Consider the following 57,671-nt stretch of genomic DNA (forward strand, 5'->3'; position numbering starts at 1 on the left):
GGAACGCCGCGATCCGCCTGCCGCCCTCGCCGTCGTCCATCACGAGAGTGCCCGCGGTGCGCGGTGGCCGCTCGGTGACCGTCTCGACCACGGTCCAGGCCCCGGCGAGCCCCACCTGCCCTGCCTCCAGATCCAGGTCTTCCAGGTCGAGGGAGGTCACCGGCTTCTTCTTGGCGGCCATGATCCCCTTGAAGGAGGGGTAGCGGGCCTCGCCGGACTGGTCGGTGACCGAGACGACGGCGGGCAGTACGGCTTGCAGGCGCTCACTGGCCATGTCGCCGTCCCGGCGCCCGGACACCACACCGTCCTCGACGGACACCTCGGACAGCAGCGTGACCTGCGGGACGGCGAGACGCTCGGCGAGCAGCGCGGGCAGCACGCCCATCGCGCCGTCCGTGGAGGCCATACCGCTCAACACCAGGTCGTATCCGGTGTGCTGGACCGCCCGGGCCAGCACGAGGGACGTGCCGACGGCGTCGGTCCCGTGCAGGTCGTCGTCCTCCACGTGCACCGCCTTGTCGGCACCCATCGACAGCGCCTTGCTCAGCGCGCCCCTGGCGTCCTCCGGGCCCACGGTGAGTACCGTGACCTCGGCCTCGGCACCGCTCTCCCGCTGCGCTTCGGCGATCTGCAGGGCCTGCTCGACGGCGTACTCGTCCAACTCGGAGAGCAGGCCGTCCGTTTCCTCACGGTCGACGGTGAGGTCGTCGGCGAAGGTCCGGTCACCGGTGGCGTCCGGAACGTACTTCACGCACACGACGATTCTCAGGCTCATACGGAGCCTCCAATCTGCTAGATGATTCCCTGCTCGCGCAGCGGGGTGCCGTCGAGGAGGCGCTGCCAGCCGAACCGGGTGAGGTCGATGGTCCGGTACGCGCCTGTGAGCAGGAGTTCCGCCATCGCGCGGCCGCAGCCGGGCGCGTGCATCAGACCGTGGCCGGAAAAGCCGGACAGCAGATGGAAGTTGGTGAGGCCGTCCGCGCCAGGCCCGATGATGACGTTCCCGTCGAAGTCGTTCTGGTCGTACAGGCCCGGCAGGGTGCTCGTGCACTTGGTGCGCTCGAATTGCGGGAAGCGGTGCGCGAGCGCCGGCCAGACGACGTCCTCGAAGTACGAGCGGTCGACGTCGAGGTTGTAGCCGCGCGGCTCGTCGAGCGTGGGCACGCCGCCGGAGTAGCCGGTGCCTTCCGGGCGGAAGGCGAGCTTCTCCATGTCCTTGAGGTAGGGCAGGGGCTCGATCGGGTCCTGGCACTCGAAGTAGTGCTCGAAGCGGCGCAACGGCTCGATCGGCACATGGAAGCCGAGCATGGCGCAGATGTCCTTGGCCCAGGCGCCGGCCGCGTTGACGAACTGGTCCGCCTCGATCCGCCCGCCCGACTTCAGGGTGGCGGAGGTGACCTTGTCGCCTTGCCGGGTCAGGCCCACGACCTCGTCCGCGAGGAACTGCGCACCGAGCGACTTGGCCTTGTTCCGGAAGCCCGTGAGGACGCTGTGCGCGTCGAGCCAGCCGTCGTCGGGGGAGTACACGGCACCGCCGAGGTCGGCGACGTTCATCGAAGGGAACTGGTCCTTCAACGCGTCCGGTTCGAGCCAGACGACGTTGCAGCCGAGCCTCTGCTCGGTCTCGTAGTTCTCCTTGAGGACGTCCAGACCCGAGGGCGGGACGATGAACAGGTAGCCGTCCTTCTTGAGGCCGATGTCGGCCTTCGCTCCGTCCACGGCCATGGTGTCCGCGAACGCGTCGAAGAACGGGATGCTGTAGTTGGAGAGCTCGATGTTCTCCGGCAGCGAGAACAGCCGCCGGATGCCACCGGACGCCCTCGGGGTCGACGCGATCTCGTAGCGCGGATCGCGTTCGACGACCGTGACCTCGACGGAAGGGTCGAGGACCTTCACGTAATAGGCGACGGCTGCGCCGATCGCACCGCCACCGATGACGACAATGTCGGTTTTCATCTCACCTGCTGCAGGTAGGCCGTTGAGTGTGCTGACAGCCGCCCACCGCTCGAAGACCAGAGGAGGCCGAGGTGTGACGGGGCGGTGAACCGACCGTAGGCGGGGCGCTGGTACGAGGGCATCCGCGCAGGTGAGGAGAGTTGCCGAGGACGTTCGACATCTGTCGAGAGGCGGCCGAGGGCGGGCGCCCGGGGCGGTTCGACAGCTGTCGAGTAGGCGGTGCGAACGTCCGACACACGTACCTGCTCATCGCGAGGGCCCGGACCTACGTTCTCCGCTATGGAGCCGTACGACCGGGCCGCCCGCGGATCAGGCGCCTTCCCGGGCAGACGCTGCAGCGACGAGCCGGGCGTGCAGATCCTCAGGGAGGACCGGCCGCTCGACCGATGCATAGTACCGGCCGAAGTCGATGCCGTAGGCGAGCCGCAGCCTTTCCAGGTGCTGTTCGACGCGGTCGAGGTAGTCGGGCGCGAACGCCGCAGGGTCGAGGGCGAGGAGGAACATGCCGACGCGCGGCGGCTGGTCCCCGGCCGCGAAGTCGGGGGAGTCCATCGAGAACAGCGCTCCGGACAGCACGGACAGCAACTCGACGGCCATCGCGAGGTTGCTGCCCTTCACTCCGCCGAACGGCAGCACCGGGCCGAGGAGCGCTGCCGCCGCGTCGGTCGTGGGATTGCCGTCCGCGTCCAGGGCCCAGCCCTCCGGGATCGGCTCACCGGCCGCGGCCGCCTCCCGGATCCGCACCCAGGCGACGGTGCTGGAGGCCTGGTCGACGAGGCGGGGCGGCTTGCCGGGCAGCGCGAAGGAGTGCGGGTTGGTGCCGGTGAGCGCGGCGGGCGCGTTGTAGAGGGACATCAGCGCCGTGGAGTTGGCGCCGGCAAGGGCCACGAGGCCGTCCTCGGCGAGCGCCGAAGTGTAGTAGCCGAGCTCGCCGACGGGGTACGAGTCGCTCAGGCTGATCACCGCGACGCCGCACTCCCGCGCCGCATCGGCCAGCAGCGGCCGGGCCTTGCGGAAGGCGAGCTGGGCGATCCCGTCGTCCGCGGAGACCTGGACGACGGCCCTGTGGTCGTTGCTTACGACGGGGCGCGGGCTTCCGTTGAGCCGGCCGTCTCGCAGCGCGTCCAGGTAGTCGAAGAAGTGCGCCACACCTACGGCGGCGTTGCCGCGCCGCTCTGCGGCGAGCACCGCGTCGGTCAGGGCCGTTGCGGTGGCCGTGTCGCCGCCGGCAGCGGTCACGGCCGATGTGCAGAGGGATGCGAGCTGATCCCAGTCGAACTCAGTCACCTGATCCGCCTCCGGGGGTGCGTGTGTGCGTCGGGCGCATGGGGTCGTCGATTGGATGTCCTACAGCGTACGTAGGGTAGGACAACTTGAACAGCCAAAAATGAGCATTGACAGCCTCTGTCGCGTGGACCTACGGTTTCCTCGGATCGAGTTGTATGACAACTTGATTCAGGCGGGATCGATCCGCTCTTCAGGGCGGAGTCTCACATGCAGCGGCACAGGCAGCGGGTCCGAGGGATGCGTGGCGCCGAGCCCTGCGCGAGGTGCGTGCGGCGCCGCTCGGCGGCCGACCTGCGACTCGCCGACCTCACACCCGCACTGCCCGGTGCATACCTTGGAGAGGGAACCCCCTTGACGCCACAAATCATCGTCATGCTCACTCACAACGACGTCACTGTGCCCAACGCCCGGGATTGTTTCCGGGACGCGGCCGACCTTCCCGTGCAGTTCTGGGGATTCAAGGACGTAGGCCTGACGACCCCCGGGATGGAGCAGCTCGTCGCGGACTTCCGAGAGGCCGGGAAGACACCGGTCCTGGAGGTCGTGCGCTTCGACGAGAAGGACCTCCTGGACGCGGCGAAGCTCGCCGCGGACTGCGGCGTGGAGTACTTCACGGGAGGCGGATTCTCGCCCGCCGTCCTGGAGCGCTGCCGGGCCGCCGGAATGCGCTACTTCCCGTTCTGCGGACAGGTCGGCGGCTCCCCGATCGAGCTGACCGGCACCCCGGACGAGGTGATCGAAGACGCCCGCCGTATCCGCGAGCTCGGCGCCGACGGCGTGGACCTGGTCGCGTACCGCTACACGAGCGGCGACCCCGTCCGGCTCGCCAAGCGGGTGGTGGACGGCCTCGGCGCGGACCAGGTCATCCTCGCGGGCAGCGTGAACTCGGTGGAACGTATTCAGCGGATGCACGAGATCGGCCCGCTCGGCTACACCATGGGCGGCGCCCTCTTCCAGGGCGCCTTCGCCCCAGGAGGGTCCTTCCGGGACAACCTCGAGCACCTCGTGAAGATCGACGCGGATGTGAGCGGAGCGAACCGATGACCTTTTACGTACTGGGCGTGGACGTCGGCACGACGGCCATCAAGGCGGCGGTCTTCGACGCCGATGCGGCCGAGGTGGGCAGCCACACGGAGGAGTACTCGCTGCTCACTCCCAGCGCGGGCCGGGTGGAGCTGGAGGCCGACACCTACACGAGCACCTTCGCCGCGGCCGTACGCGGCGTGCTCCGGGACCTCTCCGTACCGGCTGACCGGCTCGCCGCACTCGGGCTCTCCGCGCAGGGCGAGACGCTGCTCTGCCTCGACGAGAACGACGAGCCGATCGGCCGGGCCATCGTCTGGATGGACAACCGCGCCACCGCCGAATCCGACGAGATCGAGGAGCACTTCGGCCGCGCCACCATCCACGCGACCACCGGCCAGGTTGAGATGGACCCCATCTGGCCCGCCGCCAAGATCCTCTGGCTAAAGGGCAACGAGCCCGAGACCTTCGCGCGGACGGCCAAGTTCGCGCTGCTCAAGGACTACCTCGTGCAGCGGCTCACCGGCCGGCTCGTCAGCGAGGACTCGCTGCTCTGCTCGACGATCCTCTGGGACATCAACACCCGGCAGTACTGGCCCGAGATGCTCGCCTACCTCGGCATCACCGAGGACCAGCTGCCCGAGATCGCCCCGCAGGGCGAGATCGTCGGCACGATCGGCGCCTCCGCGTCCGCCGAACTCGGGCTGCCGGCCGGGCTCCCGGTCTCCGTGGGCGCCCTCGACCAGGCCTGCGGTGCACTTGGCATCGGCAACGCGGTGCCCGGGATCTTCTCGGAGTCCACCGGCTCCGCCCTCACCAGCGTGACCATCGCCGAGGAACTGGCGCTCGACCCGTCCGGCCGCGTCCCCTGCTTCCCGGCCGCGCTCCCGGGCCAATACATGCTGCACAACTTCTCCACCGGCGGCATGGTGATGCGCTGGTACCGCGACGAGTTCTGCGCGAGCGAGAAGCAGATCGAGGAACTCTGCGGGATCAACGCCTACTACCTGATCGACCAGGAGGTCGAGCAGGTGGAGCCCGGTTGCGACGGCCTCATCGTCGTACCCCACCTGCAGGGCTCGGGCCCGCCGGACCTCGACCCGTACGCCCGCGGCGTGATCTTCGGGCTGACCCTGGCGCACAAGAAGCAGCACCTCTCCCGCGCCATCATGGAAGGCGTCGCGATGGTGCTGCGGCGGATGATCGACTCCACCGCGCGGCTCGGCGTCGACGTCGCGGAGATCATCTCGCTGAGCGGCGGCGCGAAGAGCGACGCCTGGTGCCAGATCAAGGCCGACGCCACCCAGCTCCCCGTGCGCACGCTGCGCGGCGCCGACAGCGCGGCCTGCCGAGGCGCGGCCGTCATCGCCGGTGTCGGTGTGGGGCTCTGGGACTCCGCGGTGGCCATCTCGCGCTCGGGTATCGAGTTCGACCGCTCCTTCGAGCCGCGCGCCGAGAACGCCGCGGTCTACGACCAGCTCTCCACCCGGTACATGACGTTGCAGGAGTCGCTGAAGCCGCTCCTCAAGCCGGCCGACAAGTAACGACCGCCGACAAGTAGCAAGCGCCGACAAGTGGCAAGCGCCGCAAGGCAGTTGGCAAGGAAGGAAAGTCCGATGAAGGACGCAGTGATCATCGGCGGTGGCCTGGCGGGACTCTCCGCGGCCTGGCGGCTTCGCCACTGGGACATCCAGGTGCTCGAGTCCGATCAACGGATCGGCGGCCGCATCATGTCCGAGACGCGCGGCCCGTACACCATGAACTGGGGCGGGCACATGTTCGCCGGCGGCGGCAGTTCCACCGTCGAACTGCTCGCGGAGACCGGGACCGCTTCGGTCAAGATTCCCGGTTCGCTCCAGGGCATGGCGATGAACGGCAAGTACCTCTCCACCGGGCCGGTGCAGACCTACCCCTTCCGCTTCCCGATGCCGCTGTCGTCACGCGCCTCGATCCTCAAGACGGGCGCCAAGCTCGGCAAGGACGTCCTGCGCTACACCCAGGCCGTACGGGCCCGTGCAGGGGAGACCGGCGAACAACGCCAGCAGCGGATCTACGATTTCGAGAACGACCGCACCTTCGCCGACTACCTCGGCCCCCTCAACAAGGACGCCGCCGGGTTCTTCCTGCCGCCCGCGCTGCGCTCCGCGGCCGACCCCGACCAGCTGTCGGCCGGCGCGGGCATCGGCTACTTCAGCCTCATCTGGAACATCGGCCAGGGCCTCGGCCGCGCGATCCTCGGCGGCGCCTCGACGCTGACTGAGGGCATCGCCCAGAGCATGCGCGACCGCATCGACCTGGGCGCGGTCGTGAACGAGGTCGTACAGAACAAGGACCACGTCGTCGTCCGCTACACCAAGGACGGCGCCGAGCACGAACTCAAGGCCCGCACCGCGGTGATGGCCACCCCGGCGCCCATCACCCACCGCCTCGGTGTGAACCTGCCCGACGAGCTTCGTGATGCGCTGGCGCAGGTCAAGTACGGCGTGCACGTGGCGGGTTGCATCCTCACCGACGAGCAGGGCCCGATGCCGTACGACGGCACATACGGCATCGCCGTCGCCGGCAAGTCGTTCGCGGTCGCGCTCAACCAGGGCAACATCACGCACGGTCGGGAGACGGTCCGCAGGCCCGGCGGTTCGATGATGACGTTCTCACCGGCCAGCCTGGGCAGCAAGCTTTGGGACGTTCCCAAGGAAGACATCGTGAAGCAGTACATCCGCGAACTCGACGAGATCTTCCCGGGGTTCGAGGGGACCGTGAAGGAAGCCCGCGTCGAGAAGTTCGAGTTCGGCTCGCCGTACTGCTTCCCCGGCCGAGCGAAGCTGCAGCCCACCCTCACCCGCCCCACGGAACGCGTCTTCCTGGCCGGCGACTACCTCGGCACGCTCTACACCGAGACCTCGATCACCTCCGGCTTCACCGCCGCACAGCGTGCGGCCAGCCTGCTGTCCACGCGCCGGCAGTCGCTGACGCCCGACGCCGCCTGACGTCGACCCGACCGCGTAACCACCACAAGGAGAACCACCATGAGCGTCAAGCTCGAAGGCGTGCTGACCGCGCTGCCGACCCCGTTCGACGACAGCGAGAGGATCGACGTCACGCTGCTGCAGCAGGTCATCGACCGCAACGTCGACGCCGGCGTGGACGCCCTCGTCGCCGGAGGCGGCACCGGCGAGGTCGGCTCCCTCGACGACGACGAGCGCAAGCAGCTCTTCGCCGCCGCGGTCGAGCACACCGCGGGCCGTATTCCCCTCGTCGCCAACGTCGGTGCCCTCACCACCCGCCGCGCCATCGACCTGGCCCGCTCCGCCGAGGCCTCCGGCGCCGACGCCCTGATGCTCATCGCCCCGTTCTACGAGCCGCTGGGCCTGGATGAGATCGCCGCCCACTTCGAGGCCGTCGCCGCCGCGACGAAACTCCCGATCATGCTCTACAACAACCCGGGCGTGGCCGGCGTCAACCTCGACGCCGAGACGCTGGCCCGGTTCGGCCGCGAGATCGACAACGTGCAGTACGTCAAGGACTCCAGCCAGGACTGGGAGCAGGCGCTGCGCCTGATCCACCACCACAGCGACGACATCAAGCTCATCATGGGCTGGGACAGCTACAGCTTCAGCGCGCTACTCGAAGGCGCCGCGGGCATCATGGCCGGCGCCGCCAATGTGGTCCCGGACGAGATCGTCGCCGTCCGCCGAGCCATTCGCGACGGTGACATCGAGCGCGCGCGCAAGGAGTGGCGCCGGGTCTACCCCGTCATCGACGCCATGCTCGCCGTGCCGTTCACGCAGGCCGTGAAGGCGGGCATGCAGCTGCGCGGCGTCGGCATCGGCGACCCGCGCCCGCCCCTGAAGAAGCTGTCTGCCGAGGACGTGGCGCGCCTGGAGGCCGCGCTCGCGCAGCTCGACAAGTGACGCCCGCCCACAGCCCTTTGGCCCCTTTAGACCTCACGAGGAGTGACATCAATGACGCCGCCTTCCGCAACTGTGGTCGTCCGACGCGAGGACACGAAGCCCTTCTATGAGGGCCCCGAGATCTGCCGTGAGTACTTCCGCAACGACGACCTGTGGTTCGGCAGCTCCGTGGTGAACCCAGGCGACGTCGGGGCCGTGGACCCCGGCCATGTAGGCGCATGGGAGATCTTCTACTGCGTCTCGGGCGAAGGGGTCATGGACGACGGCGAGAAGGAGTACGAGCTGTCCGCGGGGGACACGGTCGCCTTCCCGCCGAGCGTCCCGCACCGGATCCACAACCGCGGCACCGAGCCCGTCGTGATGGTCTGGGCGGGCGGACCCGGACCGGGTACGGCGCCCGAGGCCTGAGAACCGACCGCGAGGCGGGGCATCTGCTACGGCAGGTGCCCCGCCTCGCGCTTTCTGTTGCAGGGGAAAGTTGTCTGGCTTATCGGTGAGTTGTCCTGTCAGGTAGGATGAGCGGTATGCCAGACAGAGCCCAGCCCGGTGAAAAAGCCCGCCCCGGTGAGAAGCAGCGGCAGCGTTCCAACGTCACGGCGCGGGCCGTGCGCATGCTGGAACACCGGCTGTCCCAGGGAGAATGGGCGGCCGGTGACCGATTGCCCTCTGAGCCCTCGCTGGCCGAGGAATTGGGCGTCAGCAGGGTCACGGTGCGCGCGGCGCTCGCGCAGCTGGAGAACGAGGGAATCGTCAACAGGCGCCACGGCTCCGGCACATACGTCAATTCCGTACGCCCGCTCGTGAGCAGTCTGCACCTCAACATGGGCGCCGAGCAGATGATCCGCTCCACGGGACATGTGCCGGGAATCGCCGAGATGTCCTGGCGCCAGGCTGAGGCGGACGCGGACATCGCCGACCGCCTGGCCATCGAGGTTGGCGCACCCGTCGTTCATCTCCACCGAGTGCGCACCGCTGACGGCGTGCCCGTCACTGTTTCCGACGACTACTTCCCGGCGGCATTCCTGCCGGAGGAAACAGTGGCGCTCGGCCCGTCGCTCTACTCATTCCTCTCCACCGTGTGCGGAATCGACGTGTCCTTCGGTATCGCCAACCTCGAACCGGCCATCGCCGGCCCTGAGCGCGCGGCCGCCCTGCGCGTCAAGAGCGACGAACTGTGCCTGGTCATCCGGCAGGTCGACTACGACGTCACCGAGCAGCCCGTCTCGTACTCCGTCGAGTGCCACCTGGCGAGCGAGCTCACCTTCCAACTCGTACGCCAGGGACCGAGTTCGGCCCCCGCCTCCGGCAATCACACGCGCAACAACGGCCGTCGGCCTCGTACTCAGGCATAAGCCGTACGAAAAGAGCTCCCGGTGGTCACCGTCGACTCTGGTCGACAGCCTCACCGGGAGCTTTCTCGCGGGCTCGGCCATGGGGCCCGCACGGGGGGAGACACCCCCAGCTCAACTGGTCAACTCACGCTCGTTTCTTCCGCCTTGACCTTGCTGCCGGCCTTGGCGCGTGCGCGCTCTTCCCAGTAGACCGCGCCCTTGATGCCGAGTTCGGTCGGGTCGAACTCCGGGTTGACGCCGAGGGCGCGCTGGCGCTCGTAGTCCCGCCAGATCTTGTGCACGATCGGGAACATCAGCAGCACGCACACCAGGTTGATCCAGCCGATGGCGCCGAACCCGATGTCTCCGGCCGCCCAGATGGCCTCGGCGTCGGCGATCGAACCGTAGAAGGAGATACCGATCGCACCGACCTTGAGGACGATGTCCCAATTCCGGCTCTGACGGCCGTCGAGCAGGAACATCAGGTTGGTCTTGGCAACATAGAAGTAGAACGCCTGGCAGGTGAATCCGAAGAGGAAGACCGCTACGGCGACGAATCCCGCACCCAAGCCAGGGGTCATGGAGTTGACGGCTTCCTGCACGAAATTCGGACCGGCGTCGACGCCCGGCAGATTGTTCACCAGGTATCCGCCGGCGCCGTCCGAGACGTTGTACGCACCGGACACGACGATCATGACGCCGGTGGCCATGCAGATCAGCAGCACGTCGACGTAGATGCTGAACGACTGCACCAGGCCCTGCTTCGCGGGGTGCGAGGTCTTCGCGGCCGCCGCGGCGAACGTCGCCTCACCGTTGCCGTTGGCCGAGGCGAAAACGGCACGTCGCACGCCCCAGGCGATCGCGGCGCCGACGATGCCGCCGAGCACTTGGTGCGTTCCCATCGCCGAGGAAACGATCAGCGTGATCGCTGCAGGCACCTTGTCGACGTTGAACAGGATGACGGCCAGCGCGGCCAGGAGGTAACCGACGGCGAGCACCGGAACGAAGACCTGCGCGACCTTCACGATCCGCTTCGTGCCGCCGAAGATCACGGCGGCGAACAGCGCGGTGATCACCGTGGCGGGGACCCATGTCGGCACGTCGAAGGCGAGCTTCGAACTGGTGGCGATCGTGTTCACCTGCAGCCCGGGAAAGACGAATCCATAACCGACCACACCTATGACCGCGACGATTCCGGCCAGCCAGGGCGCCTTGAGCCCGTGCTTGATGTAGTACGGCATTCCGCCGCGGTCCTCTTGCGGGTCCTCCTGCTTGTACGTTTGCGCGAGTACGGCCTCGGCGTATCCGACGGTCGAGGTGAGCAGGCCTGTGATGGCCATCCACATCAGCGCTCCCGGACCGCCCGCGGCGACGGCCGTCGCCACACCGGCAATGCTTCCGACGCCGACACGACTCGACAGTGCGAGAACCAGTGCCTGGAACGACGAAAGGCCGCCGCCTTCACCGCTCGTCTCGCGCAGCTGTCGCAGCATGTCGGGAATCCTGCGGAACTGCGTGCCCTTGGTGGCAAGGGTGAACAGCACGCCGAGCCCGAGCACGAGATATGCCATCGGGTTCCAGATTGCATTGCTGATTTCGGACAAAGTGTTGTCCATGGGGAGGTCCATTTCGAAGAGAGCGGCTGTGCGGAGACAGCCAGGCTTACGTCGGCTCTGTGCCAATTTCGATGGATGGAGAAAGGGAGGCGGCTAGTGCCGGTCGGTACGGCGCGACCCGACGAGTGGGTTGCTGCTGGGTCGCGTCCCCCACGCAGCCTCGAGGTTCGATCTGACGAGCTTCGGTCCTATTAAGGTTTAGTTGTCATACAACTTTGCGGGGGTTGTCGCAGGCTAGCTCTCGTTGCTCGAGAGTGTCAATGGAATGAATGCGAGGTTGTCCTACTCGTCGGTTCGGTCCAGACAGCTGTAGACGGCGATCGCCTGATGCCTCCCGGTCGGCGGCCGGGAGGCATCAGGCGATCGTCATCGAGCAGGGGCGGCGCATGCCGTCAGCTGCGCTTCTGCGAGAGGTGCGGCGGACTGGGGAGGCCCTCCTAGTGGCTCATCCCGGCGGCCGTCTGGCTGAGGCTCTTGCCCCTCGTCTCCGGGGCCAGCCACTGCGACAGGAGCGCGCCGAACAGCGCGATGCCCGCGGCGATGAGCATGGTCGGCCCGCTGCCCAGGTTGGTCATGGACACGGGCAGCAGGAACGTGCCGAGGCCCGCGCCGATCCGGCTGACCGCGGCGGCGAAGCCCGTTCCGATGCCGCGGATCTCGGTGGGGAAGACCTCGCCCGGGTAGACGCCCGTCAGAGTCGTGTACATGGCGTTGAAGAACGAGAACGTCAGGAACAGCACGAGGACGACCAGCGGCGGCGCGCCCGCCCACAGGCCGATCACGGCGAGGACCAGGGTGCACACCCACTGCGGCGGCACGGTCAGCGCACGCCGGCCGAGCCGGTCGATCAGTACGACGGTGATGATCACGGCGGTGAGGGCGACCGCGGAGAGTGCGACCCCACCGGCCAGACCCCCGCTGAGGCCGTACTTCTGCAGCACGCTGTCGGCGAAGGTCGCGATGGCGAAGTACGGCGCGACGGCGCAGAACCAGAACATCGACACGAAGAGCGTGGCCCGCCAGTAGTCCCGGGAAAAGAGCATCCCGAAGCTGCCCTTGTGGATCTCCTCGTGCTCGATGTCCGCCATGTCCTCCGCGCTCTCCAGGTACCGGTGAGCGATGCGGCGGGCCTCGTCCTTGCGGCCGGCCTGCCAGAGCCAGCGCGGCGACTCGGGCAGGCCAAGGCGGGCGAGGAACAGCGCAAGAGCGAGCACGGTGCTGGTGCCCAGGATGAGACGCCAGCTCAGACCGGCCTCGTTCAGGACGTGGCCGATGAAGAACGCAATCATGAAACCGGCGTACCAGGCCACGAGGGTCAGGGCCATCAGCCGTCCGCGCAGGCGGGCGGGCGCGAACTCGGACATCAGCGGCCAGCCGACGGAGTACTCGGCGCCGATCGCCACACCCATCAGAACCCGCACGATGGCCAGATGCAGCGGCGACTCGACGAAGAACTGGAGAGCCGACGCGACCACGAATAGTGCCATGTCGATCATGAACAGAGGCTTGCGGCCGTACTTGTCGGCGGCCCAGCCACCGAGCGGCGATCCGACCAAGATGCCGAACAGAGCGGCCGCGGCCACGAAACCTTCCCAGAAGACGCTGAGCTGCATGTCGGCGGCCATCGTCGCCGACACGGGGCCGACGATCCCGAGGATGTAGCCGTCGAGGAACATGCCGCCGGTCAGGACGACGATCATCCTCATCATGAAGCGGCGCTTGGACGCGGCGGAGACCTGACGGGAACCGTCAGCCGTGATCACTGTTGCGGACATGGGTGTCACCTTGCGGTCGGTGTGCAGGGCATGGGCATATCGATTCGTCGGTCTGTGGGTGCCTGACTACGTAGGTCCCTGGATCACGTCGATCTGCCGATCGGTGTGAGCGGGATGCCGGCCTGACCCGCTGCTCTCGGCGCGAGCGGGTGGAGGAGGCCCGGATGCCGGGGGCGGGGGAGGAGCGCGCTCTCTGACTTCCGCGATCGGGGAACCTCGTGGGGCTGCAGACCATCGTGGTGCAGTGCGTCCGGCGTCGAGGTCTACGGTCAGTGGATTCCGCATCCTTGATTCCTGCGATTGTCGAAAGGCGGTCGCGGGATACGGGTGGTAGTCGCCCGCCGCGCGCGAGCCGGGGCCGTCTGCGCGCCGGCCCGGTGCTGTCCGTCCGGCCGGCAGATGGGCGCTCGGACCCTGTGGGCAGGGGGATTGGACACTTGTCGAACGCCTTCGGATTTTTCTCCTCTCTGGCGTGGATGTGGCCACCAGCAGGCCGCTCCTAAGGTCACTGCCATGCAGACGAAAATTTCGTGAGCTTGGGGTGGTTCACCCCCGCCCGAGACGCTCCGCTATTCCGCCCAGAAGCCGCAGGGAAGCAGCTTCAAGCCATGCCGCCGCCCTGTTTGCGCGCGGCGGGCCCCAGCACCGAATTCTTGATGGCGGCAGCCACAAATCGCAACTCTCGCGTACGCCGCCGATCGGAACTCCAACACTCAAAGGAGAGTTCAACGTGAGCGCTGAATCGAACCTTCACTTCGCCTGTAAGCAGACGGCGTTCAGCGAGATTCCGATCATCGACGTGTCGCCGCTGATCGACGGCACCGATCCGCAAGGCGTCGCCAAGCAGATCGGTGAGGTCTGCGAGCAGGTCGGGTTCTTCTACATCACGAACCACGGCGTTCCCGCAGAATTGGTCGAGGGCATGTACCAGGCCACCGAGCGGTTCTTCGACCTGCCGTTCGAGGCCAAGCAGCGCCTGAACGTCGCCAACTCCGGGCCGACGGTGCGGGGTTACATCCCGACGTACGCCGAGAACGCGGACCCGGAGAACACCCGCGACTTCAAGGAGGCCTTCGACTACGGCGCGCCCGAGGAAGAGGTGTCCCCCTTCTTCGGCCCGAACCTGATGCCTTCGGAGCTGCCGGAGTTCAAGGAAGCCTGCGAGGCCTACCACGACACGATGCTGGCGTTGGCCCGCAAGTTGGTCAGCGCGATCGCCCTCAGCCTGGACCTGCCGGCGGACCACTTCGAGTCGATCCACCGGAAGCCGATCACGATTCAGCGCCTTCTGCACTACCCGCCGCAGGCAGGCGCAGCCTCGCAGAAGGACATCGGCATCGGCGCGCACACCGACTACGGGTTCCTGACGATCCTTTCCCAGGACAGCGTCGGAGGCCTTCAGGTCCGCAACAGCGAAGGTGAATGGGTGAGCGCACCGCCCGTCGACGGCACTTTCATCATCAACATCGGCGACCTGGTCCAGACCCTGACCAACGGCCGCTACTCCTCGACAGTGCACCGAGTCGTCAACACCAGCGGAGCCGAGCGGTATTCGATCCCGTTCTTCCTCGACGCCGACTACGACGCGGTCATCGAACCGCTGCCGAACTGCGTGGACGAGGAGAACCCCGCCACGTCAACGCCCTTCACGTGCGGCGAATACAAGTACAGCCGTTTCGTGGCGGTCTATGGCCACCTGAAGGACGCTGTGAGTGCCTGAGGTCACGTCTACTCCGTGACGTGCGTTGCAGTGTGCTCTGGGCCGCCTGTACTGAGGCTGCCTCTGAGAAGTGCGGCACGGGACAGGAGATCCGCGCCGCACTTCTCGATCGCTGGTGTAGTCGGGCACCTCCAGAAATCGCGAAGGTCGTTGGTTCAAGTTCAGGTGATTCCCCTGACGCGACCGGGCCGCCGTACGGCAGGCTCTCCTCTCAACTCAAATGCCCCGCCGCTCCTTTCCACTACGGCGGGGCGTTTGCGTACCGCGGGGGGCGAATGTGAATGGGGAGTTCGGAGGCTCTTGGGCACTTTCCGTGAAGCGGTTGGGGTAGCCCTCCTGGGTGGGGGATCATGCCTGTGGCTTGCTGAAAGTCCTGTTTCCGTACCTATCCGATGTGACCATCGATGAGTTGGTCAGGAGCGGCAGTTCCGTACGCTTCACCGCGAGGTGCACGGCGGCGACGGCGAGGTGTCTTGGGTGCGGGATGTCTGCGAGGCGGGTCCATAGCCGGTACGTGCGACGACCTGCTGACACGGCGGTCGGCGGGCAGCCCATGGTGATCAACCTGCAGGTCCGTCGCTTCTTCTGCGACAACAGCGACTGCGGGAAGAAGACGTTCGCCGAACAGGTCGAGGGCCTCACCTTCCGCTACGGACGACGGACCGTGCACGTCCAACGGGCCCTGGAGCAGGTGGCATTGGTACGGGGCGGGGCAGCTGGTGAACGCCTTGCGACAAGGTTGGCCATGCCGGTCAGCGGCTCCACACTCCTGCGGCTGACCGGGCGCTTGGAGCTGCCGGCGGTGCCCGCGGTCGAGGTCCTCGGCGTCGACGAGTTCGCCTTCCGGCGCGGCCGGAAATTCGGCACGATCCTCATTTGAGAGGTCCAGGGATCCCTTTCGGTCAGGTCGAGGTAACGGGCACGCGGTGCGGAGGCGCGTGCCCGGAGACAGGGAAAGGTGTGGGGCGGTGGATTGTCTCCTCGGGTGCCTGGCACCCGAGGAGGCGGCGAGCGTGAGTTCGGTCAGCCGAGACCGATGTGGACGGGGCCGCCGGTCGGCGAGACGTTCTTCAGTATGCCGTCCGGCACACGGAAGACGCGTCCGGGCGCAGCGGGCCAGGGCAGGGTACGGCGGGCGACGACTCGGCCGTCCTGTCGCAGGGTGACCTTCGGGAAGCGCGAGAACTCGTCGGTCCACAGCAGGAGCCGGCCGCGGGCGGGCGCCGGGTCGTTCTGCCGCAGGATCTGGGGTGCGACCCAGCGGAAAGGGGCGTCGGCGATGAGCCGGACCCCCTCGGTCGGGTCGGGCGCCCCCTGAAGGTAGCTGATGACCTGCTCGGCGACGTGCTTGCCGTCGAGGGCGGCGATGTCGGCGGTGTCGACGGGGTGCAGGACGTTGCCCGCTGCGAAGACACCGGGGCGACTGGTGCGCAGGGCGGTGTCGGTGACAGGGCCGAGGGTGCCCTCGTCGAGTTCGATGCCGCCCGCTCGGGCGAGTTCGTGGTCGGGGATCCAGTCGCCGGTGAAGACGACGGTGTCGCAGTCGACGGTGCGGCGCTTGCCCGTGTCGAGGTTTTCGATCTCCACGGCCTGGCAGCGTCCCTTGCCGATGATTCGGGTGACGCGCGTACGCGTGGCCACGGGCACGCGGAGCACGGTTCGGCCGGCCGCGTTGAAGGCTCCGTACGACTCAGCCTTGGCGTACTGACTGACCATCAGAGCAGGCGTGCACCCGGCCTCGCGCAGCGTCATGACAGCGGACCAGCTGACGAGCTCACCGCCGACGACGACGGCACGTTGGCCGACGGGCTGGTGGTGGAGGTGGACGAGATTCTGGAGCTGGCCTGTGGTGTAGACGCCGTGCGGGCGGTCGCCCGGGATGCGGCGAGCCGTACGGGGGCGTTCCCGGGCGCCGGTGGCCAGAACAAGGGCGCGGGGGCGGATCTGGTGGCGGCCATCAGGGCTGGTGACGTCGACCGTGGTGGTGTCGGCCCACCCGGTGACCATGGTGCGGGTGCTGATCTCGACGCCGGCGTCCGTGGCCTGCCGTACGAGATGGCGCGCGTACGCCGGACCCGACATCACCCGACGCAGGTCGCGCACGCCGTAGCCGGTGTGGTCGCTGTGGCGGGGAATGCCGCCCGCGTTCTCCTCGCGGTCGACGACCAGGACGTGGCCGGCGCCGCGGCGCTTGAGTTCGGCAGCGGCGGTGAGACCGGCGGGTCCACCACCGATGACGAGCACGTCGGGCGTGATCAGACGGGGGCGGGGGAGCTGGTTCATTCGGAGTCCTTGTAGCGGCTGGTGCAACAGGCGGTGTCGCCATCGGGCTGGTGCTTGTCACGCTCGGCCTGGACTGCGGCACCGCAGAAGAAGCCCTGGCACCGGCCGTTCATGGCGCGGGTCCGGCGACGCAGCCCTTCCAGGCTGCGGGCCGGGAGGGGGGCGTGGAAGGCGTCGCGGATCTCGCCTTCGGTGACGCGCTCGCAGAAGCAGACGATCTTCCCGTATGCGGGGTCTCGGGCGATGAGCTCGGCATCCTGGTAAGGGCGCTGCGTTGCTTCGCCGATGTTGGGCATCTGCGGCGGGTCCGGGAGGTCCGCTCGGGCGTGCAGCACGAGGCCCGCTTCCTCCAGCACGGTGCGGCAGTGCTCCGCGATGGCTATGCCCGCGGTCAGACCTGTGGAGCGGATGCCGCCGACGAGCAGATAGCGCTGCTCGGGAGAGGCTTCGATGAGGTAGTCGGAGCGGTCGATGGCAGCACGCAACCCGGCGTAGCTGGCGGTGACTTCCTCGGTGAGCAGGCGCGGCATCAGGCGCTCGCCCTTGGTGAGGAGGAAGTCGAAGCCGTCCTCTGACGTGCCGGTGTTCGTGCGGTCTTCCAGGTCCTCTGCGGTCGGGCCGAGCATGACGTTGCCGTAGATGGTGGGTGAGATGAGTACGCCCTTGCCGCGGGAGGTGGGCACAGGCAGGACGATCTTGTTCACCATGGGGCGGGTGAGCTTGTCGAAGACGAACAGCTCGCCGCGGCGCGGGGTGACGGTGAAGCGGTCATGTCCGAAGAGCCGGTCGATGTGATCGGCGCCCAGGCCCGCGGCATTGACAACCCATCGGGCGCGCACGTCACCGGCCGAGGTGTGCAGCGTGGTGGTCTCGCCGTCCTGGTCGGTCCCGGTGACCCGGTGATCGAGGAGAACGGTGGTGCCTCGCTGCTTCGCGTCGGTCGCCAGGGCGAGATTGGTGGTCCACGTGCAGATGATGGACTCGTCCGGGACGGTCAGTCCGCCCAGCACGCCCTCGCCGAGGTCGGGCAGGAGGCGGTACACCGCTTCGGCGTCGATCATCTGGGAGTGCTCGTAGCCGTTGGCCTCAGCCTTGGTCTTCAGCTCGGGCAGGGCAGCGAGTTCCTCGTCGTTCCAGGCCACGAGTACGGCGCCGGTGGGCTCAACGGGAATGCCGGTGGCCTTCGCGTACGCGCTCAGCAGGTGGTAGCCGCGAGCGACGAGACGGGACTCCAGTGTGCCCGGCTTGGCGTCGAAGCCGGTGTGGAGGATCGCGGTGTTGGCCTTGCTGGTGCCGTCCCCGACGTCGTCGCGCGCGTCGAGCAGTGCGACGGACACTTTGTGGCCCGACAACTCGCGGGCGATGGCGGCGCCGACAATGCCACCGCCGATCACAGCGATGTCGAAGACCTCGCTGTGCGGGCTGGAGGGTTTGGGGGTCATGGGTGCTCTCCCTTGGCGGCGCTGGCCTGTGCGGCCTGCGCCCATGTGGTGCGGAATTCTTCGGCCCGGTCGGCGGACCATCGAGGTTCATAAACGGCGGTCGGCTGCCAGTCGCCGACGGCTTCCTTGAGACTCAGCGAGGGGTCGAGGGCGCAGCGAGCGAGGGCGGCTGCGCCCAGCGGGGTGGCGTGGGCCGACGGATAGATGTCGACGGGAATCTGGGCGATGTCGGCCTGTGCCTGCATGAGGGCGGCGGAGTTGGTCAGGCCGCCGTCGGCGCGAAGTCGGCTCAGCGGACGGCCGAGGTCCCGGCCGACCAGAGAGGCCAGCTCCGTCACCTGCGCCGCGATGCCCTGGAGCACGGCCAGGATCAGATGCTCGCGCCGGGTTGCCAGCGTCATACCGGTCAGGGACGCGGTTGCTTCGGGCGCCCACCAGGGGGCGGCCAGGCCTGCGAAGGCCGGTACACACAGGACACCCTGGCTGTCCTCCGCGACGAGTGCGTCGAGGTCCGTGGCGGACTGCAGGAGCCCCAGGTCCTGCAGCCAGCGCACCGCCGAGGCCACGGTGTACACCTGGCCGTCCACGCAGTACAGGCTCTGTCCGGCGGCCTGCCAGGCCACCGAGGTCGTCAGCCCCGCGCTGGAGCGCACCGGATTGAGGCCGGTGTTCGCCAGCAGGAACGCACCTGTGCCGTACGTGCATTTGGCGGTGCCCTGGTCCAGACACGCCTCGGCGACCAGGGCGGCCTGCTGGTCGACGATCAGCCCGGCCACCGGGATCTCCTGACCGAACGCGCGCGTGGTGCCGACCACGTCGTCGCTGGCGACGATGCGGGGCAACCGCTCCTCGCCGAGCTGGAACCAGTCCGCGAGCTCTCCGTCCCAGGAGGCGCTGTCCAGATCGAGGATCAGGGAGCGGCTGGCGGTCGACGCGTCAGTGACGAATTCGCCCGTCAGATGGTGGACGAGCCAGGTGTCGGTGGTGGTGACGACGCCTTCACGGGTGAGATTGCGGCGTACCCACGCCATCTTGGGTGCGGAGAAGTAGGGGTCGAGGACAAGCCCGGTGCGATGGGCGATGGCCTCGCCGTGTTCGGTCAGATCGGCGCAGACGCTCTCCGCGCGGCGGTCCTGCCAGACGATGGCCTGCGACAGGGGCGTCCCGGTGGCCGAATCCCAGGCCAGGACGGTCTCTCCCTGGTTGGCCAGGGCCACGGCGTCGATCGGGCGGCCGGCCGTGCTGACGGCCCGGCGGCCTGCGGTGAGGACGGAGTCGAGCAGCTCGTGAGGATTCTGTTCGACACCTCCGCCCGACAGGTACGTGGGGCGGACGGTCTCTTCGGCGATGGCGACTGTGCCGTCCTCGGCATCGACGACGATCGCCTTGGTGCCCGAGGTTCCCTGATCGATGGCGAGGATCGTGGTCATCGCACGGTCCCTTCTGCTTCGGTCCCGGAGGGAGCGGTGGTGGCGCTGTCGAGGGCACGGTCGACATCGGCCATGTCCGGCATGGTCAGCGCGGCACGGCCTCGCCGGGCGATGAGGACGGCCAGGTAGAGACCGCCGATCCCGCACAGCACCAGTACGTAGATCCAGGGGCCCTGGAAGGAGGCGTCCCGGAAGATGAGCAGCTCGTACACCAGCCAGATGGCGGCGAGCACGAGGACCGGGACCTCCCACCGGCCGAGGGAGAAGCCGCGGGACGGCGGCAGCGAGTGGCGCTTGACCGCATACATCGCCACCGTGCCGGCGTAGATGACGGCGGGAAGAAGGGTGGCGGCCGAGAACAGCTGGAACAGAGCGTCGGTGGATCGGGAGAAGACGGCGAGGATGATCTGTGCGATGACCATCATGAAGAGGGTGGCGTTCAGCGGTGTCGCGGTGCGCGGGTGGATCCGCTTGAGCAGGCGCCAGCCGGGGAACCGCTCGTCCCTCGACATCGCGTATACCAGGCGGGTGCCACTGAGGGTGATCACGAGTCCGCACGAGAAGATCGAGACGACCACCAGGACCAGAAGGATCTTTCCGACGACCGAGCCAAGCACGGCGGTGATCACAGTGGCCACCGGGGTGGCCGACTCGGCGACCCCGTCGATCCGGCCGGCTGCGGCGGTGATGGCGACCAGGAAGAGGAGACCGAGGACGCCCAGGGAGATCACGGCCTGGACCATCGCCTTGGGGATGACACGGGCGGGATCCTTGGTCTCCTCGGCCAGGTTCGCAGCGGACTCGAAGCCGACGATCGTGAACGCGCCCAGCAGGAAAGCAAGGGCGAAGGGGCCGGCCTGCGTTCCGCCGCCCAGACCGTAGTAGCCGCTCTCCGGCACGGTCCCGGTCTCGAAGAGGTGGGCGAAATCGAGTTTGCCGGTGAAGAAGCCCACCGCGAGCAGCAGCACTGTCAAGGTGATCATGCCGATGAGCTGCGCCGTCACCGCCGCGTTGTTGACTCGATGCGTGCTGCGCGTGGAGGCGGCAACCAGCAGTGACTGCAAGAGCATCACCCCAGCGGTGATCACCCAGGCATTCTGCGTCGTGCCGACGTACTGGAACAGCTCGGGAAGGATCGTGGAGGCGATCGTATAGTCCACGGCGACCACGACGACCCCGAGGAAGGCGAAGGAGATCCAGCCCATGATCCAGCCCCAGATGGGGCCGACGAGACGGGACACCCACTGGTAGGAGTAGCCGCTGATCGGGATACGCGCGGCCAGTGCGCCGAAGACGAGCGCGATGGAGAGCTGGCCGATGACCGATATCGGCCAGGCCCAGATGCCGCGTGGCCCGGATGTGGCGAGTACCGCGCCGTAGGTGGTGAAGATGCCCGTCGCGATTGACACGAACCCGAACGCCACGGAGAACGAGGCGTACCAGCCGAGTTCCCGCGCCATCACCTGTCCGGTCTCGGCCTCGTGTCCATCGGCTGATCTTGGCGCTTGGGAATCTGTTCCTGATTGCGTCATGAGTCGTCCCTGTCTCAGAGTGCCCCGCCGTTGCTGCGGAAGCCAATGGGTGTTGGGTGAACCGAAGGTGTTCGGCACCGAGGCACGCCCCGCCGGGATGCGCTGGGCCTGTCTGTGTGGAGGGGGGCTGTGAGGTCTGCGTGATCGGTGACCCCGTCGCCTGTGACGGTCAGTAGCACTGCTGGTGACTTGCTCTGTGGATTACTGACTGCCGATTCCTGAAAGTGTGGTCCATTGCCCGTTTGCCGTCAAGAGTTCATCTGGCGATGCCTCATGCGCTCGACTGTTCGATACCACCGCACGGAGGGGCGCCACTGAGGCCTAGAATGCAGTCAAAGATCCACAGAAACAGTCACTCAGGGGGTTGGGCGTGCTGCCAGCCGAGCGTCACCGCAGGATCGTCGCCGAGATTGACCGCCTGAAGTTCGTCACTACGGACGACCTCACCAGCCTGCTGGGTGTGTCGCAGGAGACGGTCCGCAGGGATCTCGCCCTCCTTGAACGGCGGGGTGAACTGGCCCGTGTCCACGGTGGTGCCACCACCGCCCAGGCGTCGGTAGGGGAGGAGGCGTCCTTCAGCGAGCGGCGGGATGCGTTCCTCGAGGAGAAGAAGGTGATCGGGCAAGCTGCTGCAGCTCTGATCGAGCCCCATCAGACCGTCGTCATCGATGTCGGCACCACGGCGCTGGAGGTGGCCCGCGCCCTGCCGGCCGACCATGTCGGCGTGATCGCCACACCCTCTCTGCTGGTGGCCACCGAGGTGAGTTCGCGCCCGCGGGTCGAGGTGCTCGTCAGTGGCGGCCGGCTGCGTGGGGGTGACCTGGCTTGCTCCAACGCCCAGGCGGTGGGCTTCTTCAACGACCTGCGTGCGGACGCGGTCTTCCTGGGCTCCGGAGGAGTCGCTCCCTACGGCCTGACCGACTTCCATCTCGACGAGGTCGCAACGAAGCGCGTCATGCTTGCCAACGCCTCGCATCGATACGTGCTCGCCGACTCCAGCAAGTTCGGTCGTACGGCCTCGCATCGCGTCTGCGAGCTGGACGGCTTCGACACCCTCATCACGGACCAGCCGTGCCCGGAGGGCCTTCAGGTCGCTCTCGTCAAGGCGGGTGGCAGGGTCGTCGTCGCCTGAGGACGCCGCTGTGTGCCGGGGCAGTGGGCATCGTCATGGTTGACACCGCGCGGTCATGGATCCACAATTTCGGCCACCAGTGGGCATCTTCCCGCATGGGATCAGTCACTGCTCAGTCGGCGCCCCCGCAAGGCGAGACCAGGTCAGCTGCTTCGCCTACGAGCCGCCTCGCCGCGGAAACACGCAAGGCTCTGCCGCGCGAGGTCGAGCTCGTCTCTGGCGCCGCCGTACCACCGAACCAAGGAGAACCATGGCCCAGCGCCAGAACATATCGTCCGGCTCCTCGCGTGAGCCCGTGCTCGGTTACTCCCGAGCTGTCCGCGTCGGCAACCAGGTCTTCGTCGCTGGTACCACGGCCGGTTCCGCCGACGGTGCAGTCGGCGGAACCGACGCAGCTGCTCAGGCGCGTGAGATTTTCTCCCGTATCGAAGCGGCTCTCACTCAGGCGGGAGCCGGTTTCACCGACGTCGTCCGCACGCGCATTTACCTGACGGACATCGCCGATTTCGACGCCGTGGGTGCCGTCCACGGCGAGATCTTCGGTGACATCCGCCCCGTCACCGCGGTCGTAGAGGTCGGCGCCCTCGCTGCCAAGGACCTCCTCGTCGAGGTGGAAGCCGACGCCGTCCTGCAATGAGCTCAGCCGAGACCGTCACCTCGATCTTTGACCTTGACGGCGTGCTGACCAGGGAAGACACCATGGCTTCCCTGGTCAGCAGCTCTCTCGCAGCCTGCCCTGGCCGTCTTGTCGCCGCGAGCGCGCCGTTCCTGCTCGCTCAGGCCGCACCTCCCGACGGTGCGTTGAGGCCAGCTATGAACCGCGCGATCGTGTCGCTCGCTCTGCGCGGAATGACCCGTCGCACGTACGAGTCGCTCGCCGTCGCCACAGGGCACGCGATGGCCAGGCGAACGACGGTGGTGGAACAGGCCGTCGCCCGTTGTCGGTCGGCCGGCCTCCATGGCCCGACGGTCGTGGCGACGGCTTCGGAGGAAACCCTCGCGCGGGCCTTTCTGGACGGCCTCGGGCTGCGGGGCATCCCGCTGGCCGCCTCCCGACTCGACTTCACCCGACGGGGGCCCAGGCTGAGTGCCCACAACGTCGGCCAAGCCAAGGTCGCCGCGGTTCGGGCGATGGGATTCGTTCCGGAGCAAGCCGTCCTCTATACCGACTCGGCCAGCGACATTCCGCTCGCCCGCGTCGCACGCCGGACCGTCACCGTCAACGCCGCCCGCCGCTCGAGCTCGAGACTCGCTGCCGTGGCCAACGAGATCACCCACGAGCGCTGGACCTGAGAGCGGTCGGTGGCCAGCTTGCGAGCTGACTCGGTGAGGCGGGGCATCTCTGAGGTCCTTTCGGGACGAGGCCGGGGCCGTCGTTCCGTGACGGCCCACAGTTGTACATCCCGTGCGGAACATGTCGATGCCAGGGATGGCATGCGCTGTTGGGCCCTTCCGTCGTGCCTTCTTCGATGACAGGACGGAGGCCGTTATATGCGGTGACCGCCGCCCGGGCTTGATAGGAGCGTTGGCTTCGACCTGTTGTTGGTCGTCACTCGCCGCCACATCGGTGGCGCGTCAAGGCGTCCGTAGAACACGCCGTAGCTCTCGCTGAGTCTCGCGGGCTGACGGGCTGGTCCTACCTACTGTTTCGGTTCCGCAGCGTGTTCGGCCAGGATGCCAGCCTTGTGCCGACCGCAGCGGAGACGGATACGAACAGCACAACGAACCACCTCAGGTACCAATGGAACGGCGCAGCGGTGCTGGCTCATCTGCGGAAGAACGAGACGTTCGATCAGGTCGGGGCAGGGTTTGGTGTCTCGGATGCCCCATTCTCCCAGCCCCTGTATTACGCCTCCCGATGGTCGAGAAGCAAGAGAACGCTGTTGCTCGGGTTGAAGCAGCGAATTCGCTAACCGCCTGCTTGAGCCTTCGCGTCGGTGGCGCCCAACTCGCCCCTCAGCCAGGATGCTCAACGTCGGTTGACGCTGGGCCTGAGGGCTTCCCTTACCTCGGGGGCGGAGGCCAAGTGTTGGGAGAGCAAATCCTGCAGCCTCGCGCTGTCATGGCTATCGAGCGCATCCACGATGGCCCGGTGCTGCTCATCGATGATCGGCACGCGAGCCGAGCTGGACTCGAGTGCTCGAAGACCGACGCGCTGTTGACGGGCCTGCAACGTGTCGTACATCTCGGTGAGCACCGCGTTGCCATGCGCGCTCACAATGGCGCGATGGAACCGCCAGTTCAGTTGGACGGCACGCACCCAGTCCAACGCGCGCTCCGCCTCCTCCATGAGGGCCACAAGGTCTCGCATCTCGGGTGGGGCGCCCGCCTCGGCTGCGCACAGCGCACGGCCTGCGTGCCCTTCGATCACGAGCCGGGACGCGTTCACCTCTTCGAGTTCTCGAACCGTCACCACATGTACCTGGGCGCCCTTGCGTGGCATCAGGTCGATGAACCGCTCCGCGCTGAGCCGGTGGAAGGCTTCGCGCACGGGAGTACGTGAGGTCCCCACGGATTCGGCGACCTTCACCTCGTCGAGGAAGGTGCCTTCAGCCAACTTGCCGGTGATGATCCCCTCGCGCAACCAGTCGTATGCCCGGTCGGAAGCGGACCTCCGGCGAGGCGCCTCGACCTCGCCTGAAACATCGGCAGTCACCGTGGATCCCCCTTGTAGCTAGGCCGTCCGTCGCCCTCAAGATACTGGACACTTATTGTCGACCTCGTGTATACACGGCGCATACGCAGTCAGCGTACGGGGCCCGCCGCTCAGCAAGCCCGGCCGTCTTCAAGGTCGTGGGGCGGGCGACAAAGCACTCGACATGCCGAGGAGTCCGATCCCGTGAACAAGCGCACTCTCAACTCTGACTTCGCCGTTTGGCTCTCCGATCCCAACTTCGCTGCCGCCGAGATTGCTCAACTCATCGGTTACGGTGCGGCCGTGCTCGACATCGAGCACGGCGCATTCGGTCTGGCCGACCTGGAGCGGTTCATACCGTTCCTGAAGGCGCTCGGCTTCGACGTTCTCGCCAAGGTCCTGGCCCCTGAGCGGGCACCGATCCAGCAGGCCTTGGACTTCGGGGCCGATGCGGTCGTGATCCCCCACATAGACGGAGCGGCTCACGCGAGCGCCGTCTGCGCTTTCGCCAAGTTCCCGTCGCTGGGAGACCGGAGTCTCGCGGGCGGGCGCACCATCGGTTATGGGCCCTACAGCGATGAGTGGCTTGCCGCCGAAGATGCCCGGATTCGCTGCTACCCGATGATCGAACACGCGGGGGCCCTGGCCGAAGTCGACGCGATCCTCGAACTTCCCACCGTGGACGGCGTGTTCGTCGGGCCCGGAGACCTCTCAGTTCGGCGCGGCCGCGGTGCCTACGCCCGACAGGCCGATGACTTCGCGGATCAGCGCAAGATCGCTCATGCGGCGAGGGGTGCGGGAAAGCACTGGATCATGCCGGCCTGGAGCGAGGACGAGAAGCGCTTCGCCCTGGACAACGGGGCTCACCAACTGGCCCTGATCATGCAGCATGACGCTCTGCGTGCGGGACTCAGCAGAGCATTCGACGAGGCAACAGCGCTGTCGACGAAGGGGCAGGCGTGAGCACCTCCAAGATGGACGTATCCACGGCGGCACCGAGCCGTGTCGGTCGTATGCGGTGGAAGATCGCAGGTGTGCTGGGCATCGGCTCGTTCGTCAACTACATCGACCGGGTCAACCTGTCCGTCGCTGCCCCCGACATCATGCGCGACTTCGACATCTCAGCCGCGCAGATGGGCATCCTCTCCTCCGCGTTCCTGTGGACGTACGCCCTTCTCCAGATGCCCATCGGAGCCGTGATCGACAAGATCGGCGTCCGCTGGGTCAACCGCCTCGGCGTCACTCTCTGGGCGCTCGCCTCATTCCTCGCGGCGGCGGCATCCGGGCTCGGCCTGGTGATCATCGCCCGACTGATCCTTGGGATCGGCGAGGCACCCTCCGTACCCGCGGCATGGAAGGCGATCGGGCAGTGGTTCCCCAAGCAGGAACGGGGTACGGCCACAGCCATCTTCGACGGCGCCTCGAAACTCTCGAACGTACTCGGCATCCCGCTCATGGCGTTCCTGGTGACGGCGTTCAGCTGGCATGCGGCATTCATCTTCACCGGAGTGCTGAGCGTGCTGTTCCTGGTGATTTGGTGGCGGCTTTACGAGTCCCCCGAACAGGCACGTGCGAATGGGCACCTCACCACGCAGGAGTACGCCCTCCTGAAGGACGGCGGCGCCGAAGATCAAGGCGCTCGCACGAGCGGGTCGCTCGCCGGCCTCGGGTACCTCCTTCGACGCAGGAAGACCTGGGGTCTGGCCCTGGGATTCTCCTCGTACACCTACGCCTACTACGTCCTGCTGACGTGGCTTCCCGCCTACCTGGAAAGACAGTTCGACGTAAACCTTCTCAAGGGCGGCCTCTACACGATGATTCCGTGGTTGGTCGCGGTCATCGCACAGTTCCTCATCGCAGGCGTCCTCATGGACCGCTGGATCGCCCGCACCGGACAGGCCACCCGCGTGCGCCGCATCGTCCTTATCAGCAGCATGCTTGCCTCACTCGCCGTGGTCGGCGCCGCATACGCCGACTCGATCGTGGTCGCGATCACCTTCCTGTCGATCGGAGCGGCAGGACTGGCCGTGTCGGTTCCGGCGGGGTCGAGCATCGTGTCCCTGATCGCTCCGCACGGCTACACCGGGACCATGGGAGGCATCGTCAATTTCGTTGCCAACACCATCGGAATCGCAGCCCCCATCGTCACGGGCATCGTGGTGGACACGACGGGATCCTTCGCGTGGGCGTTCATCGCCACCGGCATCGTGATCCTGGCCGGAATCGGCAGCTACACCCTCCTCCTTGGTCGAATCGACCGCATCGACGCACCGCCGGCTCCGGCGACGCTCACCCACCCCTGAACAGACCCACAAGGCAGGTTCGATTCATGCTCCCGATCGCTGTTGCTCAGTTCACCCCGACCACAGACAAGAAGCGCAACACCGAGACCATCCGTACCCATGTGAAGTCCGCTGCGACGCGCGGTGCACGTGTGGTCGTCTTCCCCGAGTTCTCGATGTACTCCGCCCCAGCGATGGACGAGCGGTTCATTCAGTCCGCCGAACCCCTCAACGGGGACTTCGTTCGCGAACTCGGTGTCATAGCAAAGGAGTCCGGGCTCTCCGTCATCTGCGGCATGAACGAGCCGACTGAAGATCCCGACCGCATCCACAACACCCTCGTCGCAGTGAACGAGGACGGTCAGATCGCAGCGATCTACCGCAAGGTCCACCTCTACGATGCGTTCGGATACACCGAGTCCTCAAAGGTGCGTCCAGGGGCTATCGAAGTGCCTGATCTGTTCGAGGTCGGAGGCATCCGGTTCGGCATGCAGACCTGCTACGACGTGCGCTTCCCTGAGGTCACACGGCGGATCGTCGACGCGGGTGCTGATGTCTTGGTGCTTCCGGCCGCCTGGGTCCCCGGCCCGTTGAAGGAGGATCACTGGGCCACTCTGGTCCGCGCGCGGGCAGTGGAGAACACGATGTACGTGGCCGCTTGCGGCCAGACTGCTCCGGGAGGAATCGGGCGCAGCATGATCGTCGACCCGATGGGCGTGCAGCTCGCCTCCCTCGCAGAGGCGGAAGGCGTAGCCATCGCCGACATCTCAGCTGACCGGATCTCGGAAGTGCGTACCGTCAACCCGGCTCTCAACCTGCGACGGTTCACGGTGGTTGAACGCGATTAGGCCATCTAGGAGCCGATTTGTCGAAGTATCCGCGTGCTTGAGTGCAGCGGTCAGGCCGTCCGCGCACAACCACCGATTTTGAATGAATAGCTGGCAGCCACCGGACGGACTCGATATCGGCGGGGTGGGCGGTGGCAGTCGCGAGCAGGAGTTGCTCCTCCTCGACGGCCTCGGCGTACATGGGCGCGGTGGCTGGCGGCGGTGCCGGAGTGCGGGGCGGCACCACGGCTTGCGAGGGGAAGCGGCTTGCGATGTCGTTCACCACCGAGGCGAGGGCATCGGCTTCTGTGAGCACCGTCTGGACATGGTGAGGGAAGGATGTGTCGTGGACGGTGTGGACGAGGTGTTCGGCGGCACTCTGCAGACGGCGTCGGGCGCGTTCGGTCTCAGCCATGCGGGCGTACGCCGATGCGTGGCGGGGCCAACACAGCGGCGCCCAGGCTGCACAGAAGGATGTGATCGTTCCGGCACCGCGCTGATCAGACTGCACCAGACCGTCATCGTGGACGTGGGTACTACCGCCCTGCCGGCCGACTTCACCGGCACCTTGCCACCCGAATTATTCGCTGACTTCGGGCTGGACGTGGCCTTCATTGGCTCGGGTGGAATCTCGGCCTTCGGGCTGGCCGACTACCACCTCGAGGAAGTCGCAACCAAGCGGGCCATCCTCGCCCAACACCACCACCAGTCACGTGTTGGGCGACTCCGGCAAGTTCGGACGCGCAGCTGCCCATCGAGTCTGCGGGCTCGATGGCTTAGTGGCTGTTGTCGTTCCGAACCTGAGGGCGGTGTTTTAGCTGGTCAGGCATAGGGGCGGCCGCGTTGTGGGACTGGTGGCCTGTCGTGTCATCGATCCCGGGGAGGTCGCGGATGCCGTCGGTCGTGGGGTTGCTGGAACAGCGTGAGCTTGCTGCCCGTCGTCGGGTGGACGAGCTGCGGGAAGAAGTCGACCGCGTGCAGGCCGAGTTGGCCGTGGCCGAGCGGGATTGGAAGGAGTGGGCCATCGCCCGGTCACGGGTGGGCGAGGTACTGGACCCGCCCGAAGAGCTCGAAGATCCCGAGCAGGCAGAGGCAGCTCCGTCGGTGGCGGCGGCCGCGAAGCCGAAGTCGCAGGTGCCGGTCTGGCGCGAAGGTCTGGGCTGGTCGGTGCTTTCGGTGGATTACCAACGCATCCTGCATGTGCTCGCGGACCGGCGCCGCCTCCATCAAGGGCCCTTGACCTGCCAGGAGATGGCCGCCTTGTTCGGCCTGGATGCGGTGCCGGCGAAGGTGGAGGCACTGCGGTCGAAGGCGAAGCGTCTGGTGGCACGGGGCGGCTGGCCGAGCGTCAGCCGGGCCGGTTCACCCTCGCCGCTGGGGTTACCGGGCCAGACGGCGGATCATGAGCATCGTCATCGACCAGTAGATCACCGCCTCGCCGCTGGTGGTGGAGCGTTCAAAGTCGCGGACCAGGTGTGAACGACGGCGATTTTGGTTCAGGCCGTGATTCCGTGAATCCCCAGGTGAACGCGCGAGTGCGGGAACGTTTCTCTGGGGGATGGCCCCGCTATGGGGGGGCGTGGCGATCGAGGATGTGCTGTTTCCCGGGATTGATGTGCAGGTCGCGGCGGTGCACGCCGCCGCGGACGGGGTCGCGGTCGAGGCGACGGCCTGCGGCCGGCCACCGGATTGCCCGAGCTGTGGCTGTCCGGGACGCCGGGTGCACTCCCGCTATCGGCGTCGCCTGGCCGAACGCCCGGTGGCGGGACGGCCGTTGGTGATCTCGCTGTTGGTGCGGCGGTTCTTCTGCGAGCGGGCTGAGTGCCGCCGGCGGACGTTCGTCGAGCAGGTCCCTGACCTCAGTGAACGCCACCGTCGCCACAGCGTTGGCCTGCGGCAATGGATGCGGTCCATCGCGACGTTCCTCGGCGGGCGCCCCGGCCAACGACTCTGCCAGACCCTGCAGTTCCCCACAGGCCGCACCCACCTCTTGGGCCTGCTCACTGCCCCGCCGGTGCCTGCGCGGGCACCTCGGGTGCTCGGCGTCGACGAGTTCGCCTTCCGTAAGAGGTGGCGCTACGGCACGGTCCTGGTCGACGTGGAGGCGGCCCGAGTAGTCGACGTCCTCCCGGATCGGGACGCGGCGACCTTCGCCGCCTGGCTGCAGGAACACCCCGGCGCCGAGATCATCTGCAGGGACCGGGCCACCGCATACTCCACCGCCATCCGCACTGCGGCCCCCGACGCCCAGGAGGTCGCCGACCGGTGGCACCTGTTGCACAACCTTTCCCCCGCGGTCGAGAAGACCTGCCATCAACACCGCGTCTGCCTGCGTAAACAAGCCGACGCCGAGCGGCAGTCCGCGCCCCGACGGATCATTAATCCTCTGCCGCCGCCGACCCTGCCGCCCACGAAGATGGCCGCCCGCACCGTCGACCGATACTCCGACATCCACCGCCTGCTCCGAGAGGGATACTCCTGTCGGCGTACAAGTGAACGTGGGGGACTGTAAAACGTTCGGTGTAACTCCCGATCATGGAAGATGCATCGATGACCAGTGAGAACGTGACCGAGCCCGGAAGTGTCGAGCCGAATGAGCCGCGGTCGGCCAAGTCTGTGGACGATCAGCTGATCGACGAGCTGGTGGGCCGGGCTCAGTCCGAGGGCCTGCAACTGACGGGCGAGGGCGGGCTGTTGCAGCAGTTGACCAAGCGGCTGCTGGAGTCCGCTCTGGAAGGCGAGATCACCGACCATCTCGGCTATGACAAGCACGATCCGGCGGGCAAGAACGGCGGCAACTCCCGCAACGGCACTCGCGGAAAGACCGTGCTCACCGACGTCGGACCGGTGGAGATAGCCGTGCCCCGCGACCGCGAGGGCACCTTCGAACCCAGGATCGTCAAGAAGCGGCAGAAGCGGCTGTCCGGGGTCGACGAGATGGTCATCTCCCTAGCCGCGAAGGGCCTGACGACCGGCGAGGTCCAGGCCCACCTTGCCGAGGTCTATGGCGCCGAGGTGTCCCGTCAGACCGTCTCCACCATCACCGACAAGGTCCTTGAGGGGATGGCCGAATGGCAAAACCGGCCGTTGGACGCCGTCTACCCGGTCATCTTCATCGACGCCATCCACGTGAAGATCCGCGATGGAGCCGTGGCCAACCGGCCCATCTATGTCGCCCTGGCGGTCACCGCTGAGGGTCGGCGGGAGATCCTCGGCCTGTGGGCCGGCGACGGCGGCGAGGGCGCCAAGCACTGGCTGCACATCCTCACCGAGATCAAAAACCGCGGCGTGAACGACGTCCTCATGCTCGTCTGCGACGGCTTGAAGGGCCTGCCCGACGCGGTCGAGACGGTCTGGCCGAAGACGATCGTGCAGACCTGCGTGGTGCACCTGTTGCGGAACTCCTTCCGCTATGCCGCCCGCCAGGACTGGGACAAGATGACCAAAGTGCTCAAGCCGGTCTACACTGCGCCGACCGAGGAAGCCGCCCTGGAACGGTTTGCCGAGTTCGCCGACGCCTGGGGCGGCAAGTATCCGGCGATCGTGAAGCTGTGGGAGAACGCCTGGGAGGAGTTCACTCCGTTCCTCCGGTTCGACACCGAGATCCGCCGCATCGTCTGCACCACGAATGCGATCGAGTCGGTGAACGCGCGGATCCGCCGGGCGGTCAAGGCCCGCGGGCACTTCCCGAACGAGCAGGCCGCGTTGAAGTGCGTCTACATGGCGATCATGTCGCTCGACCCCACCGGCAAGGGACAGGCCCGCTGGACCAGCCGCTGGAAGACCGCACTGAACGCTTTCGACATCACCTTCGACGGCCGCCTCTCAGCGGCCCGTCAGTAACCCAACCACCCTGGTTACACCGTTCGTTTGACAGACCCTCACGAAAATCTTGCCAGGGCGTGTGCCCACGAACACGAGAAGGGTGAACGACATGTAGGTGATGAAGTGCACCAATCTCGTGGTGCTGTACGGGAGATGAAGGTCTGGCCCTTCGGAGCCGCCCTGCGGGGGGAGGCTCCAAACCGCCCTCATGCTGCGTTGGCTGAAGACCGTCGTGGTGAGCGATGGGGGAAAAGGCGCCCGCGATGGCGTCAGGTGGGGACAGGGAAGACGATCACTGATGAGGCGTCGAAAATAGTCAGATGACGTCAGAACCGGGATGAAGCTCTTGATCCCGGGATAAGCCCGGCGGGAGCCCGTCGACTGGCCGGGCGGCGTCCGGCGTAGAGGTGACGTGAGACCTGTCTGCCGATCTCGTACGGAACGTGGGAAGGCGCGTTCGGCATGACCGTGTGCAGCAGCGCGGTCAACCGGGAGTGCCCGAGTCGGGAGTTCCCCGTAGGGACTTCGAGTACCGGGCCGAGTGCGCCGGCGGACCGGCTCGTAGTAGTGCTGAAGCCCCTGTAACGGGGGTGGAGCGAAGGGGCCGGGTCGCTCGTGGCTGTTTCGTCTCGTCAACCAGAGCTCTGGGAGGAGCCTGATGGACCAGCTGAAAGCATCTGGCAAGCCGTTCGACATCTCCAAGTCGGAGGTGTGGGACGCCTGGATCAAGGTGAAGGGCAATCAGGGAGCACCGGGGGTGGACGGGGTGTCCATCGAGGAGTTCGAGAAGGATCTGCGGGGCAACCTGTACAAGATCTGGAACCGGATGTCCTCGGGCACCTACTTCCCGCCGCCGGTGATGGCGGTGGAAATCCCCAAGTCGCACGGTGCCGCTGGTACGCGTGTGCTCGGGGTGCCCACTGTCGCTGATCGGATCGCACAGACGGTGGTGGCCGCGCATCTGGGGGAGCGGGTGGAACCCGTGTTCCACTCCGACTCCTACGGCTACCGCCCGAACCGTTCGGCCCTGGACGCGGTCGGAACCTGCCGCAGACGCTCCTGGAAGTACGACTGGGTGATCGATCTCGACATCCGGAAGTTCTTCGACAGCGTGCGGTGGGACCTCGTGATCAAGGCCGTCGAAGTGCACACCGATGCTCGTTGGGTGGTGCTGTATGTGAAGCGGTGGCTGGCCGCCGAACTGCAGCTGCCCGACGGGACCTTGCTGGCCAGAGACCGGGGAACCCCACAGGGATCATCGGTCTCACCCGTCCTGGCCAACCTGTTCATGCACTACGCGTTCGATACCTGGCTGGCCCGGGAGTATCCCGGGGTCGCCTTCGAACGCTACGCGGACGACGCGGTGGTGCACTGCACCTCCGAGTCCCAGGCCCGCAGGGTCCTGGCCGCACTGCACGGACGGATGGCCGAGGTCGGGCTGGAGCTGCACCCGGACAAGACGAAGATTGTGTACTGCAAGGACAGCAACCGGCACGGCTCGTTCGAGCAGGTGTCGTTCACGTTCCTGGGGTACACCTTCCGGCCGAGGTCGGCTCAGAGGAGGGATGGCGTGGTGTTCACGGCCTTCCTTCCTGCGGTCAGCAGGGACGCCCTGAAGAAGATGAGCGCGACGGTACGGTCCTGGCGACTGCATCGGCGTGTGAACAGCACGGAGGCGGACCTCGCACGAATGGTCAACCCGATCGTGCGGGGATGGATGGCTTACTACGGGGCCTTCTTCCATACCGAGCTGACGCCCGTACTCGACCGCATCAACACCTATCTGTTGCGGTGGATCATGAAGAAGTACCGGAGATCGGGGACCTTGCGAAAGGCCCGCCAGGCGATGGCGCAGGCCGCCGCCCGGAGCCCCCGTTACTTCGCACACTGGATCTGGGTGAAACCGGCCGTCAAGTGACCAGAGCGACAGGAGCCGTATGACGGGAGACTGTCACGTACGGATCTGTGGGAGCCCCGGGCTGAGATGCCCGGGGCCACCCGACCACGTTCACTTGTACGCCGACACCTCTACCAGCACGGAGCAGACCGCACGTCCGGCCCTCGTATCCAGGCCCTACGCCAGATCATGGTGCAGAACTACCACCGTGACGCCGCAGGACACCTGCGCTGGCGCACCGCCGAGACGGAAGGCGGGCCCGGACTGCCGCCCTCGTCCCGGGCGATCATCTCTCCCTACGACACCTCGGCCCGCTATGCACGGCACGGACACATCATCAGCTGGAAGGGGTTCGCCGCTCATCTGACCGAGACCTGTGCTCCCGACGGCCCCAACGTGATCACGGACGTGGCCACCACCGCGGCCACCACCCACGACAGCCAGGTCCTCCCCGGCATCCACACCCTCCTGTCACGCCGCGGACTGCTGCCCGCCGAGCACCTGGTCGACGCCGGCTACACCTCCCTGCCCCACCTGGAACAAGCCGCCCGTGAACACCGGGTCACCGTCACCGGGCCACTCCGGAGCAACCCCACACGCCAACACCGCCGGAACGAAGGCTTCGCCCGGGACGACTTCCACATCGACTACGACCATCAGCAGGTCACCTGCCCCCAGGGCCAGGTCAGCCAGGGCTGGCACGGCCCCTACCCGACCTCCTCACCCACCGCGGCCCCGCTGATCGTGGCCAGGTTCACCAAAAGCCAGTGCCAGCCCTGCCCGGCTCGCACTCAGTGCACCACCTCCCGCGAAAGCACCCGCACCGTGGCCTTTCCTCCACGAGAACTCCGCGACCTGCAACTTCGTGTCCGCGCCGAGCAGCAGACGCCCGAGTGGAAGGCCCGCTATGCGGTCCGCTCCGGAGTGGAGGGCACGGTCAACGAGTTCGCCCACGGGCACGGCATGCGGCGCTGCCGCTACCGAGGACAGGGAAAGGCCCACATCCAGCACGTCCTGACGGCCATCGCCATCAACATCGAGCGCCTCAGCGGACTGGCACCGCCCGAGGAAACACCCACGCCCCGCCGACCGACTGCCTTTCAGAACTACCTCGACCAGCGCGAGATACCCCGGCTGAAGTCCTGGCGAACCCTGGGCAGCTGACCTCGGCAACTCCAAGATCCCCGACAGAGTCAAGCTTAGACGCCCTCATCACCGACCGGGCTGCCGATGCCAAACTAGGCGCGGCTCTCGCGCAGGCGGGGACCGCTGTGCTTGTCGCCTGACGGACGGTGCGTCGGTGTCGTTTTTGGTTTCCCTGCCGTAGGTGAGCCGCTGGATGGTTGACCGAGACAGAGAGTTCATCAGCGCATCGGCCTTCTGCCGAGTCGTAAGTCTGCATACGATCTGCGCATGGTCGGCCGTGCACGTACTGTCCTGACGCTCACCGATGCCGAGCGGAACACTCTCCGGCGCTGGACCAGTAGCCGGAGCGCCACCCAGGCACTTGCTCTGCGGGCGCGCATCGTGCTGGCCTGTGAGTGCGTAGCCACCAGCACCGGCGTTGCCTCGGAACTCGGTGTCTCCAGAGACATGGTCGCCACATGGCGGTCCAGATTTCTGAGGGACGGTTTGGACGGGCTGCGCGACCAGCCCCGCTCGGGGAGACCCAAAGAGGTTCCGGACGCAGCAGCCGATGAGATCCTTCGCACGCTGCTGGAGCGGCCCCCGGCGGGGCGTGGGTCCTGGTCGACCCGGTCGGTGGCATCACGGACGGGGCTGAGCCAGACAACGGTGAGCCGGATCTGGCGCAGCTGGTGGCCGACGTCGCCCGCCTTCGAGACGCAGGCCCGTGAGCTGGTCGGCGTTCACTTCGGTCCTGCCCTGCGGGTGCTGGCGCTGCGGCGCCCTGCCGACCCTCTCACCCAGGTGTCCAGGGCCGTTCTGCCCACCGTGCTCGCAGCAGCCGAGTATTGCCGTGGCTCCGTCGGGGCGGACACTGCCGCTCCCGGAGGCATCGATGGGAGGGCTTCCTTGCGCGCGTTCCTTGCCCTCCTGGATCGCACGGTCCCCGCCCCTGTGGATGTCCAAGTCGTCGTCGACGGAGAGGGCGTGGACCACCACGTCCTGGGTCCCGGCCTGCTCGCCGGATGGAGGCGGCAGCACCGATTCCACCTGGAGCACGCCTCCACCCCCGCGGCATGGCTGACCTCCGCGCGAAACAGCGTCGGCATGTCCGAGGTGGCAGACCGGATTCACGAGTGGCGTGCCGCCGAACAGCGTGAGTTCACCTGGGTGAGGCCTAGCAGGACCGTAGCGACCGCAGCCGCACAGGGCCAGGAGGGCAACTCGGCCAACGACACTGCGCCGTCCTCAGCAGTCACCCACGGGCCTGGCCAGGGCCGGCGCCTGGCCGACCAGGTCGTGTACGCGCTGAAGGAGGCGATGGCGAGCGGCCAGTTCGCGGCAGGGGAACGGATAACCGAAGAGCCGCTGGCAGCCCGCCTCGGCGTCAGCCGTGGCCCGGTCCGCGACGCCCTGCGGATGCTCGCCGAGGAGGGATTGCTCGAACTCCTGCCGAACAAGGGAGCGGTGATTCCCACGATCAACGCCACGGACGTGCTCGAGACCTACGCATCCCGCGCATCCCTGGGCTCGGTACTTCTGCGGCGCCTCGTGACCCTTGAACCAGCTGCTCTGAGACCGGTGAGTGCCGCGTTGGATCAGGCGAGGGCGGCCGTGCGGCATCGGGACATGCAGGTGATGGTCGAGGCGGACACGGTCTTTCAGGACGCGTTCGCGGACGCCGCTCGACTCCCGCGCACCGCGCTGCACTTCCGCCGACTCAACATGCAACTTCGCTTGTTCAGCTCCACCCTCGGGCTCGATTACGCGGACGCGAGCGAGCGGGTCGTGCGTCAGGACGCGGCGATCCTGGAAGCGCTGCGCAGTCGGTCCGGGCACGACGCTGTTCGGCACTGGCGCGCCAAGATCGAGTACATGGTGCGGTACATGGCGGCTCAACTCCCGCAGGAGGACTTCGACGCCCAACTCTGGCTGACCATCTCAGGCAACCTCGACGGCCCCGGTCGTTAGGTCGTGTTCGTAAGGTCCTGCCGACCCTGCGACGCCCGGCACGATCCCCGGGCAGGCTCGCGCATGCGTACCGCTCGGACCAGGCAGGCTCGAGCGGTCGGGTGGACGCGTGCGGTGTCGGCGGCTCGGTGGTGAACGGCGGGTCGCCGCTGGCCGATTCAGCTGGGCGGCCGACCGGTCTCCGCCCCGAGAGTGCGGAGACCGGGGTGCCTCAATCTCCTGGCGTGTGACGGTCCGCCCGGTGATACACGGCGTCGGACGGCGCGAGCGGTTGGCGTCCGCGGACCCGGTCGGCGATCTTCTCGGCCATCATCATCACCGGGGCGTTGAGGTTGCCGGTGATGACCTTCGGCATGATCGACGCATCGGCGATGCGCAGACCGGCCACCGCGTTGGCCCGCCCCTCGCTGTCCACGACGGCGTCCGGGTCGGAGCCCATACGACACGATCCGGACGGGTGGTACGACGAGGCCGTGGACTTGCGGACGAACGCCTCGATGTCGCGGTCGCTGTCCATGTCAGGGCCGGGGTTGAGCTGCTGGGGATTGAACTGGGCGATGGCCGGCTGCCTGACGACGCGGTCCCGCATCAGCCTGATCCCGTCGATCATGTCCTGCATGTCCTGGCGCGACTCGTAGTGGTTGAAGACCGCTACCGGGGCGTCCGCCGGATTCGGGGAGCGCAAAGTGACCGTGCCCCGGCTCTCCGGGCGCGACAGGTCCATCCAGAACTGGAAACCGGGGATCGGCACCAGCTTGCCGTTCACGAGTTTCCGGGTCAGCGGCAGGAACTCGTACTGCATGTTGGGAAAGTCGACGTCGTCGCGGGTGCGCAGGAAGGCGCCCGCCTCGAAGAAGTTGGTGGTGCCCAGGCCCTTCCGCCGCAGCACCCAGTCCGCGCCGAGCTTGGCCCGGCCGAGCATGTGCAGCTCGGAGGTGAGCGAGTCCTCGTACCGCGTGCCGTACTGGAGGTCGATGCCCGGGTGGTTCTGGAGGTTCTGGCCGACTCCGGGCACGTTGGCCCGTACGGCGATGCCGTGCCGTCGGAGTTCCCCGGCGGGGCCGACGCCGGACAGCATCAGGAGCTTGGGCGTGTTCAACGCGCCTGCGCACAGCACGACTTCACGCTCGCAGTGGATTCTGCGAAGACTGCCCTGGGCGGCGACCTCGATGCCGACGGCGGTGCCGTTCTCGACGAGGACGCGGGTCACGAGCCGCTTGGGCAGCACCCGGAGGTTGGGCCGCCGCAGCGCCGGCCGGAGGTAGGCCCGGGAGGCGCTCATCCGGACCCCATTGTGGATGAAGGACTGCGCGACGTGGAAGCCCTCCTGCTTGTAACCGTTGTGGTCCGGGGTGACACCGAAGCCGGCCTGTTCGCCGGCGCGCAGGATCGCGCGGTAGAGCTTGTGCTCGGCGCGGGCGCGGCTGATGTGGACCGGCCCGTCGCCGCCCCGAAAGGAGTCGGGACCCTCCTCGAAGGTCTCCAGCTTGCGGAAGTACGGCAGGCAGTGGGCGTAGTCCCAGTCCTTGAGGCCGCCGTCGGCCCAGCCGTCGTAGTCCATCGGGTTGCCCCGGTTGTAGATCATGGCGTTGATCGACGAGGAGCCCCCGATGATCTTGCCAGCCTTCTCTTCCACGCGCTTGCCGTCGAGCTGCGGCTCGGGCCCGGACTGGTGCCCCCAGCCGATCTTCTTGTTCTGGTACACGAACGGCAAGGCCCCGGGCATCGTGATGAACATGCTGCGGTCGGAGCCTCCGGCCTCGACGAGCAGCACCTGGACCCCGGGATCTTCCGTCAGGCGGGAGGCGATGATGCAGCCGGTCGTGCCTGCACCGACGACGATGTAGTCGAACTTCGTGGTCAAGAGGTGCCTCCTTGGATGTTTCCCTGTTCGCGCAGCGGGGTTCCGTCGAGGCGGCGCTGCCGGCCGAAACGGGTGAGGTCGATGGATGAGTGGTGGCCGGTCGGGAGAGCTCGGCCCTGGCGAAGCCGCCTGCGGGTGCATGGAGAGGCCGTGATCCGAGAAGCCGGACAGGCGAAGGAAGTTGAGACGTTCGGCCCCGTGCGCCGCGACGAGAGTTCCGTCGACGTCGTACGGGAGGTGGCGGGCGGTGAACCGACCGTAAGCGGGGCGGGGGCGTGGTGGCATTCACGTCAGCGAGGAGAGATCCCCCGGACGCTCGACATCTGTCGAATCGATGGCAGGGTCAGCCTTCGGCCGCGCGGTAGGCGGCGAGCCAGAGGGCGAGTTGGAGGTTGGTGCGGGCCGGCCCGGAGCGCAGGTCGACGCCCGTCAGTTCGGTGACCTGGTTCAGGCGGTAGTAGAGCGTGGTCCGGTGTACGTGCAATTCCTGGGCAGCGGCGGCCACTTCACCGCCGTGGTCCAGGACGACACGGGCGGTCACGATCAGCTCGTCCCGAGGCTGCGTGGCGAGGACCGCGATGCCGGGATGGAGCTGCTCGGCGGTCAGGGAATCGGGGGCCTCGACGACGAGCCGCCAGGCACCCAGCGCGTCCCACGAGACCGATTCGAGCCGCGCGCCCGCGGCGACGCACCGAAGCGTCGCCGCCGCCCGGCGCACTGCCTCGCTCAACTCGACCAACGGAAGCGGGGCCCCACTCACAGCCGCGCGGGGCCGGCTTCCCGCGACATGTGCCGTCATGCCGTCGAGGAGTGGCCAGCCTCCTGGCCTGCCCGGCGCCTCGACCTGGATCTGGACCTCTGCAGGCACGTTTTCCAGGCGGGCGAGCTCGCGTGCGGCGTCCTGGTCCGGCCCCTGGAGCAGGCGGTCGATGAGGTCGTCCCGCTGCCGGGTGCGCTGTCGCGCCGACTCCTGGGCCTCGGCCAGGGTCTCCGCGGCGAGCTCGGCGCATTCCACGATCGCAGGCAGGTCGGCCTCGGTGATGGTTCCGTCGGGGTCGAGCACCCACAGCAGGCCGAGCGATCTGCCCTCGTACCGGAGCGGCATGCACCAGCGCGCCCACATGTCAGCCTCGGGGATCGCCGGGGTGTGCACCGGAGCGGTCGCCTGGCGAAGGCGGAGCCGCGGGACGACGGCCGCGGCGGACGGATCGACGCGGCGGTCGAGGATGGTCTTCAGACGGGCGCCGTCGACCGCGCCCGTCGTGCTCCACCAGACGGGAAGCTGGTCGATGTCCTCGATGAGCACCGACTGGCCGACCGACGACGCCAGCCGGTCGACCACGGCCTGCATGTCCGTCTGCTGCATTAAGCGCTCCAGTCCTCGTGACCTACCCGGCGGCGAGCTCGTCACCGCGGTTCGACAAGTGTAGAAACCGCAGTCGAAGATTCCACATCGCGGCTGAACTCTGAGACGGCCGCCGCTCCTAGGGTCGTGCCGTTCCCAACGACACCGTCATCGGAGCCTGCCATGACCGATATCGCCGCGGCACTCGCCGAGGTCCGCGCCGCCGCATACGACGTGCCGCACTTCATCGGAGGCCGCGAGGTACGCACCGGCCGTACCCAGCCCATCGTCACCCCGCACGAGCACGCTGTCCGGCTCGGTCAGGTGCACCGCGCCGCGGCCGAGCAGGTGTCGGAGGCGGCGCAGGCCGCGACCGAGGCCTCCCGCCGGTGGGGACGGCTCGGCCCGGACGAGCGCTCGGCACCGTTTCTGCGCGCGGCCGCCATGCTGGAGAGCGGTCCGTGGCGCGAGCGCCTCACAGCGGCCGCGATGCTCGAACTGTCCAAGACACGTGAGCAGGCCGAGGGTGACGCCGTCGGAGAGACGATCGCCTACATCCGCGCCAACGTCGCCAACATGCGAGCGATGTACGAGGTGCAGCCCTTCTCGCCGGAAGGCGTGAGCAACCATGTCGAGTACCGGCCGCTGGAGGGCTTCGTCCTCGCGGTCTCGCCGTTCAACTACGCTTCCACGAACAACCTTGCCTTCGCTCCGGCCCTCCTCGGCAACACGGTGGTGTGGAAGCCCGCCGAGAGCGGTGCGCTGACCGCGCATCTGACCCTTGAGCTGCTGCGCGAGGCGGGCCTCCCCGACGGCGTCGTCAACCTCGTCCACGGCAGCGGATCCGAGATCGGGCCGGCCGCTCTTGCCCACCGCGACCTCGCCGCGGTCCACTTCACCGGCTCCACCGGCACGTTCCAGCAGATTCTGCGGACGGTGGGGGAGAACGTCGAGAACTACCGCAACTACCCGCGCGTGGCGGGCGAGACGGGTGGCAAGGACTTCATCGTCGCCCACCCCTCGGCCGACCTCGACGCGCTGGCGGTGGCCTGTGTCCACGGCGCCTTCGACTACCAGGGGCAGAAGTGCTCCGCCCCGTCCCGGCTCTACATCCCGCGCAGCCTGTGGCCCGCCCTCAAGGAGCGGCTCGTCGAGCTGACCCGATGCCTCGTCGTCGGTGACCCGACCCTGCCCGGCACCCACCTCGGCGCGGTGATCACCGCTCGCCAGCACGCCAAGCACACCGAGGCCCTGGCCAGGGCGCGAGCCGCGAACCTGGTCGTCACAGGGGGCACCACCGACGACTCCACGGGCTGGTTCGTCGACCCGACGCTCCTCGAAGTCACGGACCCGCACTCGCCGTTCATGACGGAGGAACTGTTCGCGCCCGTCACAGCGGCGTACGTGTACGAGGACGCCGACTGGGAGAAGACCCTGCGGCTCGTGGACGAGTCCACCGCGTACGGCCTCACAGGAGCCGTCTTCGCCGAGGACGAGGCGGCCATCACACAGGCGGCCGACGCCCTGAAGTACACGGCCGGAAACTTCCACATCAACGACCGGCCCACCGGGGCCGTCATCGGCGAGCAGCCCTTCGGCGGCTCTCGCGCATCGGGGACCAACGACAAGGTGGGCACCGTGTGGAACCTGATCCGTTTCACCAGCCCGCTGACGGTCAAGCGGCCCGATCAACCGGTACGTGACCCGTGGCCGGTGGTCTGATTCGTCCGTCACGACGTTGTGGGCCGACAGCCCGGGGGACTGTCGGCCCACATTCGTGGCTGCTCCCGGGCCCGTGGACAGCGGGGCCCGCACGAGACCGTCCGAAGCCCGCTCGTCAGAGCTCGGCGGGACCCGTGGGGCGCAGCGTCTCGGGCATGGCGAGGATCGAGATCAGCCCCACCACGCTGAGCAGCATGAGGTACCCGGCGACGCTCCACGGCTCGTGCCCCGTCCAGGCGAGCAGCGCTGCGGCCACGAGCGGCGCGGTACCGCCGATCAGTGCCGCGGGGATCTCCCGGGACACCGCGATGCCGCTCCAGCGGAATCGGGTCGGGAAGATCTCGGCGAGCATTGCCCCGGACGTGCCGACTGTCGCGCCCTGCACGATGCCGATGCCCAGCAACATCGCGAGCCCCACCAGCCACGGCGAGCGGGTCTCCAGGAGCCAGAACATCGGGAACGGGAAGGCGATGCCGAACAGGGCGCCGAACACGAGAACCGGCTTGCGGCCCACCCTGTCGGCGAGACGACCGAAACCGAGGAGAGCGGGAATGGTCAGGAACGTCGTGGCCAGCAGGCCGAGCAGGGCCTGCTGGGACGGTACGCCAAGGGTGTCGATGACATAGGAAAGCACGAACACCTGCACCACGTAGTACCAGGGCAGGATGAAGCTGAAGACGCCCATGGCACAGAGCACGTGCCGCCCGTGGTGTCTGAACACCTGTAGGACCGGGGCGCGTTCGGCCTCGCCGGACTGCCGGGCTTTCTGGAACGCGGTGGTCTCGGCGACACGCAGCCGCAGGTAGGCGGCGACCACGACGATCACGGCGCTCGCGAGGAACGGCAGGCGCCACCCCCAGGCCAGGAAGGCCTCCTCCGGCATCGCGGACAACGCGGTGAACGCGACGGTCGCGATGCCGGTACCGATGTAGATGGCGGCGCTCGGGTAGCTCGCACTCAACGCGCCCCGACGGCTGTCGGATCGCTCCGCGACCATGGTGATCGCGCCGGCGAACTCCGCTCCCGCACCGGCTCCTTGGACACAGCGCAACAGGACCAGGAGGACCGGTGCCCAGATGCCGATGGCGTCGGCGGTGGGGAGCGCGCCGATCAAGGTGGTCGAGACACCCATGAGTATCAGCGTCACCAGCATCATGGGTTTGCGGCCCAGGCGGTCACCGAAGTGCGCGAACACCAGCCCGCCCAGCGGCCGTACGCCGAGACCCACCGCGAACGTGCCAAGCGCGGCAAGGACACCCCCGAGGGATCCGGCTCCCGGAAAGTACAGCGGCGCGAATACCAAGGCTGCGGCGAGGCCGTACAGGGCGAAGTCATACCACTCGATCACGGTGCCGGCGACGATCGCTGCGATGGTGCGCCTGCGCTGGATCCTCGCCGTCGTGGCCGAGTCGACAACGGGGCTGCCGGGTCTCGGAGACGATGTGGCTCGGCTGTCGGTCATCTGGTCTCTCCCTGATGTGTCCGTGGAGCTCGGTGGCTGCCGTCACGTCCGGTCGGGCCGTCCCGATGCTCATCCGAAGGGGCGGTGGTCCCGGGCCGGCAGCGGCGTGCGAGCAGGTTCGCGAGTGCCCAGTCCTGGGCGGCCACACCGACGGACTTGAACACCGTCCGTCCAGAGCGTGGGGGCACCCCCTCGGCGAGGGCCGTTCCCAACTCCAGGAGGTCGCCCCGGGTGATGGCTCCGGCGTCGAGTGCGTGCAGGATCTCCCCGGACTCCTCCAGAGCAGAGGCGAGTTCGTCGATCACCACGGTGGCGTCCGCCAGCAGCTCGTCAGGCAGCTCACGCATCGTCGGACGAAACGCCCCGATCGCGTTCACATGGGTGTGCTCGGCGAGCGAGTCGAGCGCGAACAGCGGCGACGTCGAAGGAGTGGCGCAGCAGACGAGGTCGACGCCGCGTACCTCCGTGTCCGGGACGCTGCCGACGGTGACCTTGTCGATCTGCAGCTCGTCCCCAAGGGTTTGGGCCAGTGCGTCGGCGCGGTCCTGGTCGAGGTCCACGATCCGCAGCGCCGTGAGGGGGCGTACGGCATGCACGGCGCGGACCTGGTCGGCCGCCTGGGCGCCCGCGCCGATCAGGGTGCAGGTGGCGGCCTCCGGGGGTGCGAGCAAGTCGGTGGCCACGCCGACGACGGCACCGGTGCGCATCGTCGTGACCACCGCCGCGTCGGCCACGAGGTGGTCGGCGTGCTGGAAGTCGTGCCAGACCACGGTGCCGGCGGTGGAGGGGCGGCGGTCGAAGTTGGCGCTCAGCGACTTGACCACCATGGTCGCCGTGGGGCGGTGCTGGGCGGACATGACGAGGAACGCGCCGTCGCGCAGCGGCGTACGGGGCGGCATCTCGAACTCGCCCCGGCGGAGCGCATGGAAGGCGTTCCTGACCGCGTCGACCGCGTCGCCCATCGGAACGAGTGAGCGAACGCTCTCGGGGTCGAGAGTCTGCAGGGTCATGGTCTCTCCTCGCCCGCGCCGGGAGCGCGGGCCGTCGACGGTCAGGGGTAGGGAGGGTGTCTGTCAGTAGCCGGACCAGATGTCGCCGATGGTGAAGCCCGTCGGGAACGGGTCCGTCGGGTCGAGCACATAGTTGGCGAACCCGGTGATCCAGCCGTGCCCGGTGATCTCCGGAACCACGGCCGTGACGTCGCCGAGCTGGACCGTGTCGACCAACTTGCCGGTGAACACAGTGTCGGTGACGCTCTCGTGCCGGTATTCCTCGTTCAGGCCGAGCTCGCCACGGGCGTACAGCGCCGCCATACGCGCGGAGGTTCCGGTGCCGCAGGGAGAGCGGTCGATGCAGCCGGTGAAACTGCCCGGGCGGGTCCAGTCGGGTACGCCGGTCGGCATGGTCACCGTGTTGCGGCGGTGGTTGTCCGGGCTGTGGGCCGGCGCGGACAGCTGGGAGACCGTCACCCCGGGGTACGAGTCGACCAGGGGGTGCTTGACCGGGTGCTGCTCGGCCGTGGCCAGCCGCAGCATCTCGCCGATCCGGACGATGTCGTGACCCTCGTCCGGAGTGAGCTTCAGCCCGACTTGCGAGGCGTCGGCGATCACATAGAACATGCCGCCCCAGGCCACATCGGCGCGGACGGTGCCGATCTCGGGGATCTCGACGGGGACGTCGAGGAGAGCGGCGAACGCCGGGACGTTGCGGAAGGTGATCGACACGGCCTTGCCGTGGTCCACCTCGGCGGTGATCTCGATGAGGCCGCCGGGGGCTTCGAGGGTGAACTTGGTGACCGGTTCCGTCACTTCGACCATGCCGGTCTCGACCAGCGCGGTGGCGACGCAGATGGTGTTGGTGCCGGACATGGCCGGGTACTCGAAGTGCTCCATGATGACGTAGCCGAAGTCGGCCGCGGGGTTGTTCGACGGCAGCACCAGGTTGCAGCACGAACCGGGATAACCGCGGGGCTCGCGCAGCATGAGCTTGCGGAGGTCGTCGCAGTGCTGCTCGATGTAGTGGGCCTTGTCGAGCATCGTCTCGCCCGGTACGTCACTGACCCCACCGGTGATGACGCGTCCGGGCAGACCGTCGGCATGGACGTCGACGGCGGTGATCATCCTGTTGAGTCGCACAACTGGTGCCTTTCGTCGGGGCATGAGGTTGGACTGATTGGTGCGGTCCGGTTCTTGGCGACGCTTGACGTCCCTTGCTGGACTGGGAGTTGGGCGCTCGCCGGAAGCTAGAGGGCAGGGGTGCCCTGGATCGTCGCGGTGTGCGGTGCCCCTTGCCGGACCCTGTCCTGCAGGCTCGTCGTGGCGTCGATGATCTGCTGCAGTTCGTCGGTGCGCGTCCCACTGCGCACCGCCCAGAGGTAGCTGCCGATCGCAACGAGGGCGATTAGGGCGACGTCGATCCCGTGGCCGAGACGGGGCTCGGCGTGCGGGCCGTAAGGACCCAGGTAGGCGAGCAGCATCACCGCGAGGAGCGACGGCACGATCCACAGGCCGGAGGCGAGGTGGCGTCGGCCGGTGGCGGTGCTGATGGCCCACAGCACGGCCAGGTACGCGGCGATGCAGGTGACCATTGCGCCGAAGTAGACCGGGAAGGACCAGCCTCCCGGGGTCTGCTTCATGTCGGGAGTCAGCAGCCAGCCACCACCCACGGCGACGGAGAGCCATCCTGTGGTGAACGCCACGGCCAGGACTCGGCCGGTGGTCGACGGGGTCCAACCGTTCTGGACACTGGTGTATCCGCCGTAGATGGGCAGGGCCAGGAACACCAGTGTCATGACGTTGACGAGCGTGATCCAGCCCGCGAAGTAGATCAGCAGCATGCTTGCGACATAGCCGGCGATGCTCCACGTCCTGACCCACTTGATGCGGACCGGACGCGGCAGCTCCGGCGCCACGCGTCGGAGCACCATCGTGACGGGGCCCGCCATCAGATACCCGAGGACGAGCGCGGTCGAGACCATGCCGACGAACTGGTACCAACTCGGCACCGGCAGCAGGAACAGCAGACCCACGGACGACGTGCCCACCAACGCGATCCAGGGCACGCCGAACCGGTTCATCCGCCGGAGCCAGGTAGGGAGTTCACCGTTCACAGAGACCGAGTAGGCGATCCGTGCCGCGCCACCGGTGAATACCCAGCCCGTCGCCGCCGGCGACAGCGCGGCGTCCGTGATCAGCAGGGTCGTGAACCATGCGAACCCTGCTGCAGCCACCGCGTTGAGCAGCGGCGAGGCCGCCCAGGAGCTGGTGAGCAGCCCGTTCCAGTCGCCGGGGGCGAGGCCGGCGTCGCTCCAGTCCAAGGCGCCGAGCAGACCGACCTGGAGGCTCACGTACATCACGGTGGGAATCAGCAACCCGCCCACGACCAGTGCGATGGGGATGTCGCGTCGCGGGTTGCGCGCCTCGCCACCGAAGTCGAGGATCTGTCGAACTCCCGTGTAAGCGAAGACGATTCCGCCGGTCGAGATCGCCCCGAGGATCGCGCCGTACCCCTGCGGGGCGAATCCGCCCGCCATGGTGAAGTTCGAGGACTTGAACGTGAGCAGCATCAGGACCGCAGTCACGAGCGGAACGACGATCTTCCAGATGGTGATGTACTTGTTCGACTCGCTGAGCAGCTTGACGCCGAACACGTTCAGCAGGAAGAAGCCGAACAGCAACACCACGCCGGTGAGGATGCCGACCGGCCAGGTCAGCATCGTGACCCCGGCCTTCTCGGCGACGAGCCCGAGACCGGACCAGTGTCCGCCCACGTACGTCAGCACGGCCTGCACCTCGATCACCGGCAGCGCGATCATGGCGATGAGATAGCCCCAGCCGTTGAACCAGCTCAGGAACGGGCCGTGGGTGAGGCGCGGGTAGCGCACCGCCGCGCCGGAGCGCGGCAGCATCGTGCCGAGCTCCATCCAGTTCACGGCGATCACGCCGAAGAACACCGATGCGGCGATCCACGAGACGATCGAGGCGGGGCCTGCCATGGAGGCGGCTGCGAGGGTGGCAAGGAGCCAGGACGATCCGACCTGGATGCTGACGGCGATCGAGATCAGGCCCCAGAGACCGATGTTCCGCTTGAGGTCGGCGTCGCTTGCCTCGAATGAACCGAGTGCTGCTCCGCCTGAATTGGCAGCCATATCCTTGGCCTCTCATGAAACGACCGTTATTGGTCGCTGGATCTCTGTGGTGGTGCGGTCGGCAGGTGCGCCATGTGCGCCGTTGCTGTGTGTGCTGCTCCGCGCCGACGGCGGCAGTTTCAGCAGAAGTTGACGCTCAGTACGTGCGCGATCCGCGATAGGGCCGACCCAATGCAGGCCGACGATGTGCAGGCGTGTCCGGCTTCCCGGAAAGAGGACTGGCAGGCTGTCGCTGCACCTGGCGGTGATGGCAACGACTCTACGAACAGGTCCGGACGCTGGCCGAACGCGCCGGCAAGCTCACTTCGTAGGAGGACAACCTGTCCTTCCACTGCGCTGTCGCCGCGGCGACCCACAACTTCGTAGTTGAGCGGCTGGTGCGCCAACAGGCGGAGGTGGCCGGCGAATTGCATCAGCGCGAGCACGACGGCAACCCCGATGAACTGGACCGCATGCGGACGGAGCATCTGGCCATCGCCGAGGCGATCGCGGCTCGAGACGCCACGACCGCCCGCGACCTCATGCAGCAGCACCTTCGCGGCACGCGGCACGCCGTCCTCTCGCAGGAGAAGGAGGAAACCCGCCCGGATCAGGGGCCGTAGACGAGCAGGGTGACCGCACCCTCCGTGCTGCCCGTCGCGTGGCCGGCTCCCGGCTGCCGGACGACGTGATCGCCGACGCGGTAGGTCTGCGTCTGGTCGTAGAACGAACCCTCCAGGACGTAGACCTGCTCGGTCTGATCGTGGGCGTGGGTGTCGGCGAAGGCGCCCGGGTCCACCTTCATCAACAGGGTCCGGGCGCCGGTCTCCTGGTCCTTGTGGAGCATCTTGAGCCAGAATCCGGGAGCGCCGCCGTCCTCCCATTCCAATTCGGTGGACTTCACTACGGGGAACGTCTGAGGGCTGTCGTCGTGGCTCGCGGCCTGGAAGATCTCGGGCATGACGGATTTTCTCCGTGCTCTCTCGGTATGCGGGGTGGTGGGTGTTGGGAGAAGAGTGGTGGACGTGCTCAGAGTTCCGCCGTCCATGGACGGACGGCCTTTTCGTTCTGGTCGACCCAGCGGCGGACGGCTTCCTGCTCCTTTCCCCTGCCGGCATCCGTGATCTCCAGCTCCAGGGAGCCGATCTCTTCAGGGGTCATATGGAATTTCGCCAGTGCTCTGCTCACGGGTCCGTTCCGGGAAACGAACCGCTTGCTGCCGATGACCTTGAGAACGTCACTTCCGCCGAAACTCCCCTCGGGGTCCTTCAGGAGCCGCATCGGATACTTGGCGAAGGCCCAATGAGGCTTCCAGAGGGTCACCGCTATCGGTTCCTTCTTGCTCAGCGCCTTGTCCAGCGCGGCGAGCATGGCCGGCGTACTGCCGTCGACAATTTCGTAGCCCTGCAATTCGTAGTCACCGACGGCGTTCTCGTGGATGAAGCGCATCAGGCCGGAACCGGCTTCGATCCCGATGATCCGTCCCCCGAGTTCCGCCTCCCGGCCTTTCAACTCGTCGGTGGAGCGCACTGGAACATACGTAGGGACGGCGATTCCCTGGATGACGTGGTCGAGCCACTGCCCGACCACGGCGAAGTCCTTGCCGAAGCGGTCCCAGTAGTCGGCATGGATCTGGGGCGTCGCGGCCATGAAGACGTCGAGCTGGCCGCTTGCCACACCGGCGTAGAGCGCAGCGGCCTCCAGATTCATGAGCTGGACGCGATAGCCTTTCCGCTCGAGCAGTTCCTTCCACAGGTAGCTGTTGGCGATGTTCTCGTCCCAGCCGATATAGCCGATGACGACGGTCCTGCTGTCGCCCCTGTTGCCGTCGTAGACGGCCTGGGGGTTGCCGCTGCATCCCACTGTCCCGGCTGCCACAGCGGCAGCCGCGAGACCCAGCGCCGTTCTGCGGGTGACGGCGTGTGCCATGGGTAACTCCTTACGGATCGACCCTGCGTACCGGCAGGTCTGCCGCCGGAGAGCGAAGCTCAGCCGACGAGGTTGGATTGTCTGTGGGAGGGGCCGGACACCTCGGGCTGGGCCTCCGCCGAGGGAACGGGGCAGCGTGCGGCGCGCTTCGGTCGTGGGAACGATCCGGTTAGGCGGTCCAGGAAGACGGCCAAGAAGACGACGCTCAGGCCGGCTTCGAAGCCGGAGGCGATGTCGAGGCGGCTGACGCCCTGGACGACGACCTCGCCGAGCCCGCCGGCGCCGACCATGCCGCAGATGACGACCATCGAAAGCGCCATCATGATCACCTGGTTCAGGCCGGCCGTGATGGACGGGATGGCCAGGGGCAGTTGGACCTGGCGCAGGACCTGGCTCGGCCGGGCTCCGAACGCAACCGACGCTTCGACGATCTCCTTGTCGACCTGGCGCACCCCGAGTTCGGTGAGCCGCACGGCCGGTGGGATTGAGAAGATGAAGGTGGCGACGATGGCGGGAACGGCGCCGATGCCGAAGAGGAAGACGGCCGGGATGAGGTAGACGAAGACCGGCAGGGTCTGCATGAAGTCGAGAACCGGGCGCACGGTCGTGCTCGCGAAGGGGCTGCGCGCGGTCCAGATCCCCGCCGGAATGCCGACGGCGATCGCCAGGACCGCCGCCACGAGTACCACGGCAAGCGTGTTCATGGCCGCCTGCCAGAGCCCCATGTCCTGGACCAGCAGAAGGCCGAGCGCGGTGAAGACGGCGAAGCCGACGCCGCGGGCCCACCAAGCGAGGACTGCCGAAGCAAGGGTGACGACCAGGGAGGCCGGGGCCGTCAGTACGTACAGAACAGCGTTGACCAGCTCCAGCATGACCGAGCCGACCAGGTCGAAGACGGGAGCGCCGTTGTCCTGCAGCCACTGGATGGCCGTGGTGACGGTTTCGCCGACCGGAAGGTCAAACACGGGCGTTCCTCCCGTGGGTGCCGAGAGCGTTGAGCAGAGCGGACCGAGGGATGACGCCGATGAGCTGCTTCTGGTCGTCGGTGACTGCCAGAGGAACGGGACGGCCGCCGACGCGGGTACACAGTTCGATCAGGGGGGTGTCGGGCGCGACGTGCTCGCACGTATCGAGCGGCACGTCAGCCATGGAGGTGCGGCCCTCCCGGACGGCCCGGGAGATCTCGAGTTCCCGGGCGACACCAAGCACAGCGCCGGTGCCGTCCAGGACGAACACAGCATGCAGGTCCGTACTCTCGAGCCGGTGCCCGACGTCCTCCGGCTTGTCCCCGACGCAGGCGGTCAGCTGTGGTTCACACATGACGTGGCGTGCTGAGACGATCCGCGAGCGATCGACGTCGGCGACGAAGTCGGCCACGTAGTCGTCCGCCGGGGCGGTCAGGATCTCCGAAGTCCCGCCCAACTGCACGGCCTTGCCGTCCCGCATGATCATCACCCGGTGGCCAAGGTGCATGGCCTCATTGAGGTCATGCGTGACGAACACGATGGTCTTGTGGAGCTCGGCCTGAAGCTCGAGCAGCAGCTCCTGCATGTCACGCCGGATCAGAGGGTCCAGGGCGCTGAAAGGCTCGTCCATGAGGAGAATGTCGGCGTCAGTGGCCAACGCGCGGGCCAGGCCCACTCGTTGACGCATGCCGCCGGACAGTTCCGAGGGCAGAACATCGCCCCAGCTGCCGAGCCCCACCACTTCCAGGGCCTCACGGGCCTGCCGGAAGCGTTCCTTCTCCGTCACGTCACGGACCTGAAGCCCGTACGCCGCGTTCTCCACGACTGTTCGGTGGGGAAGCAGACCGAAGTGCTGGAAGACCATGTTGACAGTGCGGTTGCGCAGCTCCCGCAACTCGACGTCGTTCATGTCCAGGACGCTGCGGCCACCGATCCGCAGGGCGCCGGCGGTCGGTTCCACGAGCCGGTTGAGCATGCGCAGCAGCGTGGACTTTCCCGATCCCGACAAGCCCATGATGACGAAGAGTTCGCCGTCGGCGACCTCGAAGCTGACGTCGTCGACCGCGGGCGCTGAGGGCGGATCGGCCGGGGCACGACGGCCCCAGGGACGCTGTGTGCTGCTCGGTGAGGGATTCTTCTCGTAGATCTTTCTCAGTCCGACGGCTTCGATCATGCCGGTCACCTCCAGTGGGCGGGGAACGATCGGGAAGGGCACAGCCGGAAGGCATCGACGGCGGCGTGTGCGCTCGCCTGCTGACCTGCATCGCCGTTCCGGACAGGCGGGTGGACGCCGCGGGGCGCGCGGATGGGTGTGGTCCGAGGGGAGAGATGCGAAGGGTGGTTGTTCTCTCCTGGGGTGATGGAACGAACGGGGCGCGGTGTGGCGCGTTCGTCGGGAGGTTGCCGTACTCGTCGACCTGGCGTCCGGCGTCCGGCTCCCTCCGCGGGATGCAGACCATGGTGGTGCAGGTGCTCAGCAATGCGCCTCGACACTTGTCGGAGATGCCGACGCCCCTTGCGACAGTTGTCGCAACCAGGGAGGCGGCTGCGTACAGGCAGGCGGCGTTCGGTAGATGTGCTCTGTGCCCGCGCTCAATCCACTGGTGCAGCTGGGGCCCTTCAGCCGCCGACTGTCGTGTACTCCCCGTGCCCGGAGCGTACTTCGGTGTCCTCGGGCAGAGTCAGCACGGTCGTCCGGATCTACTCGATGATGGTGTCGAAGGACGAGTACGACCGGCCGGTGGCACCGGGGCCGCCCCGGAAGAGAGTGTCCCCCGGTGAAGACGATGCCGAGTTCCGGCGCGTGCAGGCAGGACGAGCCCGGCGAATGGCCGGGGGTTCGCAGTACCCGCATGTCTGTGCCGCCGACGGTCAACTCCTGGCCGTGGCACAGCTCTTGGTTCGGCTTGCGGTCCGGCCATGTCATCTTCCAGAGGGGACTCCTTCGGCCGGGTCGAGCAGGATGGGGGCGGAGAACCGATCAGCCAATACGGGTGCCTGGTTGATGTGGTCATCGTGCGCGTGTGTGCACACGATCGCCTTTACCCGGCGGTCCCCCACCCCGGCGGCGAGGTGTCGGCGTCATGGGCGGCGTCGATCACGATCACCTCGGAGTCGTCACCCACCACCCAGACGTTGTTGTCGACGGTGAAGCTCTCGTCGTCGAGGTTGAACGTGCCGGAGGTGAGGACGCGATCGACGGGGCCGGGCATCACAGGACCACCACCGAGCGGAGCACGTCACGGCCTGCATCTTCGAGAGGGCCTGCTCGACGGCTTCGATCCCGATCTCCTCCGTGACGAACTTGTCGAGCGGCAACCGTCCTTGCAGGTACAGGTCCACGTACGTCGGGAAGTCCCGGCTGGGCAGGCAGTCCCCGTACCAGGACGACTTGAGCGCACCACCGCGGCCGAAGTGCTCGGTCAGCGGGATCTCCGGGGCCATGAGCTCCGGCGTCGGGACACCGACGAGGACCACGGTGCCGGCCAGGTCACGGACGAAGAGGCCTTCTTGTAGGTCTCCGGACGACCCACTGGTCGATGACGACATCCGCGCCGTGATCGCCGGTAGCGGCGCGGATCGCCTCGACCGGCTCGGCGTCCGTGGCGTCGACGGTGTGCGTGGCGCCGAACTTCTGGGCCCACTTGACCTTCCGCGGGTCGGTGTCGACCGCGATGATGGTGGCCGCACCGGCGAGCTTCGCTCCGGCGACAGCGGCATTGCCCACGCCGCCGCAGCCGATCACGGCGACGGAGTCGCCGCGCCCGACCTGGCCGGTATTGACGCCGCCCCTAGGCCGGCCATCACGCCGCAGCCGAGCAGACCGCCACGGCCGCTGGCGCCTCCGAGTCCCCCTTGGTGCGCTGGCCCGCCGCGACGAGGGTCTTCTCCGCGAACGCCCCGATCCCCAGAGCCTGGGACAACTCGGTCCCGTCGGTGAGTGTCATCTTCTGCTTCGCGTTGTGCGTGTCGAAGCAGTACTGCGGTTTGCCCCTCCGGGATGCGCGGCAAGTGCCACACACGGCACGCCAGTTCAGAACGACGTAGTCTCCGGGCTCCAGATCGGTGACGTCCGCACCGACGGCTTCGACGATCCCGGCGGCCTCGTGCCCGAGCAGGAACGGGAACTCGTCGCGGATGCCGCCCTGGCGGTAGTGCAGGTCGGTGTGGCACACCCCGCAGGCCTGCACCTTCACCACGGCTTCGCCCGGCCCAGGGTCGGGCACGACGATCGTCTCCAGTCTGATCGGTTGGCCCTTGGCGTGGGCGACGACGGCCTGTACCTGCTGGGGCATGGCCTTTCCTCACGGTAGGTGTGGCTCTGGGGAGTGGGAGGCCGTGTGACTCACGGAGCGAGGGAACGGCTCTGGCGGCCGGCCGACGGGTGCGACGGCTGTGACTGCTGCCCGGCGACTTCGCCGGGTGCGGTGCCCAGGGCGGCCGCTTCGTGCAGGGTGAGACCGCGGGTCTCGGGCGCCCAGAGGACGGAGATCACTGCGCCGGCCAGGCTGACCGCGGCGGCGGCGAGCATGGTGCCGCCGATTCCCCAGCCGGTCAGGGCCACAGGTACGAGATACGTGCCGGCGGCGGCCCCGATACGGCTCAGCGAAGAGGCCAGTCCGACCGCGGAGCCGCGTACTTCGGTCGGGAACAGCTCGTTGGGGTAGAGCCACTGCAACACCTGCGTGCCGCCGATGACGACCGCGTACCCGGCGAAGAGAACCATGACCACGGCGGCGGGGGCGGTGGGGAAGAGGCCCAGGACGAGCAGTGCGAGGCTCGACCACAGGAAGCTGTGGATCAGCAGGGTGCGGCGGCCCAGTCGGTTGACGAGCGGCATGGCGATCAGACAGCCCACCAGGAACATCACCGTGATCAGAGCCGATCCGACATGGGCGAGCCCGCCTTCCAGATGGAGCGCACCGAGGATCGTCGGCCCGAAGGCGTAGATGGCGAAGAGCGGTACGACAGCACAGGTCCAGAAGCCCGAGACGAACAGCATCCGCCCGCCGTAGCCGGAACGCAGAATGGCCTTCAGGTCGACGTTCTCGCGCTGCTCCTCGGGCAGGTCGCCGATGCCGACCCCGGGGCCGTACACCTTACGGAGCACCTTCTCGGCTTCCTGTACCCGGCCCTTCTTCAGCAGCCAGCGCGGAGACTCGGGCGTGCCCAGGCGCAGCAGGACGATCAGAGTGCCGGGGAGTGCGGCGCTGGCGAGCATCCACCGCCAGGCGTCGTCGCCCAGGGCCAGCAGCAGCTCGCCGACAACGTAGGCCACGGCGGCCCCTACGAACCACATGACGCTCAGGGCGCTGAGCAGAGGGCCGCGGTAGCGGCGCGGGGTGAACTCGGCGAGCAGCGAGGTGGCGATGGGGTAGTCCGCGCCGACCGCCATGCCGATGAGCAGTCGCAGGACGAACAACCACACCGGGTCGGTCGCCCAGAACTGGGCGACCGAGCAGACGATGATGGCGATCAGGTCTATGGTGTACAGGACTTGGCGTCCGAACTTGTCCGTCAGCCAGCCGCCCGCGAACCCGCCGAGGAAGATCCCGATGAGCGCGGAGGCCCCGATCAGGCCCTGGGCTGAGGCCGAGAGGTCCAGCTGCGGGGTGATCTGCACCATGGCGACGCCGATGATGCTGAGGACGTAGCCGTCGAGGAAGGGGCCTCCGGAGGAGTACAGCGCGAGTTTCTTGTGAAATCTGGACAGAGGTGCGTCGTCCAGTACGTGCGTGGTCATCACGGCCTCCGGCATTCGGCGAGCTGCGGTTGTGGGTTTCCTGGACGGGTCGGCTGCGCGGCAACGGGGAGCAAAGGTCCTCAGGAGGACCCGAGGACGAGCCTCAGACGGACAGGGCGATCCGGCGAGCGTCGTACATCGCCGCGTGGATGTTGCGACCGGCCACGGCATCGCCGACGCGGAACAACTGGTAGCTCCCGTCAGGGTTGTTGACTGTCGTCTGCGGTGCTACGGCGGCGAGTGCGTCCAGGTCGGTCTCGCCGAGGTTCCTTGACGCGTCCCTGAGCTGCAGGTAGACGTCGTCGTTGGGCAACGTGCCGTGCTCGACCACGACTTGGTCCACCAACCGCTCCACCAGCTCGCCGGTGTAGGCGTTGTGCAGCACGGCGACGAGCCCGTCGCTGGCCCGGCGGACCTCGCGCAGCCGGTGGTCCGGGGTGAGCCGCACACCTGCCGCGTAGAACGTCTTCAGGTACGCGGGGTACAGCGTGCCCTGCACCTCGTGGCCCACCACGCGGTCGGGGGTGACGATCTCCACCTCGGAATCCGCCTCGACGAGTCGCTCCGCGGTGGACAGGGCCTGATCGCTGCCGTGGTCGTCGAAGACCAGCACGCGTCGGCCCTTCGCGGATTCACAGCCGCTGAGGATGTCCCACGTCGAGACGGTGAGGTCTTCCCCGGCCTTGAGGGGCGGCGATGCGGGCAGCCCACCCGTCGCGGTGATCACGATGTCCGGGTCGAGCGCGCGTACGTCGACGGCGTCCGCGTAGCTGTTCCGCCGCACGGTCACACCGAGCCTGCGGGCCTCCGCCTCCAGCCAGTTGACGATGCTCAGCAGTTCCTTCTGCCGCTCGTTCGCCCGCGCGGCGAGCTGTATCTGGCCGCCCAGCTGGTCAGAGGCCTCGAACAGGGTCACCTCGTGCCCACTCTCGGCGCAGACGCGGGCCGCCTCGAGGCCGGCCGGCCCGCCGCCGATGACCACGACCCGCTTGCGGCGCTCGGCCGGCGGCGCGATGTGCGGGATCAGGTGCTCGCGGCCGGTGGCCGGGTTGTGCAGGCACAGCGCGTCGAGCCCGACGTAGATCCGGTTGAGGCAGTACGAGGCACCGACACAGGGACGGATCCGGTCCTCCTCGCCCGCCTCGAGCTTCTTCACGATGTGCGGGTCCGCCATGTGCGCGCGCACCATGCCGACCAGGTCGAGGCAGCCCTCCCGCAGCGCGTGGCGTGCGGTGGGCAGATCGGCTATGCGACCCGCATGGATGATCGGCAGACCGACTTTCTCCTTGAACGACTTGACGAGGTCCAGGTACCCGCCGAGCGGAGAACCGAGCGGCTGGATCTGACGGGCGAGCTCCAGGTCCGTCGTCGCCGAACCCGCCGTCAGGGAAAGGAAGTCGACGAGCCCGGACTCGGCCAGGCGCTGCCCGATGCTGATCGCGTCCTCGGAGGTGAGGCCGCCTTCGGCCCGGTCGTCGGCGCTCATACGCAGGCCGACGATGTAGTCGTCGCCGACCGCGGCGCGGACCGACTCCAGGACTTCGAACAGGAACCGGAGTCGGTTGTCGAGGCTGCCCCCGTAGCGGTCGCTGCGCTGGTTCATGCGCGGCGACCAGAACTGGTCGATGAGTTGTCCGCCGTGGGCGCTGACTTCGATGCCGTCCAGTCCGCCGAGCTTGCACCGCCGCGCCGCTTCGCCGTACGCGCGGACGGTGCGGCGGATGTCGAAGTCCTCCATCTCCTTGGGGAAACTCCGGTGCGCGGGCTCGCGCAGGGGCGACGCGGAGAGCGTGGGCAGCCAGTGGGCGGTGTCCCACTCGGTGCGGCGCCCCATGTGCGTGATCTGGCTCATGACGGCCCCGCCGTGGGCATGCACACGGTCGGCAAGCTCGCGGAGGTACGGGATGATCGCGTCGTCGCTGAGGTCGAGCTGGCCGAACGTGGACGGGGAGTCGATCGCCACGTTGGCCGAGCCGCCGATCATCGTGAGCGCGATGCCGCCCTCGGCCTTCTCCTCGTGGTAGCGCTGGTACCGCAGCTTCGGGAGGCCATCCTCGGCGTACGCGGGCTCATGGCTGGTGCTGACGATGCGGTTGCGCAGCTGCAGATGCTTGAGCTGGAACGGCTGGAGCAGAGGGTCAACGGTTCCGAATGTCATCGGCACGCCCTTCCAGTGTCGTTCAGAGATGGTCCGCACACATGGCTGTCGCTGATCGAGTCCGCACTCCGGCTCTCGCAGAGGAGGGACAGAGGGCTGATCGCCTTGAGCGGATAGCCACGGAGTATGTGAGCGTGCGGGAGTTGTTGACAAGGAACTGCACCCAGCCTGCGGAAAGTTGTTCAAGAAGAGGCCAAAGTTCGACTGCATTCATGCACTGGGCATGCTGGCCGATAAGCATCTTCATGTGGGGCTTCGGGGTTGCTGGAATGCGGCTCAACAAATGCCTCACATGCTCGTGCGTAGCGTCCGTGACATCTGGCGTCGGCCGGTGCGCTCGTCGGCGGTCACCCCCT

43 protein-coding genes and 5 pseudogenes are annotated in these 57,671 nt (G+C 67.5%); 23 read left to right on the top strand and 25 right to left on the bottom strand.

The annotated features are described in order from the left end of the window. The 3 genes from RCO28_RS37250 to RCO28_RS37260 all read right to left on the bottom strand — a co-directional run. On the bottom strand, positions 1-775 hold a 775-nt coding region (locus RCO28_RS37250; RefSeq protein ID WP_308945821.1), incomplete at its 3' end, for an electron transfer flavoprotein subunit beta/FixA family protein. A gap of 17 nt (positions 776-792) precedes the next feature. Beyond that, the gene (locus RCO28_RS37255) at positions 793-1,956 is read right to left on the bottom strand and encodes an FAD-binding oxidoreductase (RefSeq protein ID WP_308945822.1); all 1,164 of its coding nucleotides are present in this window, start codon (positions 1,954-1,956) and stop codon (positions 793-795) included. Positions 1,957-2,265: 309 nt separating this feature from the next. After that, complete coding sequence (locus tag RCO28_RS37260) at positions 2,266-3,243, bottom strand: Ldh family oxidoreductase (RefSeq protein WP_308945823.1); 978 nt, start codon at positions 3,241-3,243, stop codon at positions 2,266-2,268. Between the two features lie 372 nt (positions 3,244-3,615). On the opposite strand from RCO28_RS37260, the gene RCO28_RS37265 reads away from it, so the two are divergent. From RCO28_RS37265 to RCO28_RS37290, 6 genes are all read left to right on the top strand, one after another. Continuing rightward, positions 3,616-4,287, top strand: coding sequence for a hypothetical protein (locus RCO28_RS37265; RefSeq protein WP_308945824.1), 672 nt, complete (start codon positions 3,616-3,618; stop codon positions 4,285-4,287). After that, positions 4,284-5,810, top strand: coding sequence for an FGGY family carbohydrate kinase (locus RCO28_RS37270; RefSeq protein WP_308945825.1), 1,527 nt, complete (start codon positions 4,284-4,286; stop codon positions 5,808-5,810). The genes RCO28_RS37265 and RCO28_RS37270 overlap by 4 nt, the downstream gene beginning before the upstream one ends. Before the next feature lie 72 nt (positions 5,811-5,882). After that, positions 5,883-7,253 carry an NAD(P)/FAD-dependent oxidoreductase gene (locus tag RCO28_RS37275; protein WP_308945826.1) on the top strand — a complete coding sequence of 457 codons (1,371 nt, stop codon included), beginning with the start codon at positions 5,883-5,885 and terminating at the stop codon, positions 7,251-7,253. Positions 7,254-7,292: 39 nt separating this feature from the next. Next, positions 7,293-8,177 carry a dihydrodipicolinate synthase family protein gene (locus RCO28_RS37280; RefSeq protein ID WP_308945827.1) on the top strand — a complete coding sequence of 295 codons (885 nt, stop codon included), beginning with the start codon at positions 7,293-7,295 and terminating at the stop codon, positions 8,175-8,177. A 51-nt stretch (positions 8,178-8,228) separates the two neighbouring features. Then, positions 8,229-8,585, top strand: a complete 357-nt coding sequence (locus tag RCO28_RS37285) for a cupin domain-containing protein (protein ID WP_308945829.1) — start codon at positions 8,229-8,231, stop codon at positions 8,583-8,585. 116 nt (positions 8,586-8,701) lie between these two features. Next, positions 8,702-9,529 (top strand): GntR family transcriptional regulator, encoded by an 828-nt coding sequence (locus RCO28_RS37290; protein ID WP_308945830.1) that lies wholly within the window; start codon positions 8,702-8,704, stop codon positions 9,527-9,529. Between the two features lie 119 nt (positions 9,530-9,648). Here RCO28_RS37290 and RCO28_RS37295 read toward each other — a convergent pair whose 3' ends face one another. Both RCO28_RS37295 and RCO28_RS37300 read right to left on the bottom strand, forming a co-directional pair. After that, positions 9,649-11,112: an alanine/glycine:cation symporter family protein gene (locus RCO28_RS37295; RefSeq protein ID WP_308945831.1), complete on the bottom strand. Its 1,464-nt coding sequence runs from the start codon at positions 11,110-11,112 to the stop codon at positions 9,649-9,651. A gap of 449 nt (positions 11,113-11,561) precedes the next feature. Continuing rightward, positions 11,562-12,899 carry an MFS transporter gene (locus tag RCO28_RS37300; RefSeq protein ID WP_308945832.1) on the bottom strand — a complete coding sequence of 446 codons (1,338 nt, stop codon included), beginning with the start codon at positions 12,897-12,899 and terminating at the stop codon, positions 11,562-11,564. Between the two features lie 730 nt (positions 12,900-13,629). Between RCO28_RS37300 and RCO28_RS37305 the strand changes: the two genes are divergently transcribed. Continuing rightward, positions 13,630-14,619 (top strand): 2-oxoglutarate and iron-dependent oxygenase domain-containing protein, encoded by a 990-nt coding sequence (locus RCO28_RS37305; RefSeq protein WP_308945833.1) that lies wholly within the window; start codon positions 13,630-13,632, stop codon positions 14,617-14,619. 394 nt (positions 14,620-15,013) lie between these two features. Further along, positions 15,014-15,499, top strand: coding sequence for a transposase family protein (locus tag RCO28_RS37310; protein ID WP_308945866.1), 486 nt, complete (start codon positions 15,014-15,016; stop codon positions 15,497-15,499). Positions 15,500-15,642: 143 nt separating this feature from the next. Here RCO28_RS37310 and RCO28_RS37315 read toward each other — a convergent pair whose 3' ends face one another. Genes RCO28_RS37315 through RCO28_RS37330 form a run of 4 tightly spaced genes read right to left on the bottom strand, consistent with a single transcriptional unit; the run spans position 15,643 to position 21,234 of the window. Beyond that, positions 15,643-16,902: an NAD(P)/FAD-dependent oxidoreductase gene (locus tag RCO28_RS37315; RefSeq protein WP_308945834.1), complete on the bottom strand. Its 1,260-nt coding sequence runs from the start codon at positions 16,900-16,902 to the stop codon at positions 15,643-15,645. Continuing rightward, complete coding sequence (locus RCO28_RS37320; protein WP_308945835.1) at positions 16,899-18,344, bottom strand: NAD(P)/FAD-dependent oxidoreductase; 1,446 nt, start codon at positions 18,342-18,344, stop codon at positions 16,899-16,901. The genes RCO28_RS37315 and RCO28_RS37320 overlap by 4 nt, the downstream gene beginning before the upstream one ends. Further along, complete coding sequence (locus tag RCO28_RS37325) at positions 18,341-19,774, bottom strand: FGGY family carbohydrate kinase (RefSeq protein ID WP_308945836.1); 1,434 nt, start codon at positions 19,772-19,774, stop codon at positions 18,341-18,343. The genes RCO28_RS37320 and RCO28_RS37325 overlap by 4 nt, the downstream gene beginning before the upstream one ends. Further along, positions 19,771-21,234 (bottom strand): amino acid permease, encoded by a 1,464-nt coding sequence (locus tag RCO28_RS37330; protein WP_308945837.1) that lies wholly within the window; start codon positions 21,232-21,234, stop codon positions 19,771-19,773. The genes RCO28_RS37325 and RCO28_RS37330 overlap by 4 nt, the downstream gene beginning before the upstream one ends. Positions 21,235-21,676: 442 nt before the next feature. Between RCO28_RS37330 and RCO28_RS37335 the strand changes: the two genes are divergently transcribed. The 3 genes from RCO28_RS37335 (at position 21,677) to RCO28_RS37345 (ending at position 23,731) form a co-directional block, all read left to right on the top strand. After that, on the top strand, positions 21,677-22,438 hold the full coding sequence (locus RCO28_RS37335) for a DeoR/GlpR family DNA-binding transcription regulator (RefSeq protein ID WP_308945838.1): 762 nt from the start codon (positions 21,677-21,679) through the stop codon (positions 22,436-22,438). A 250-nt stretch (positions 22,439-22,688) separates the two neighbouring features. Continuing rightward, positions 22,689-23,075 (top strand): RidA family protein, encoded by a 387-nt coding sequence (locus tag RCO28_RS37340; RefSeq protein ID WP_308945839.1) that lies wholly within the window; start codon positions 22,689-22,691, stop codon positions 23,073-23,075. Then, complete coding sequence (locus RCO28_RS37345) at positions 23,072-23,731, top strand: HAD family hydrolase (RefSeq protein WP_308945840.1); 660 nt, start codon at positions 23,072-23,074, stop codon at positions 23,729-23,731. Before RCO28_RS37340 ends, RCO28_RS37345 begins: the two co-directional genes overlap by 4 nt. Positions 23,732-24,407: 676 nt before the next feature. On the opposite strand, the gene RCO28_RS37350 is transcribed toward RCO28_RS37345, so the two are convergent. After that, positions 24,408-25,094: a GntR family transcriptional regulator gene (locus RCO28_RS37350; RefSeq protein ID WP_308945841.1), complete on the bottom strand. Its 687-nt coding sequence runs from the start codon at positions 25,092-25,094 to the stop codon at positions 24,408-24,410. A 183-nt stretch (positions 25,095-25,277) separates the two neighbouring features. Between RCO28_RS37350 and RCO28_RS37355 the strand changes: the two genes are divergently transcribed. From RCO28_RS37355 to RCO28_RS37365, 3 genes are read left to right on the top strand one after another with little or no spacing between them, the layout of a single operon-like run. Further along, positions 25,278-26,036: an aldolase/citrate lyase family protein gene (locus tag RCO28_RS37355; RefSeq protein ID WP_308945842.1), complete on the top strand. Its 759-nt coding sequence runs from the start codon at positions 25,278-25,280 to the stop codon at positions 26,034-26,036. After that, positions 26,033-27,376 (top strand): MFS transporter, encoded by a 1,344-nt coding sequence (locus RCO28_RS37360; protein WP_308945843.1) that lies wholly within the window; start codon positions 26,033-26,035, stop codon positions 27,374-27,376. The genes RCO28_RS37355 and RCO28_RS37360 overlap by 4 nt, the downstream gene beginning before the upstream one ends. Positions 27,377-27,402: 26 nt before the next feature. Beyond that, positions 27,403-28,203 (top strand): carbon-nitrogen hydrolase family protein, encoded by an 801-nt coding sequence (locus RCO28_RS37365; RefSeq protein WP_308945844.1) that lies wholly within the window; start codon positions 27,403-27,405, stop codon positions 28,201-28,203. A gap of 94 nt (positions 28,204-28,297) precedes the next feature. On the opposite strand, the pseudogene RCO28_RS37370 reads toward RCO28_RS37365, so the two are convergent. Beyond that, positions 28,298-28,630 (bottom strand): annotated as a pseudogene (locus RCO28_RS37370) (replicative DNA helicase); the annotation flags it as partial. Positions 28,631-29,073: 443 nt separating this feature from the next. On the opposite strand from RCO28_RS37370, the pseudogene RCO28_RS37375 reads away from it, so the two are divergent. The 7 genes and pseudogenes from RCO28_RS37375 to RCO28_RS37400 all read left to right on the top strand — a co-directional run bounded on the left by RCO28_RS37375 (position 29,074) and on the right by RCO28_RS37400 (position 37,000). After that, a pseudogene (locus RCO28_RS37375) lies at positions 29,074-29,588 on the top strand (hypothetical protein). A gap of 173 nt (positions 29,589-29,761) precedes the next feature. Further along, positions 29,762-30,694 carry an ISL3 family transposase gene (locus tag RCO28_RS37380; RefSeq protein ID WP_308945845.1) on the top strand — a complete coding sequence of 311 codons (933 nt, stop codon included), beginning with the start codon at positions 29,762-29,764 and terminating at the stop codon, positions 30,692-30,694. Between the two features lie 38 nt (positions 30,695-30,732). Further along, positions 30,733-32,025 carry an IS256 family transposase gene (locus RCO28_RS37385; protein ID WP_308945846.1) on the top strand — a complete coding sequence of 431 codons (1,293 nt, stop codon included), beginning with the start codon at positions 30,733-30,735 and terminating at the stop codon, positions 32,023-32,025. A 640-nt stretch (positions 32,026-32,665) separates the two neighbouring features. Continuing rightward, on the top strand, positions 32,666-33,925 hold the full coding sequence (ltrA, locus tag RCO28_RS37390) for a group II intron reverse transcriptase/maturase (RefSeq protein WP_308945847.1): 1,260 nt from the start codon (positions 32,666-32,668) through the stop codon (positions 33,923-33,925). A gap of 168 nt (positions 33,926-34,093) precedes the next feature. Beyond that, complete coding sequence (locus tag RCO28_RS37395) at positions 34,094-35,068, top strand: transposase (protein ID WP_308945848.1); 975 nt, start codon at positions 34,094-34,096, stop codon at positions 35,066-35,068. A gap of 249 nt (positions 35,069-35,317) precedes the next feature. Further along, positions 35,318-35,701 (top strand): annotated as a pseudogene (locus tag RCO28_RS39560) (helix-turn-helix domain-containing protein); the annotation flags it as partial. Between the two features lie 282 nt (positions 35,702-35,983). Continuing rightward, the gene (locus tag RCO28_RS37400; protein ID WP_308945849.1) at positions 35,984-37,000 is read left to right on the top strand and encodes a GntR family transcriptional regulator; all 1,017 of its coding nucleotides are present in this window, start codon (positions 35,984-35,986) and stop codon (positions 36,998-37,000) included. Between the two features lie 211 nt (positions 37,001-37,211). Here RCO28_RS37400 and RCO28_RS37405 read toward each other — a convergent pair whose 3' ends face one another. Further along, on the bottom strand, positions 37,212-38,864 hold the full coding sequence (locus RCO28_RS37405; protein ID WP_308945850.1) for a choline dehydrogenase: 1,653 nt from the start codon (positions 38,862-38,864) through the stop codon (positions 37,212-37,214). 343 nt (positions 38,865-39,207) lie between these two features. Then, positions 39,208-40,230, bottom strand: a complete 1,023-nt coding sequence (locus tag RCO28_RS37410) for a helix-turn-helix domain-containing protein (RefSeq protein WP_308945851.1) — start codon at positions 40,228-40,230, stop codon at positions 39,208-39,210. Between the two features lie 162 nt (positions 40,231-40,392). Here RCO28_RS37410 and RCO28_RS37415 point away from each other — a divergent pair, with 162 nt between their 5' ends. Then, a complete protein-coding gene (locus tag RCO28_RS37415) occupies positions 40,393-41,931 on the top strand; it encodes an aldehyde dehydrogenase family protein (RefSeq protein ID WP_308945852.1) in 1,539 nt (512 codons plus the stop codon). A gap of 115 nt (positions 41,932-42,046) precedes the next feature. Here RCO28_RS37415 and RCO28_RS37420 read toward each other — a convergent pair whose 3' ends face one another. The 4 genes from RCO28_RS37420 to RCO28_RS37435 form a co-directional block, all read right to left on the bottom strand. After that, positions 42,047-43,393: an MFS transporter gene (locus RCO28_RS37420; protein WP_308945853.1), complete on the bottom strand. Its 1,347-nt coding sequence runs from the start codon at positions 43,391-43,393 to the stop codon at positions 42,047-42,049. Continuing rightward, positions 43,390-44,403, bottom strand: a complete 1,014-nt coding sequence (locus tag RCO28_RS37425) for an ornithine cyclodeaminase family protein (RefSeq protein WP_308945854.1) — start codon at positions 44,401-44,403, stop codon at positions 43,390-43,392. Before RCO28_RS37425 ends, RCO28_RS37420 begins: the two co-directional genes overlap by 4 nt. A 63-nt stretch (positions 44,404-44,466) precedes the next feature. After that, on the bottom strand, positions 44,467-45,528 hold the full coding sequence (locus RCO28_RS37430; RefSeq protein WP_308945855.1) for a proline racemase family protein: 1,062 nt from the start codon (positions 45,526-45,528) through the stop codon (positions 44,467-44,469). A 107-nt stretch (positions 45,529-45,635) separates the two neighbouring features. Continuing rightward, positions 45,636-47,540, bottom strand: coding sequence for an APC family permease (locus tag RCO28_RS37435; RefSeq protein ID WP_308945856.1), 1,905 nt, complete (start codon positions 47,538-47,540; stop codon positions 45,636-45,638). Positions 47,541-47,860: 320 nt separating this feature from the next. On the opposite strand from RCO28_RS37435, the gene RCO28_RS37440 reads away from it, so the two are divergent. Further along, positions 47,861-48,142 carry an FCD domain-containing protein gene (locus RCO28_RS37440; protein ID WP_308945867.1) on the top strand — a complete coding sequence of 94 codons (282 nt, stop codon included), beginning with the start codon at positions 47,861-47,863 and terminating at the stop codon, positions 48,140-48,142. Here RCO28_RS37440 and RCO28_RS37445 read toward each other — a convergent pair. The 8 genes and pseudogenes from RCO28_RS37445 to RCO28_RS37480 all read right to left on the bottom strand — a co-directional run bounded on the left by RCO28_RS37445 (position 48,130) and on the right by RCO28_RS37480 (position 57,315). Further along, on the bottom strand, positions 48,130-48,480 hold the full coding sequence (locus RCO28_RS37445; protein ID WP_308945857.1) for a cupin domain-containing protein: 351 nt from the start codon (positions 48,478-48,480) through the stop codon (positions 48,130-48,132). The genes RCO28_RS37440 and RCO28_RS37445 overlap by 13 nt on opposite strands. Positions 48,481-48,548: 68 nt before the next feature. Further along, positions 48,549-49,448 carry a glycine betaine ABC transporter substrate-binding protein gene (locus RCO28_RS37450; RefSeq protein WP_308945858.1) on the bottom strand — a complete coding sequence of 300 codons (900 nt, stop codon included), beginning with the start codon at positions 49,446-49,448 and terminating at the stop codon, positions 48,549-48,551. A 59-nt stretch (positions 49,449-49,507) separates the two neighbouring features. Next, positions 49,508-50,413, bottom strand: coding sequence for an ABC transporter permease subunit (locus tag RCO28_RS37455; RefSeq protein WP_308945859.1), 906 nt, complete (start codon positions 50,411-50,413; stop codon positions 49,508-49,510). Beyond that, positions 50,406-51,587 carry a betaine/proline/choline family ABC transporter ATP-binding protein gene (locus RCO28_RS37460; RefSeq protein WP_308945860.1) on the bottom strand — a complete coding sequence of 394 codons (1,182 nt, stop codon included), beginning with the start codon at positions 51,585-51,587 and terminating at the stop codon, positions 50,406-50,408. The genes RCO28_RS37455 and RCO28_RS37460 overlap by 8 nt, the downstream gene beginning before the upstream one ends. Positions 51,588-51,996: 409 nt before the next feature. After that, positions 51,997-52,626: pseudogene (locus tag RCO28_RS37465) on the bottom strand (MBL fold metallo-hydrolase); the annotation flags it as partial. Then, a pseudogene (locus tag RCO28_RS37470) lies at positions 52,626-53,709 on the bottom strand (S-(hydroxymethyl)mycothiol dehydrogenase). The pseudogenes RCO28_RS37465 and RCO28_RS37470, both read right to left, overlap by 1 nt. 50 nt (positions 53,710-53,759) lie before the next feature. Continuing rightward, complete coding sequence (locus RCO28_RS37475; RefSeq protein ID WP_308945861.1) at positions 53,760-55,157, bottom strand: MFS transporter; 1,398 nt, start codon at positions 55,155-55,157, stop codon at positions 53,760-53,762. Between the two features lie 103 nt (positions 55,158-55,260). After that, the gene (locus RCO28_RS37480) at positions 55,261-57,315 is read right to left on the bottom strand and encodes an FAD-dependent oxidoreductase (RefSeq protein ID WP_308945862.1); all 2,055 of its coding nucleotides are present in this window, start codon (positions 57,313-57,315) and stop codon (positions 55,261-55,263) included. Positions 57,316-57,671 lie beyond the last annotated feature (356 nt).

The organism is Streptomyces sp. LHD-70 (assembly GCF_031157275.1).
Lineage (GTDB): Bacteria > Actinomycetota > Actinomycetes > Streptomycetales > Streptomycetaceae > Streptomyces.

Coding starts and splice junctions, on each gene's coding strand:
- RCO28_RS37255 (WP_308945822.1), bottom strand. CDS start 1,956: ATGAAAACCGACATTGTCGTCATCGGTGGCGGTGCGATCGGCGCAGCC.
- RCO28_RS37265 (WP_308945824.1), top strand. CDS start 3,616: ATGCTCACTCACAACGACGTCACTGTGCCCAACGCCCGGGATTGTTTC.
- RCO28_RS37270 (WP_308945825.1), top strand. CDS start 4,284: ATGACCTTTTACGTACTGGGCGTGGACGTCGGCACGACGGCCATCAAG.
- RCO28_RS37275 (WP_308945826.1), top strand. CDS start 5,883: ATGAAGGACGCAGTGATCATCGGCGGTGGCCTGGCGGGACTCTCCGCG.
- RCO28_RS37280 (WP_308945827.1), top strand. CDS start 7,293: ATGAGCGTCAAGCTCGAAGGCGTGCTGACCGCGCTGCCGACCCCGTTC.
- RCO28_RS37285 (WP_308945829.1), top strand. CDS start 8,229: ATGACGCCGCCTTCCGCAACTGTGGTCGTCCGACGCGAGGACACGAAG.
- RCO28_RS37290 (WP_308945830.1), top strand. CDS start 8,702: ATGCCAGACAGAGCCCAGCCCGGTGAAAAAGCCCGCCCCGGTGAGAAG.
- RCO28_RS37300 (WP_308945832.1), bottom strand. CDS start 12,899: ATGTCCGCAACAGTGATCACGGCTGACGGTTCCCGTCAGGTCTCCGCC.
- RCO28_RS37315 (WP_308945834.1), bottom strand. CDS start 16,902: ATGAACCAGCTCCCCCGCCCCCGTCTGATCACGCCCGACGTGCTCGTC.
- RCO28_RS37320 (WP_308945835.1), bottom strand. CDS start 18,344: ATGACCCCCAAACCCTCCAGCCCGCACAGCGAGGTCTTCGACATCGCT.
- RCO28_RS37325 (WP_308945836.1), bottom strand. CDS start 19,774: ATGACCACGATCCTCGCCATCGATCAGGGAACCTCGGGCACCAAGGCG.
- RCO28_RS37330 (WP_308945837.1), bottom strand. CDS start 21,234: ATGGCGCGGGAACTCGGCTGGTACGCCTCGTTCTCCGTGGCGTTCGGG.
- RCO28_RS37340 (WP_308945839.1), top strand. CDS start 22,689: ATGGCCCAGCGCCAGAACATATCGTCCGGCTCCTCGCGTGAGCCCGTG.
- RCO28_RS37345 (WP_308945840.1), top strand. CDS start 23,072: ATGAGCTCAGCCGAGACCGTCACCTCGATCTTTGACCTTGACGGCGTG.
- RCO28_RS37365 (WP_308945844.1), top strand. CDS start 27,403: ATGCTCCCGATCGCTGTTGCTCAGTTCACCCCGACCACAGACAAGAAG.
- RCO28_RS37385 (WP_308945846.1), top strand. CDS start 30,733: ATGACCAGTGAGAACGTGACCGAGCCCGGAAGTGTCGAGCCGAATGAG.
- ltrA (WP_308945847.1), top strand. CDS start 32,666: ATGGACCAGCTGAAAGCATCTGGCAAGCCGTTCGACATCTCCAAGTCG.
- RCO28_RS37395 (WP_308945848.1), top strand. CDS start 34,094: ATGGTGCAGAACTACCACCGTGACGCCGCAGGACACCTGCGCTGGCGC.
- RCO28_RS37410 (WP_308945851.1), bottom strand. CDS start 40,230: ATGCAGCAGACGGACATGCAGGCCGTGGTCGACCGGCTGGCGTCGTCG.
- RCO28_RS37415 (WP_308945852.1), top strand. CDS start 40,393: ATGACCGATATCGCCGCGGCACTCGCCGAGGTCCGCGCCGCCGCATAC.
- RCO28_RS37420 (WP_308945853.1), bottom strand. CDS start 43,393: ATGACCGACAGCCGAGCCACATCGTCTCCGAGACCCGGCAGCCCCGTT.
- RCO28_RS37425 (WP_308945854.1), bottom strand. CDS start 44,403: ATGACCCTGCAGACTCTCGACCCCGAGAGCGTTCGCTCACTCGTTCCG.
- RCO28_RS37435 (WP_308945856.1), bottom strand. CDS start 47,540: ATGGCTGCCAATTCAGGCGGAGCAGCACTCGGTTCATTCGAGGCAAGC.
- RCO28_RS37445 (WP_308945857.1), bottom strand. CDS start 48,480: ATGCCCGAGATCTTCCAGGCCGCGAGCCACGACGACAGCCCTCAGACG.
- RCO28_RS37450 (WP_308945858.1), bottom strand. CDS start 49,448: ATGGCACACGCCGTCACCCGCAGAACGGCGCTGGGTCTCGCGGCTGCC.
- RCO28_RS37460 (WP_308945860.1), bottom strand. CDS start 51,587: ATGATCGAAGCCGTCGGACTGAGAAAGATCTACGAGAAGAATCCCTCA.
- RCO28_RS37475 (WP_308945861.1), bottom strand. CDS start 55,157: ATGACCACGCACGTACTGGACGACGCACCTCTGTCCAGATTTCACAAG.
- RCO28_RS37480 (WP_308945862.1), bottom strand. CDS start 57,315: ATGACATTCGGAACCGTTGACCCTCTGCTCCAGCCGTTCCAGCTCAAG.